Annotated in this window: 49 protein-coding genes (1 of these 49 running past the window's edge); 11 read left to right on the top strand and 38 right to left on the bottom strand. The window is 35.9% G+C overall.

The window, feature by feature from the left end; translation table 11 throughout:
* The 13 genes from IIF7_RS18100 to IIF7_RS18045 all read right to left on the bottom strand — a co-directional run.
* Positions 1-786: the 5' portion of an outer membrane beta-barrel family protein gene (locus IIF7_RS18100; RefSeq protein WP_084843092.1), read on the bottom strand. 1,644 nt of this gene lie to the left of the window's left edge; only the first 786 of its 2,430 coding nucleotides appear in the window; it begins with the start codon at positions 784-786; the stop codon falls past the left edge of the window.
* A gap of 65 nt (positions 787-851) precedes the next feature.
* Positions 852-2,066 (bottom strand): sensor histidine kinase, encoded by a 1,215-nt coding sequence (locus IIF7_RS18095; RefSeq protein ID WP_449489474.1) that lies wholly within the window; start codon positions 2,064-2,066, stop codon positions 852-854.
* 76 nt (positions 2,067-2,142) lie between these two features.
* On the bottom strand, positions 2,143-2,817 hold the full coding sequence (locus IIF7_RS18090) for a response regulator transcription factor (RefSeq protein ID WP_084843090.1): 675 nt from the start codon (positions 2,815-2,817) through the stop codon (positions 2,143-2,145).
* Positions 2,818-3,344: 527 nt separating this feature from the next.
* On the bottom strand, positions 3,345-3,512 hold the full coding sequence (locus IIF7_RS20900; RefSeq protein ID WP_176218997.1) for a hypothetical protein: 168 nt from the start codon (positions 3,510-3,512) through the stop codon (positions 3,345-3,347).
* A gap of 9 nt (positions 3,513-3,521) precedes the next feature.
* Complete coding sequence (locus tag IIF7_RS18085; RefSeq protein WP_139801357.1) at positions 3,522-5,486, bottom strand: heavy metal translocating P-type ATPase; 1,965 nt, start codon at positions 5,484-5,486, stop codon at positions 3,522-3,524.
* 10 nt (positions 5,487-5,496) lie between these two features.
* Positions 5,497-6,393, bottom strand: a complete 897-nt coding sequence (locus tag IIF7_RS18080) for a cation diffusion facilitator family transporter (RefSeq protein WP_084843089.1) — start codon at positions 6,391-6,393, stop codon at positions 5,497-5,499.
* Between the two features lie 2 nt (positions 6,394-6,395).
* Entirely contained in the window at positions 6,396-6,947 is a 552-nt protein-coding gene (locus IIF7_RS18075) for a methyltransferase family protein (RefSeq protein ID WP_176218996.1), read from the bottom strand.
* Between the two features lie 122 nt (positions 6,948-7,069).
* Complete coding sequence (locus tag IIF7_RS18070) at positions 7,070-7,486, bottom strand: Fur family transcriptional regulator (protein ID WP_084843087.1); 417 nt, start codon at positions 7,484-7,486, stop codon at positions 7,070-7,072.
* Positions 7,487-7,497: 11 nt separating this feature from the next.
* Positions 7,498-7,836: a P-II family nitrogen regulator gene (locus IIF7_RS18065; RefSeq protein ID WP_084843086.1), complete on the bottom strand. Its 339-nt coding sequence runs from the start codon at positions 7,834-7,836 to the stop codon at positions 7,498-7,500.
* Between the two features lie 97 nt (positions 7,837-7,933).
* The gene (locus IIF7_RS18060; protein WP_084843085.1) at positions 7,934-9,166 is read right to left on the bottom strand and encodes an efflux RND transporter periplasmic adaptor subunit; all 1,233 of its coding nucleotides are present in this window, start codon (positions 9,164-9,166) and stop codon (positions 7,934-7,936) included.
* An 11-nt stretch (positions 9,167-9,177) separates the two neighbouring features.
* On the bottom strand, positions 9,178-13,641 hold the full coding sequence (locus tag IIF7_RS18055; RefSeq protein WP_084843084.1) for a CusA/CzcA family heavy metal efflux RND transporter: 4,464 nt from the start codon (positions 13,639-13,641) through the stop codon (positions 9,178-9,180).
* 99 nt (positions 13,642-13,740) lie between these two features.
* Entirely contained in the window at positions 13,741-14,052 is a 312-nt protein-coding gene (locus tag IIF7_RS21240) for a DUF6660 family protein (protein WP_386274655.1), read from the bottom strand.
* Positions 14,053-14,126: 74 nt separating this feature from the next.
* The gene (locus IIF7_RS18045; RefSeq protein ID WP_008615736.1) at positions 14,127-15,458 is read right to left on the bottom strand and encodes a tyrosine-type recombinase/integrase; all 1,332 of its coding nucleotides are present in this window, start codon (positions 15,456-15,458) and stop codon (positions 14,127-14,129) included.
* An 857-nt stretch (positions 15,459-16,315) separates the two neighbouring features.
* Here IIF7_RS18045 and IIF7_RS18040 point away from each other — a divergent pair.
* From IIF7_RS18040 to IIF7_RS18025, 4 genes are all read left to right on the top strand, one after another.
* The gene (locus tag IIF7_RS18040) at positions 16,316-16,777 is read left to right on the top strand and encodes an FKBP-type peptidyl-prolyl cis-trans isomerase (protein WP_084843083.1); all 462 of its coding nucleotides are present in this window, start codon (positions 16,316-16,318) and stop codon (positions 16,775-16,777) included.
* A 310-nt stretch (positions 16,778-17,087) separates the two neighbouring features.
* Positions 17,088-17,975 carry a carbon-nitrogen hydrolase gene (locus IIF7_RS18035; RefSeq protein WP_084843082.1) on the top strand — a complete coding sequence of 296 codons (888 nt, stop codon included), beginning with the start codon at positions 17,088-17,090 and terminating at the stop codon, positions 17,973-17,975.
* A 2-nt stretch (positions 17,976-17,977) separates the two neighbouring features.
* Positions 17,978-19,015, top strand: coding sequence for an agmatine deiminase family protein (locus IIF7_RS18030; RefSeq protein ID WP_084843081.1), 1,038 nt, complete (start codon positions 17,978-17,980; stop codon positions 19,013-19,015).
* A 242-nt stretch (positions 19,016-19,257) separates the two neighbouring features.
* The gene (locus IIF7_RS18025; protein WP_084843080.1) at positions 19,258-19,749 is read left to right on the top strand and encodes a hypothetical protein; all 492 of its coding nucleotides are present in this window, start codon (positions 19,258-19,260) and stop codon (positions 19,747-19,749) included.
* A gap of 148 nt (positions 19,750-19,897) precedes the next feature.
* Here the strand turns inward: IIF7_RS18025 and IIF7_RS18020 are convergent, their stop codons facing one another.
* The 4 genes from IIF7_RS18020 to IIF7_RS18005 form a co-directional block, all read right to left on the bottom strand.
* A complete protein-coding gene (locus IIF7_RS18020; RefSeq protein WP_176218995.1) occupies positions 19,898-20,698 on the bottom strand; it encodes a universal stress protein in 801 nt (266 codons plus the stop codon).
* A 261-nt stretch (positions 20,699-20,959) separates the two neighbouring features.
* Positions 20,960-22,003, bottom strand: coding sequence for a response regulator (locus IIF7_RS18015; RefSeq protein ID WP_084843078.1), 1,044 nt, complete (start codon positions 22,001-22,003; stop codon positions 20,960-20,962).
* An 18-nt stretch (positions 22,004-22,021) separates the two neighbouring features.
* On the bottom strand, positions 22,022-23,245 hold the full coding sequence (locus tag IIF7_RS18010; protein ID WP_084843077.1) for a PAS domain-containing sensor histidine kinase: 1,224 nt from the start codon (positions 23,243-23,245) through the stop codon (positions 22,022-22,024).
* Positions 23,246-23,526: 281 nt separating this feature from the next.
* Positions 23,527-23,964 (bottom strand): cold-shock protein, encoded by a 438-nt coding sequence (locus IIF7_RS18005; RefSeq protein WP_084843076.1) that lies wholly within the window; start codon positions 23,962-23,964, stop codon positions 23,527-23,529.
* A gap of 1,001 nt (positions 23,965-24,965) precedes the next feature.
* Here IIF7_RS18005 and IIF7_RS18000 point away from each other — a divergent pair.
* Positions 24,966-25,718, top strand: a complete 753-nt coding sequence (locus tag IIF7_RS18000) for an SDR family NAD(P)-dependent oxidoreductase (protein WP_084843075.1) — start codon at positions 24,966-24,968, stop codon at positions 25,716-25,718.
* 143 nt (positions 25,719-25,861) lie between these two features.
* Here IIF7_RS18000 and IIF7_RS20895 read toward each other — a convergent pair whose 3' ends face one another.
* Genes IIF7_RS20895 through corA form a run of 3 tightly spaced genes read right to left on the bottom strand, consistent with a single transcriptional unit; the run spans position 25,862 to position 28,337 of the window.
* Entirely contained in the window at positions 25,862-26,029 is a 168-nt protein-coding gene (locus IIF7_RS20895) for a hypothetical protein (RefSeq protein ID WP_176218994.1), read from the bottom strand.
* A gap of 12 nt (positions 26,030-26,041) precedes the next feature.
* Positions 26,042-27,214, bottom strand: a complete 1,173-nt coding sequence (locus IIF7_RS17995; RefSeq protein WP_084843074.1) for a lactonase family protein — start codon at positions 27,212-27,214, stop codon at positions 26,042-26,044.
* 34 nt (positions 27,215-27,248) lie between these two features.
* The gene (gene corA / locus IIF7_RS17990) at positions 27,249-28,337 is read right to left on the bottom strand and encodes a magnesium/cobalt transporter CorA (protein WP_084843073.1); all 1,089 of its coding nucleotides are present in this window, start codon (positions 28,335-28,337) and stop codon (positions 27,249-27,251) included.
* A 99-nt stretch (positions 28,338-28,436) separates the two neighbouring features.
* On the opposite strand from corA, the gene recQ reads away from it, so the two are divergent.
* Positions 28,437-30,545 carry a DNA helicase RecQ gene (recQ, locus tag IIF7_RS17985; protein ID WP_084843072.1) on the top strand — a complete coding sequence of 703 codons (2,109 nt, stop codon included), beginning with the start codon at positions 28,437-28,439 and terminating at the stop codon, positions 30,543-30,545.
* A 19-nt stretch (positions 30,546-30,564) separates the two neighbouring features.
* On the opposite strand, the gene truA is transcribed toward recQ, so the two are convergent.
* Complete coding sequence (gene truA, locus IIF7_RS17980) at positions 30,565-31,353, bottom strand: tRNA pseudouridine(38-40) synthase TruA (protein WP_084843071.1); 789 nt, start codon at positions 31,351-31,353, stop codon at positions 30,565-30,567.
* Positions 31,354-31,408: 55 nt separating this feature from the next.
* Positions 31,409-32,137, bottom strand: coding sequence for a hypothetical protein (locus IIF7_RS17975; protein ID WP_084843070.1), 729 nt, complete (start codon positions 32,135-32,137; stop codon positions 31,409-31,411).
* A gap of 426 nt (positions 32,138-32,563) precedes the next feature.
* Here IIF7_RS17975 and IIF7_RS17970 point away from each other — a divergent pair, with 426 nt between their 5' ends.
* The 5 genes from IIF7_RS17970 (at position 32,564) to IIF7_RS17950 (ending at position 38,994) form a co-directional block, all read left to right on the top strand.
* Positions 32,564-33,298, top strand: a complete 735-nt coding sequence (locus tag IIF7_RS17970; RefSeq protein WP_176218993.1) for a DUF1853 family protein — start codon at positions 32,564-32,566, stop codon at positions 33,296-33,298.
* A gap of 103 nt (positions 33,299-33,401) precedes the next feature.
* Positions 33,402-34,271: a cation diffusion facilitator family transporter gene (locus tag IIF7_RS17965; RefSeq protein ID WP_084843068.1), complete on the top strand. Its 870-nt coding sequence runs from the start codon at positions 33,402-33,404 to the stop codon at positions 34,269-34,271.
* A 195-nt stretch (positions 34,272-34,466) separates the two neighbouring features.
* Positions 34,467-35,210 carry an NYN domain-containing protein gene (locus tag IIF7_RS17960; protein ID WP_084843067.1) on the top strand — a complete coding sequence of 248 codons (744 nt, stop codon included), beginning with the start codon at positions 34,467-34,469 and terminating at the stop codon, positions 35,208-35,210.
* Positions 35,211-35,292: 82 nt separating this feature from the next.
* Entirely contained in the window at positions 35,293-36,147 is an 855-nt protein-coding gene (locus tag IIF7_RS17955) for a pirin family protein (protein WP_084843066.1), read from the top strand.
* A gap of 96 nt (positions 36,148-36,243) precedes the next feature.
* Complete coding sequence (locus IIF7_RS17950; protein WP_084843065.1) at positions 36,244-38,994, top strand: DUF5695 domain-containing protein; 2,751 nt, start codon at positions 36,244-36,246, stop codon at positions 38,992-38,994.
* A gap of 221 nt (positions 38,995-39,215) precedes the next feature.
* On the opposite strand, the gene IIF7_RS17945 is transcribed toward IIF7_RS17950, so the two are convergent.
* From IIF7_RS17945 to IIF7_RS17875, 16 genes are all read right to left on the bottom strand, one after another.
* Positions 39,216-39,860, bottom strand: coding sequence for a thiamine diphosphokinase (locus tag IIF7_RS17945; protein WP_084843064.1), 645 nt, complete (start codon positions 39,858-39,860; stop codon positions 39,216-39,218).
* Positions 39,861-40,478, bottom strand: coding sequence for a bifunctional phosphoribosyl-AMP cyclohydrolase/phosphoribosyl-ATP diphosphatase HisIE (hisIE, locus tag IIF7_RS17940; RefSeq protein WP_084843063.1), 618 nt, complete (start codon positions 40,476-40,478; stop codon positions 39,861-39,863).
* Positions 40,479-40,488: 10 nt separating this feature from the next.
* A complete protein-coding gene (hisF, locus tag IIF7_RS17935) occupies positions 40,489-41,244 on the bottom strand; it encodes an imidazole glycerol phosphate synthase subunit HisF (protein ID WP_084843062.1) in 756 nt (251 codons plus the stop codon).
* Positions 41,245-41,505: 261 nt separating this feature from the next.
* On the bottom strand, positions 41,506-42,237 hold the full coding sequence (gene hisA, locus IIF7_RS17930) for a 1-(5-phosphoribosyl)-5-[(5-phosphoribosylamino)methylideneamino]imidazole-4-carboxamide isomerase (protein ID WP_084843061.1): 732 nt from the start codon (positions 42,235-42,237) through the stop codon (positions 41,506-41,508).
* A gap of 158 nt (positions 42,238-42,395) precedes the next feature.
* The gene (gene hisH, locus IIF7_RS17925; RefSeq protein ID WP_084843060.1) at positions 42,396-42,983 is read right to left on the bottom strand and encodes an imidazole glycerol phosphate synthase subunit HisH; all 588 of its coding nucleotides are present in this window, start codon (positions 42,981-42,983) and stop codon (positions 42,396-42,398) included.
* A gap of 76 nt (positions 42,984-43,059) precedes the next feature.
* A complete protein-coding gene (gene hisB / locus IIF7_RS17920; protein WP_084843059.1) occupies positions 43,060-44,199 on the bottom strand; it encodes a bifunctional histidinol-phosphatase/imidazoleglycerol-phosphate dehydratase HisB in 1,140 nt (379 codons plus the stop codon).
* A gap of 5 nt (positions 44,200-44,204) precedes the next feature.
* Positions 44,205-45,254 (bottom strand): histidinol-phosphate transaminase, encoded by a 1,050-nt coding sequence (gene hisC / locus IIF7_RS17915; protein ID WP_084843058.1) that lies wholly within the window; start codon positions 45,252-45,254, stop codon positions 44,205-44,207.
* Positions 45,255-45,462: 208 nt separating this feature from the next.
* A complete protein-coding gene (gene hisD / locus IIF7_RS17910) occupies positions 45,463-46,746 on the bottom strand; it encodes a histidinol dehydrogenase (RefSeq protein WP_084843057.1) in 1,284 nt (427 codons plus the stop codon).
* A gap of 133 nt (positions 46,747-46,879) precedes the next feature.
* Complete coding sequence (gene hisG / locus IIF7_RS17905) at positions 46,880-47,743, bottom strand: ATP phosphoribosyltransferase (protein ID WP_084843056.1); 864 nt, start codon at positions 47,741-47,743, stop codon at positions 46,880-46,882.
* Between the two features lie 250 nt (positions 47,744-47,993).
* Entirely contained in the window at positions 47,994-48,809 is an 816-nt protein-coding gene (locus tag IIF7_RS17900; protein ID WP_084843055.1) for a prohibitin family protein, read from the bottom strand.
* A gap of 12 nt (positions 48,810-48,821) precedes the next feature.
* A complete protein-coding gene (locus IIF7_RS17895) occupies positions 48,822-50,855 on the bottom strand; it encodes a vWA domain-containing protein (RefSeq protein ID WP_084843054.1) in 2,034 nt (677 codons plus the stop codon).
* 85 nt (positions 50,856-50,940) lie between these two features.
* Positions 50,941-51,687 carry a 3-oxoacyl-[acyl-carrier-protein] reductase gene (gene fabG, locus IIF7_RS17890; RefSeq protein WP_084843053.1) on the bottom strand — a complete coding sequence of 249 codons (747 nt, stop codon included), beginning with the start codon at positions 51,685-51,687 and terminating at the stop codon, positions 50,941-50,943.
* A 110-nt stretch (positions 51,688-51,797) separates the two neighbouring features.
* Complete coding sequence (locus IIF7_RS17885; RefSeq protein WP_245801671.1) at positions 51,798-54,761, bottom strand: M16 family metallopeptidase; 2,964 nt, start codon at positions 54,759-54,761, stop codon at positions 51,798-51,800.
* Positions 54,762-54,863: 102 nt separating this feature from the next.
* Positions 54,864-55,736 carry a succinate--CoA ligase subunit alpha gene (gene sucD, locus IIF7_RS17880; RefSeq protein WP_084843051.1) on the bottom strand — a complete coding sequence of 291 codons (873 nt, stop codon included), beginning with the start codon at positions 55,734-55,736 and terminating at the stop codon, positions 54,864-54,866.
* Between the two features lie 141 nt (positions 55,737-55,877).
* Complete coding sequence (locus tag IIF7_RS20890) at positions 55,878-56,042, bottom strand: hypothetical protein (protein ID WP_176218992.1); 165 nt, start codon at positions 56,040-56,042, stop codon at positions 55,878-55,880.
* A 341-nt stretch (positions 56,043-56,383) separates the two neighbouring features.
* Positions 56,384-57,671: M56 family metallopeptidase (locus IIF7_RS17875; RefSeq protein ID WP_139801356.1), on the bottom strand; the 1,288-nt coding region annotated here is incomplete at its 5' end.

Raw genomic sequence — 57,671 nt, 5'->3', positions numbered from 1 at the left:
GGTAGGAGTGTCTTTCCTACGTTTAGAAAATGCCCCCAAACCAAATGATAATCCGGCATCACCATTAAAGCCTATCTCCTTTTCTTTTTTGTAAATGATATTTACAATCCCCGCAAATCCATTTGCATCATATTTAGCTGATGGATTGTTGATAATTTCAATGCGTTCGATGTTTGCCGCTGGAATGTTGGCTAAACCTTTTTGGTTACCAAAACCTGTAAGACTGGATTGCTTTCCATCAATAAGTACTACCACTTTGTCACTCCCACGGAGTACTACTTTTCCATCTTGGTCAAAAGCTACACCAGGCATCGTTTTCATCGCATCGAGTACAGAGCCACCCGACTGAGCAATAGTATTATTTAGGCTAAAAGATTTTTTATCAAGTCCAGAATTTACCGTAGCTCGCTCTGCGGTAATCATCACTTCCTGTAGGGATTCTGTTGTTTCTGACAATTGAATCTTTCCTAAATCAAAAATAGGATTTAGTCCACCGGCGATTATTTGCTTGGAATAGGTTTGAAAGCCCATAAATGATACTTCAACCTCATAATTTCCTATGGGTAATTCAGAAATAGCAAAAAATCCGGCTTCATCTGTAATGGTTCCCGTAATAGTTTTATGACTTTCTGAATCATTTACAGTAATCGTTACAAATGCTAAGGGCTGCTGTGCATCTCTATTTACAACTTGTCCGGTAATAGTTATTTTCTCCTGAGCGTTTGCAAATGAGCTGATAAGGACAAGAAATAAAAAATGTATAAGCTTGTTTTTAGATAGGTTCATTGTTAAGTTTTTTATAAAACTAATGAAGCTTTCTAAAGAAACTTTAAAGTAATTTCGTAGTGTTTTTAATCTTTATAAGCGGAAAAGTCTATCTGGAAGATATGTCTACCCCTGTTTTTTTTTGAATAATGTACGGTTTCAAAAGAATACGTAGGTACAAAATGATAATAGTCGCAAATTTTCTTTACTATTGAAAGCCCTAACCCTGTTGATTCTTTTTGTCTGCTTTCTTTATAAAATCGCTCAAAAACCTGGTCTGGTCGAGACAACATTTCTTCTCCAGCATTGATTACCTGAAGCTTTCTATCAAAGATTTTTATATCTATACTTTGGTTATTGAAATTATGCTTTACTGCATTTGATAATAAATTATTGCAAAGTACCGTAGCTAATGAAAAATCCATTTTTACATTTATCGTAGCATTTTCTTCAATCAGGAAATCAATAGAGAAAAGTTCTTTGAAGTTTAAGACAGTATCATTAATCAGCTTATTGAGGGATATTACTTCATTGGTCGTAAACTGATCATTTTCAATCTTAGCTAAGAGAATAAGTTTTTTATTAAGTTGTTTTAAACGTGAAATATCAGACTGTAAAGAAGAAAATTGATGGAATTGTGTTTCATTAATTTCTCCATCATTGATAACAGTATCTATCTTAGCCTGCATAATAGCTAATGGAGTCTGCATTTCGTGAGAAACGTCTTCAGTAAATTGCTTTAAATTTTTATAATCTGTTTGAATTTTAGAGGTTAAAATCTTCAATTCTTTATGAAGTTCGTGAAATTCCAAGACTTCAGAATCTACCAATTGAAGTGGTTTGTCAGATCGAACGGAAAAATTTTTAAGTTTTGTGAGATTGGTAAAGAAAGGTTTCCAAAGTTTTTCATTACGAGATTTGTTTAAATAGAAAAGGAAAATAAATGCTAGAAATATGATAGTGAAAAATGTAAATACAATAGCATATAAAATATCTTCTGATTCAATAATCATTGCACGAACAGTAATTTTGTAATTCGTACCATTAATTATCTTAGTCCCTGATAGTTGACGAAAAAGTTCAATTTCATTCTGGGATGGATCGTAAATTAACGTATCTTGAAGTTGTTCTGCTTCTTGATGTTGGACTTTCTTTACCTGTAATATAGATTCAAAATCAATAAATTCTCCCTCTTGAGCAAGAATACGTTCAATTCGAGCCTTATTGGAATAAAGCTCCTCCTCTATTTCTTTTTCCAACAATATTTTTGTGTAGAAATAGAGTGCTACCCCAGAAATCATCATTATGATCGTACTAGAGATTAGAAAAGTTTTCGACGCTTTTCTTAAAAGTGGGGTTTTATTTTCTACTGGTGAATTAATCTGCTATAAATTTATAACCGCTACCATAAGCAGTTTGGATATACTTGGCACCTTCCTTTGTTAATTTCTTTCGTAAATTATTGATATGAACATAAATGAAATCAAAATTATCAAGTAAGTCACTATCATCACCCCATAGATGTTCTGCTATAATAGCCTTAGAGAGAACGCGCCCCTGATTAGTAATAAAAAATAATAAGAGATCATATTCTTTGCGCGTGAGCGAAATAGGCTTATCGTTGACATAAGCACTACGAGCTAGTGTATCTAAACGAATCTCTTGAAAAGTGATTGAATCATCTCCCCCAAATTGCCCTCGACGCAATACCGCCTTAATCCGAGAATTGAGTTCCGCCAAATGAAAAGGTTTTGTAATATAATCATCCGCCCCTAAATCCAGTCCTTCCAGTTTATTATCTAATGAATTATTTGCTGATATAATAATTACCCCGCATTTTCGCTTCTGCTTTTTTAATCTTTTAAGTAAATCAAGGCCACTTCCAGTAACTAAATTAATATCAAGTACCACTAAATCATACTCATATAGCTCCAACTTTTCAGAAGCTTCCAAATAATCGGAAGCAGTTTCACAAATATTGGCATCACTGTTTAAATATTTAGCAATGGAAAATTGTAGATCTTTTTCGTCCTCTGCAATTAGATACTTCATATTTTAAAAATATAAATAAAAATAAAGCAAAATTCTAAAGAGATTTTAAAGTGTTTAAAAATTAATAACTTCATCAAGTGCATCATCCGCATCTCGGTGAATAAAATTAGCTTGATAATTCAAAGTATTCCAAATATTTGTCATTTTATGCTTTCATCCTGAATTTTTTATATACAAAATTATCTATTTTAATAATTTTAAATTTTTCATCTTAGTGTTGAATTTGCTTTGATCTAAATTTTAAATCAATTTACTGCAATGATTTTTTCTAATCATAGCAATATAATTCTCAACATTAGATTTAAAACACAAAAGCTTTTGCTATAAATCTTTAATTTAAATAAGAAATATTAATTACAAAATTCTTCGTGATAAGGGTATCACCTGCAAATTCAATAATCCTTCGTCGAGACGGTTACCATTAATTATTTTTTTGGTTTTTCATAATACAATCCCTTAATTGTATCGCCTGATATTAGAATGTGTTTGATTTTATAAACTTTTTTAATTTGAAACCCTTGGTTTGCTCAATGCTTTTGAATATTCCCTTTCAGCATAAAAAAATAGAGCAGAAAGGCAGCAATAACCAAGAGAACAAGGGCAATAATGCCTTTTGTTTTATCTTTTTTTGAGATTTTGTTCTTAGCTGGTTTTTGAACTTTTTTCTTCCTTCTATTTCTTCTACTTTGAGACATCCTGCTATACTATTTCCAATTCATTTTCTGTAAACGTATCGCATTTAGAATGGCCAAAAAGGCCACACCGACATCTGCAAATACGGCCTCCCACATAGTCGCCATTCCGAAAGCACCTAAGACCATAACGGCAATTTTAACACCAAATGCCAAAACGATATTCTGCCAGACGATTTTTCTTGTGGATCGGCCAATCTTAATGGCCCGGGCAATTTTAGAAGGCTGGTCGGTCTGGATAATCACATCTGCGGTCTCAATGGCCACATCACTTCCTAAGCCCCCCATTGCCATACCTACATCGCTGGTCGCCAGTACAGGGGCATCGTTGATACCATCGCCGATAAAAGCCACCGTAGTGGCGGTTTCTTTTTGAAGTCGCTCCACTTCGTTGAGCTTATCTTCGGGCAACAATCCACCCTTAGCAGTATCCACGCCCATTTCCCTACCAACTTCTTTGGTAATGCAATCCTTGTCCCCAGAAAGCATTATGATTCTCGATATCCCCGCTTTACGGATTTGTTCGATTGCTTCGTGGGCATCTTCCTTCAATTCATCGGCAATGGTTACGTAGCCTGCAAATTGACCATCTATGGCAACTATTACAATAGATTCTACGATGCTTTCAGTTTCTTTGGGAACACTGATATTGTTTGATGTCATTAGTACCTCATTACCCACTAAAACAGTTTTACCGTTTACGGTGCCTTTCAAGCCTTTTCCGGCAATCTCGGATACTTCAGAAGCTTCAAAATCCGCACCTTCGGCCTTATATTCCAATATCGCCTGGGCAATGGGATGGGTGGACTGTTCTTCCATCGCCATCAGATATTTCATAAATTCCGCTTCCGGGAAAGCATCATTATTGACAACATCCTTGATTTTAAACACGCCCTTAGTAACCGTTCCGGTCTTATCCATTATCACCGTGTTTACTTTAGTCATCGCATCAAGGAAAGATGCTCCCTTGAACAATATTCCATTTCGGGATGCGGCACCAAGGCCGCCGAAATAGCCCAATGGAATTGAAACGACCAGGGCGCAGGGACAAGAAATAACAAGGAAAATCAAGGCACGGTACAACCAATCTTCAAAGATGTAATTATCGACAAATAGATAGGGTAAAAATGTCAGTCCAATTGCAAGGAATACCACGATGGGGGTGTACACCCTCGCAAACTTTCTGATGAACAGTTCCGTTTTTGATTTGCGGGCAGTAGCGTTCTGTACCAGATCAAGGATACGGGCAATGGAACTGTCCTTGAATTCCTTGGTGGTCTCGATTTCAATAACGCCATCGAGGTTGATGCTTCCGGCAAAAACCTTATCTCCTTTTGTAATGGTATCGGGTTTGCTTTCGCCGGTAATGGCAGCAGTATTGAGCGAAGCTTTTTCGGACAACAATTTACCATCCAAAGGGATTTTCTCGCCCACACGTACCTGAATTTTTTCGCCGACCTTGACCGTTTCGGGGTTGACGGAAACAAAATCGTTTTTTCGATATACCAAAGTTTCATTGGGACGCACATCCAAAAGAGCCTTTATATTACCCTTCGCTTTTTTAACCGCAGCACTTTGGAAAAGTTCGCCGACAGCGTAAAAAAGCATCACGGCCACGCCCTCGGGATATTCGCCTATGGCAAATGCCCCTAATGTGGCGATGGACATTAATAGGAATTCGGTAAAATAATCGCCGTTTTTTATACTTTTCCAGCCTTCAATAATAACGGGAAACCCAACAGGAATATAGGCTACAACGTACCAAATTAATCGAACCCAACCCTTGAAAAATGGGAAGGCATCGAAAAAATCAACGGCAATACCCGCAATCAGCATTACAAAGCTGAAAATAGCGGGGAGGTAAGTTCTAAATTTTGATACCTTTTCCGTACTACTGTGGTTATGGCCATCATCGTGGCTGTGTTCGCCAGAATGTTTCCGAGTATCGATATCCCTAAGATTTTGTTTTTTCTTCATCTTGATTTTATTATTCCAGACCTTGATAGGGTTTATATTCTTTGTCCCCAAATTCTTTTTCGATTTGCAGGGTGGTATGTGTTATTTCATATTTTTCGTGCAATTGTTCCCGGATATCATAGATAAACTGATCCTCGTGCCCATCGGGAACGACCAGATGGGTAGAAAGTGCCGTTTCCGTTGTACTCATAGCCCAGATATGCAGATCGTGTACTTCTTCGACCCCTTCTATATCCATTAAGAACTTTTCCACTTCATCAATGTCGATGTTTTTGGGAACTGCATCGATGGCTATTTTTACGGAATCCCTAAGAAGTCCCCAGGCACTGTATAAAATGACCAGTACAATGACCAAGCTAAGCGCAGGGTCTATCCACGTTAAGCCCGTGTATTTAATGGCCAGACCGCCAAGCAGCACTCCTAAGGTTACCCCGGCATCGGCAGCCATATGTAAAAATGCCCCGCGAATGTTCAGATCGCCTTTTGAACCTTTCCAAAATAGGAAAGCGGTACCGGTGTTTACTACTAGGCCAATGGCCGCAACAATCATTACGAGATTGCCGGAAATTCCTGCCGGATCCTGAAATTTTTGGATGGCGTCCCACGCAATCAATCCGGCCGCGGCAATAATGATGACGCCATTGATCATCGAGGCTAGAATGGTCGTTTTTCGTAAGCCATAGGTATATCGTTTTGAAGGCCTTTTTGTGGCTATTTTAATAGCCGCCCACGCCAGTATAAGGCTGAAAACATCGCTCGCGTTGTGGCCCGCATCCGCCAAGAGCGCGGAAGAATTTGCCACAAATCCGTAGTAGAGTTCGACTGCTACATAAATAGTGTTTAAGGCTATGCCTATCCCAAAGGCTTTTCCGTAGTTCTGTGAACCGTGTGAATGATGGTGTGCCATAATTAAATAAATCGAGTTATATGATTATAGTATTCAATATATTCTACTCCATATCTCTCTTTTAGCCAATCTTCTTCTGGAAAAGGCATAAATAGGAAACCTATACAAGCCAAAATTGAAGGAACAAAAAGCATTGAGGAATTAGTAAATAGTGTAGATCCTATAAGAATGAGAATATCACCGATATATTGGAGATTTAGACTACACCTGTAAGGACCTATGATTATAAATTTATTTTCTATTCCTAATGTATTACGTGCTCCCATTAAAGCAATGGCCCAACAGGTTATGCTAGTTCCTAAAATAAAATGTGGCAATCCCAAATAATAGCGTACTTTATTATTCAATATCCAAGAGTTAAAATCTTCAATTGCAATTAAGAATAGACCTATAAAAATTGTTATTATTACTAACCACGTGATCCAAAAATTAAAAGTTTTCCAGGATTTAGGAGGCCAGATCTTTTTTTTTGGAAAACCTATTGACCAGCTTAAAAGAACTAATACTCCCATCTCACAAAAGAGTGTTGTTTTTGAAATAATTTCTAAGTCCATAATGATATTTTTTAAAGTTTTCATTTACTTTTTAGCCTCATCTTATTTTTAATTTTTCCTTAGATTTAAGTTTTTATTTTTTTTGTTATTAAAAAAAATCAGCTTTGGCAATGTGACTAAATTTATTCTCCACTACATTTTTCACATATACCTTTAACGACCAAGTTGACATTTTCGGCCATATAACCCTCCGGCAAGTTGATATGTGGTATCTTATGATCGGTCAAGCAAACCGTCTCATCACAGTTGGTACAATGGAAATGAATGTGCAAATCCTGATCTAGCTCACAATTGCATCCGGTTTCACAAAGAGCATATTTGGGTATACCGGTACCATCATCTATTTGATGAACAATTCCATTGGTCTCGAACGTTTTTATGGTTCTGGATAGCGTAGCTCTATCCGATTTCACAAAGGCTTGCTCTATTTCGGTCAAGGCAATGGCCCTTTCTTTTTTGGCCATAAACTTATAAATCAGGATGCGTATCGCCGTAGGCCGCACATTATGCTTGATCAAAAGCGTTTCGATTTCACTCATATTTCAGTATTTTACTTCCAGGCTTGCTTTATAGATTTTCCGGTCTTGATCTGGAAAGCATCATCTACATTGGAAATGTAGATGATTCCATCACCGGGGGTAGGTGTTTTTCCATTTTCAATAATAATATCAATGGTATTTTTCGCTTCTTCGTTTTGACACACCAGTTCCAGTTTGATCACCGGACTATCTGTAACGTAAAAATTGAGAGACGGGGAGGTCCCTTTTGCCTTAAAAGCCCCTGTACCCTCACCTTGTGAGACCGTCATACTTTTAAATCCGGCATCGCTCAGTGCCTTAATGGTTTTCTGTACCCTATTGGGTTTTATAAATGCTGTTATCTCTTTCATTTTTTCTAAATTTATTTTCTTTTAAGAAAACAGGGCTTGCTAAAATATTAACTAACTAATTGTTAAACAGTATTTTACAGGTCAGACTCATAAAATTTTAGTGTCCGTGTTCTGTTTCTCCTTTTTTCATTTCTGAGATCAGGTAATAGGCCTTGTTCCACACTACCATTTGCCCTTTTCCCAGTGGCTGTAGCAACTTTATTTCTATCCAGCCGTCATCTGCCTGACCAGTTACGACTTTTAAGGGGCTCAACGCCCATTCTTCTTCGTCATTTTCGGTTACATTTTTAGCTGTAAAAATATAAGGCTCGCCATCCTCGGTAATCACAGCCTCTTCGGGGAGCGCGGTTACCTTGTTTTTAGAAGTGGCTATTTTTGCCGTAAGGTACATCCCTGGAAAGAGGTTGCCCTCTCTGTTCTCGATCTCTGCGTGTACGTGTACCGCTTTGGGGTTCTGTTCAAATGTTTTTCCTACCGAATAGATTTTTGCGCTCAGATCGGATTCCAGAAGGGATTCTATATTGAATTCCACCGTTTGTCCTTCCTTTATTTTGCTCACATCCTTTTCATAAACCATTAGGTCGGCGTGAATATGTTCGGTATTTACGATCTCGAACATCTCAGTCTGTTGTTGCACAAACTGCCCGACTTTGATATTCACTTTTTCTACATAGCCGTCTATGGGACTAACAACGGGGACTTGATTATAGACCTTTCCATTTCGCAACTGATCCAGATTTAAACGAAGTAATTGAAGTTGTGATTCAAGTCCGTTGACCATCCCCTTCATACTATTGTAATCCGATTCGGTTTCCTGGAATTTCCTGCCGGAAGCCACTTCTGCTTCATATAGGCGTTTTTGACGATTATATTCCTTTTCCAAAAAGTTCATCCTGTTGTAGGCGCTCGTGTAATCGGTCTGTAACTTGACCAGATCCGGGTGGCTCAAATATCCCAACACACTTCCTTTGCTTACCTTATCTCCCTCAATGACCTTTATGCTGGTCACATTTGCGCCAATGATCGCGGTAATTGCCGCCTCATTTTGAGGCGGTACTTCCAACTGCCCGTTGGCTTCCACCAGTCCGGTTAAGCTTTTAGTGGGCAGACTATCTACTTTCAATTCCATCGCCTCAAACTTTTGTTGCGATAGGTGCAGTTTTTTGCTCCCTAGGCCCGCGTTTCCTTCTTGATGCTCGCCACCATTTTCGGCAGAAGCTGTTTCATTATGCTCTTCGTGCCCGCTTTCAGCAGTTTTTTCCTCTTTACAGGAACTTAAACTGAATATGACCAAGGCTGCGTAAAAAATCGGTTTTATATAGAAATTCATAGCTTTAATATTTATTGTTTTGCGGAATTGAGGAAAAATTCCAGTTCGTATTTTGATCTCAGATAATTGTTAAGTGCGTCCCAGGACTTGTTCTGTATGCCGATGGCGTCGCGTACGGTTTGCAGAAATGTGGTATAATCAATACCCCCCTCTTTATAGGCAAAAACCGCCCCGTCCCGTTGCTCTTTGGCAAGCGGAAGTGCTTCCTGTTCATAGTACTGCCAAGATTCCAGCCATTTTAGATAGTCCTGTTGCAGGTCTTGATATTTTGAATTGACCTGAAGCTGTTTTTCCCTGAAATTTTGCTCCGCAATCTGGGTCTGTATTTTGGCCGACTGAGACTGTCCCAATTCCGGCCCGAAAAAGAGCGGAATGGAAATCCCGACCTGAAAATTGAAAAATCCGTCCTGTCCCGCAATTTTCTGCCGCCCATATTGTGCGTTGAACTTTGGGAAAAACGCTTTGGTACTGAGATTATGCTCGGCATCGGAAACCTCGATCTGCCGCTCATAGTATTGCAGCATTGGATGGCTCGTAATCGAATCTTTGCGCTGCAATATAGGCGTGTCCATTTCATCTACACCTGCATCAGCAACGGTGTAAGGCGTATCGCTTACCAACCAAAGGTTCAGTTTTTGCAGATTGCCCAAATAATCCCGATAGACTTGCATTTTCTGAAGGCTTACCTGCCGGGCCTGATTGGTGGCCGCCAAATATTCCAGCTTCGAGGAGGCCTCTGTCTCATAACGCAACCGTGCCGCCCGTTCAAAATCGCTAAAAATGGAATCGAGTTCCATATACAATTGGTACTTGCGTTTAGAGGTGTAGGCATCGCCCCAGGCCTTGCTCACTTCCCGTTCCACTTGAAGGGAGGTAAGATCGAGTGCCGTTTCACTTAGCGCAATTTTCTCATTTTGCAGCTTATTTTTGGCACCGATACTGAACACATCGATATTTTGCTGCTGCACCCCAATGGTAGTGTAAATACCTTCATCGCCATTGCGACTATCCGGCAACTCTTCGCCACCGGTAAAAATTTGGGTCGTTCCCAAATCCCAAACGGTTTTTTTAAGGACTTCCTGGTTTTCGATTTTCAGTTGTGCCGCCTTCAATTTGGGATAGTTGGCTTGCGCTTTTTCTACTGCATCCTTTAAAGAAATTGGGGTAAAGCCTTTTTCGACTTTCAGGATGTCCTGCCGGGGTGTATTTTGTTGGAGGTTATCCTGTGTTTGTGCAGTTGCACTTGCCGGGATGGCGAATGATCCAAGACCCAATAAAACGGTAATCAATGCAGGGTTTATGGCAACTTTGCCTGATTTTCCGTTATTGTTTTTCCCGGTTTTCTCCACAAAACTGTACAAAATGGGAACAACGATCAGCGTAAGCAAGGTTGCGGTTATCAATCCGCCAATAACCACCGTGGCCAAAGGTCGCTGTACCGAAGCACCCGCTCCGTGGGAAAGTGCCATCGGAAAAAAGCCCATTATCGCGGCCAAAGCCGTCAATAAAATGGGACGGATCCGTTCCTGTGTCCCTATTAAAATACGTTCCTGTATATCCATAACCCCTTCTTCTTTTAATGAATTCAACCTACTGATAAGTACCAGTCCGTTTAATACCGCAACGCCGAAAAGGACAATAAATCCAACTCCTGCCGAGATACTAAAGGGCATCCCACGGACGGCCAAGGCGAAAATGCCACCTATCGCAGCTAAAGGTACAGCCATATAAATCATTATAGATTGGGAGAAAGAGCCCAAGGCGAAGTACAGTAACATAAATATGAGGGCCAGCGCAATGGGAACTACAATTGTTAAACGATCTTTAGCGCGTTGCAGGTTTTCAAAAGCACCTCCATATTCAATATGGTAGCCTGGCGGCAGGTCTAATTGTGCGTCCATTTTGGTCTGGATATCATTTACCATTGATTCCACATCGCGACCCCGCACGTTTACCCCTACATATATTCTTCGGGAAGTATTGTCCCGGGAGATTTGCATCGGCCCTGGCTGATAACTGATATCGGCCACTTCCTTAATGGGAATCTGATTTCCGCCTGGCAAATCGATCAACAGGTTTCTCAGGTTATCAATATCCTGGCGGTGTTCTTCATCCAATCGCACCACCATATCAAAACGTTTTTCGCCTTCAAAAATTACGCCTGCGGTACCTCCCGCAAAAGCGGTACTTACGTACTGGTTAAGTTTTTGAATGTTCAGACCATATTGTGCAACCTTTCTTCGGTTAAACCGAACGGTCATTTGTGGTAATCCCGAGGTGGCCTCCAGGTTCACATCTCCTGCACCGGGAACCGTTTTAATGATTTGAGCCATTTTTGCGGCCTTTTCGGAAAGCAAATCCAGATCTTCACCATACAGTTTGATGGCCACGTCTTCTCGAACGCCGGTAAGCAGTTCGTTAAATCGCAGTTCCACGGGCTGACTAAAAACGAAGTTGACACCAGGTACGACTGATAATTTTTCCTTAATTTTTTCAATTAATTCCTCTTTTGTCTCTGCGGAAGTCCAATTATCCTTGTTCTTGTCCAGGATAATATAGGTGTCGGCAATATCCATCGGCATCGGGTCAGTCGGGATATCGGCTACACCAATTCGTGCAACCATTGTTTCCACTTCTGGAAAATTATCAAGGACGATATTCTCGATTTTTTTGGAGGTTTCAATGGATTCGCTTAGGGAACTTCCCGGCCTTAACAAGGCTTGCATCGCAATATCGCCTTCATCAATACTAGGGATAAACTCTCCACCCATTTTACTGAAAGTAAATCCGGCACCCACAAGTAATAATACCGCTATCACCAATACGATAATACGATGGTTCAAAGATTTTAAGATCACCGGCTGATAGCCATTATTTATTCGGTTCATCATTCCATTGCTGAAACCAGAAATTTTATCCTCTACTTTATGGAACCAGTTCTTCTTTTTTGTAACCGGTTTCATTGTAAGCGAAGTAATCATCGGCACATAGGTTAGGCAAAGGATAATGGCACCGAGTACGGCAAATCCGAAGGTAAAAGCCATCGGGCGGAACATTTTTCCTTCAATCCCTGTCAAGAATAAAATAGGGGTAAATACGATCAGGATGATGATCTGTCCAAAGAAGGCCGAATTCATTACCGTACTACTCGCATCATAGACTACTTCGTCCATTTGTGGCTGGTCGAAATTTTGTTTACCGGCCTTGATGCGTTTTTCGATTTCGTGAACCGTTCCTTCGACAATAATAACGGCCCCGTCAACGATAATCCCGAAGTCGATTGCCCCGAGGGACATCAGGTTGGCCCAGACCCCAAAAGCTTTCATCAAAATAAAGGCAAACAGCAGGGAAAGCGGAATTAATGAAGCGGTAACCAAGCCTCCACGGAAACTACCGAGGAGCAACATCAATACAAAAATGACGATAAGTGCCCCTTCAATCAGGTTTTTCTCGATAGTGGCCGTAGTCCTTCCTATAAGCTCACTTCGATCTAAAAAAGGAACGATCTTAAGTCCTTCCGGTAGCGATTTCTGCACTTCTTGTATTCGGTCTCTTACCGTATTGACTACCGAATTAGGGTTGTCGCCCCGTAGCATCAGCACCATACCTCCCACAGCTTCGTGACCATCTTGGGTAAAGGCTCCGTAGCGCACCTGATTTCCAAAATGCACATTTTCGGCCACGTCTTTTACCAAAATGGGCAGGCCATTTTCGTTTCTGATTACAATCTGCCTAATATCGTCCAACGAACGAGCCAGGCCTTCACCACGGATAAAATTGGCCATCTTGTTTTTTTCAATATAGGCACCACCTGTATTTACATTGTTTTCTTGTAGGGCATCGAAGACTTCCGTCATTGTCACATCCATTGCGTTCAGCTTGGCGGGATCGATAGCGATCTCATATTGCTTGATCTTTCCTCCAAAGGCATTGACTTCCACAACACCTTCCGTTAGGGCCAATTGGCGTTTTACGATCCAGTCCTGTATGGTTCGCAGTTCGGTAGGGGAATATTTGTCCTCGTAGCCTTCCTCAGCTTTCAAGGTGTATTGATAGATTTCCCCCAATCCGGTAGTAATAGGTCCCATTCCGGGACTGCCGAACTGTTCGGGGATCTCGGACTTGACCTCATTGAGTTTTTCCGCAACCAATTGACGGGGCAGGTACGTGCCCATATCTTCTTTGAAAACAATGGTCACCACCGAAAGCCCAAAACGAGAAACGGATCGAATTTCGCTAACGCCCGGCAGATTGGCCATCGCCAACTCTACGGGATAGGTTACAAATTGCTCGATGTCTTCAGTGGCCAGGTTGGGCGACTGGGTGATAACCTGTACCTGATTATTGGTAATGTCGGGCTGTGCACCCAAATTAATGGTGGACATTGAATACAGACCTACTCCTATTAGGGTAAGTACCAATAGTCCAACGATAAGCTTGTTCCGAATGGAAAAAGCGATGATTTTATTAATCATAAAAGTTGAAGATTTAATTCAGTTTTTGAAATGTAAAAAAGTGGCCAGAGGAATCTTGACCTGTCAAAAAGGATATAGCTATCCTATAAAAAAGCTGAATTAAACCCTGGGAGGATCTAAAAGGGATGAAATAGGCTCTTCGCCCAAACTTTCAAAATGAAGAAAAACCTTAGATGATATTTCTGTATTAATAGGTTTAAAATTCACTGAAGCAAATTCCACCGTATGTACGTGACAGCAATGGCAGGTACAGAAGGGGGGGCAAAGCTCAGAGGCACTATGGTTATGATCTAAATTATAAGTAGCCATTACCTCTGTTTGTGAATTATCGCAAAAAGCATCTGTATCAGAACAGGGAAACGCATTAAGCGTCAATACATAGAGAGCAAATATGAATGTTAATAATTTCACATTACAAAGATAACCAAATTGTGATGCACAGGGTGTGCAAAAGTCAATGATCAGCTTTGTAACTTCATTAGGTCTCAAAAATTAATAACACTATCCAAGGCATCATCCGCATCTCGGTGAATAAAATTGGCTTGATAATTCAAAGTGGTTTTTAAATCACTATGACGATAGAGCTTTTGTAACATTAATGGATGAATACGATCACCCGCTATATTACCAAAGCTATGCCTAGCGATGTGGTTAGATAAGTTCTTATCAATCTCACATTCTTTTGCAATTTGTTTTAGGCATTTATTAAAGACTTTAGTGACACTTTTCGTTCGTATATAGATTTGTTCAGCATCATTAGTATCCGTATTTCTAAGGAATGGAAAAACATAACCTTTATTAAGTTTTTTCTCTTTTTTATAATGTTCCAAAATTTTTTTTGCCTTCGCAGGAATTTTAAGGCTGAGTGCTTTTTCATTTTTATTCATTATATAATAAAGTCGATTATCTTTAAAATCCGACCATTTTATTTTCACAACATCAGAAATACGAATTCCGGCAAAATAAAAAGAAAATAACCATACATTATGAGTGTGCCAAATAGAACTATTTTTCTCCAACTTTAGTTTTTCTATTTTCTCGATCTCTTCCGTACTTAGCCCTATTTTATTACCAGAACCAATTCTAATTTTCTCCTTATCACCAGCAAAGGGATAAAATTTTCGCTCAATAATTCCTTCCTTAATAGCTAAATTGAAAAGAGTTCTAATTAAAATAAGTTGATTAGTAATAGTTCTGGTTTTTTGCCCTAAATAAGAATGACAAAATGTTTTATATTTATTAATGAAAACTTCATCAATATCCCGGAACGCTAGAGCCTTACTATTTCTAAAATAAGCAACACCATCTAACCAGCTATATTTGTTAAGTCTTGCCTCACTAATTCGGTGCAAGCGGCGCTCATTGATTGACTTAATAATGGCTGATTTATTCTTATTCCTTTTTAGATTTAAAAATTCCTCGAGGTTATAAAGAATAGATAGTTCAGCTTTAGCGACGGAAAATGTTCCTCTTTCATATTTTTCCATTATACGCTCTGCGGCTAGTTCAAAAAAGGATTTCTGTCCATAGGTTCCTTTTAACTTTTGCTTTACCTGCTTTGGGCTAACCTGATCTTTTGATTCAAAAAATATGTCATTCACTTCGCTCAATTTCTTCATTAAAAAATTGTTCAGCTTTTGTGAATTTGGATGACTTCTCTTTGCCTTTCCTGCCTTTTTATCCCAATCCTTCTCGAAAACATATTGACCAATCCACTTATAATTGGTTTTATAATTTTCACTAATTCTCAAAGCAAGAGGAATTCTACCATCCTTTCTCATCATATTCTTCCTTAAAACAATCTTGACATTGGCCATAATCTTTCATTAAAAATCTATATAAATATAAATAATCAATTTAAAAACTAGTACAGAATAAGTACAGAATAATTTGATTTTAACACTATTTGAATAAAACCATAAAATATGTAATTAACTGATAATCATATTTTTTAATATATTTTAGTTTGTTTCATATAGCTATTTGAATAGGTTCATAACCCGGAGGTCCCGAGTTCAAATCTCGGTCTCGCTACTAGGAAAATCAAAGCTTCACACTTCTGTGAAGCTTTTTCTTTTTATATCTAGTACAGAATTTTAGCTATTTCAAGTAAACTACCTCAGCAAATATCTAATAGTTATCCTTTTGAAAATCCTTTCATTATCGATAATCTCGTCAAAAAGGAAATACTTGCTTATTTATAGATGCTTATTAAAATCTAATAGGCTTTAATACCTCTTAATCCCTAAGTTAATTCTCTAAGTTTTGTTTTTACTTTTCAGAATAACCAAAGAAAGTAAACTCATAAAAAAAGGATATCTGAAATTGATCAAATATCCTTTAACTTTATATAGAAACGGTTAGTTAGTGAAATATAAGAGTTACCAAACACTTTACATTTTACTACGGGCTAAAGTACTACTATAGCACATACAACACCATACCCAATATTGGGTAATTTTAATAGTCCTTACCGAAGGAGAATAATTTAAATCCCAAAGTACTACCTAAAATTACTGTTAGATAGATTCCTTCCTATATTTCTTAACTTTTAGAAAGTTAGCTAACATTTTAAATAAGTTTTATCCTAAGAATATCAAATTTTATAAGCATTTTTGCCGCCATATTTTTCTAGCTTTAAAAGCTTATAGTATTTAACCTTTTATATTTTAAAATGAAAACTTTTTACCTAGCCCTATTCAGCTTATTTTTAATTTCCTGCGGAAACGATGACGAAAACCAGGTTGTAGATTACCAAGAAATAAACGAGCAGGAGATTCAAAACTACTTGGAAGTAAATAATCTTGAGGCTGAAAGAAGTAGTTCTGGCCTTTATTATATTATTGAAGAAGAAGGAACAGGAGCCCAGCCAACTACTAGCAGTCGCGTTACAGTAGCCTACAGAGGTTATTTTTTAAACGGAAATATTTTTGATCAAAGTAATGCTTCAGGTGCTACTTTTAGTTTACAACAGGTAATCCCGGGTTGGACAGAAGGGATCACTTATTTTAATGAAGGTGGCAGCGGCCAGCTTTTTATACCTGCTCATCTTGGATACGGTTCCTTTGATTATAGCGGTATCCCAGGTGGATCTGTTTTAATTTTTGATATCGAACTTCTGGATGTAGCTAATTAATTTTAGAGGAATTAAGCATTCAATTTCTATACTATCAAGGCCGAATCTTCTTTAGATTCGGCTTTTTTATTTCAATTAGCTTTTATGTTCTTCCGCAGCTAATATTTGATAAAAACCAATGTTGTTTTTTGATATTTTCGCTGGTTATTTCTAAACCTTTATTTTATATCTTTAGAAGTAAGTTTAAGCTTAAAAAATCAATTTCATAATAACCGAAATTGATTAAAAACAAGGAACATTTTTAAATTTAAAAATAGTACCAAAATTCATCGAATATCGAATTTTCAATTAGTTTTCATATAAAATATCTATGAGTAGAACGTATTCTATTGCTGTTATTCAACTAAACCTAAATGATAATGCTGCCAATAATCTTGCAAAATGTACAGATTGGGTTAAAAAAGCGGCAAAAGAAGGAGCTCAGGTAATTTGTTTGCCAGAGTTATATAGCAGCCACTATTTTTGCCAAAGTGAAGATGTAGATAATTTTGCATTGGCCGAGCCTCTTTATAGCACCTCTTTTACCGCCTTTAGTAATTTGGCTAAAGAATTGGGAGTAGTGATTATCGTTCCGTTTTTTGAAAAAAGAATGGCGGGAGTTTACCACAATAGTGCTTATATTATCGATAATGACGGATCTGAGGCCGGACTTTACAGAAAGATGCATATTCCAGACGATCCTCATTTTTACGAAAAATTCTATTTTACTCCGGGTGATCTTGGCTTTAAAACCATTTCTACCAATATTGGACAAATTGGAACATTAATTTGTTGGGATCAATGGTATCCTGAAGCTGCAAGACTAACCGCATTACAAGGTGCTGAAGTTTTATTTTACCCAACCGCTATAGGTTGGCATCCTTCTGAAAAAGATAAATATGGCGATAATCAATACGGCGCTTGGATGAATGTAATGAAAGGTCATGCTGTTGCTAACGGAACTTATGTAGCTGCTGCAAATAGAATTGGTCTCGAAAAATATGTACCTAATACAAATGGAATAGAATTTTGGGGAGCTTCTTTTATTGCCGGCCCACAAGGAGAAATCCTGGCGCAGGCTTCTCACGATAAAGAAGAGATTTTAATTGCTGAAGTAGACTTAGATCATCAGGAAAATGTTAGACAAAACTGGCCATTTTTTAGAGACCGAAGAATCGATTTTTATGGCAATATTACCAAAAGAGCGATCGATAAATAATTATGAAAGCTGCACGTAGATTTCCAGCAGAATGGGAAAAACAAAAAGGCATCCTACTTTGTTTTCCTGAAAATGGTAATGACTGGCCAGGAAAATATCACGCCATTCAATGGGCATTTGTAGAGTTTATTAAAAAAGTAGCGACTTACGAAACGGTTTATCTTGTGGTTGCTAATCATAAACTTCAGGATAAAGTTCTTGATATGCTAGAAAGAACCCACGTAAATCTTGAAAATGTTCAGTTTATTATCCAAAAAACCAATAGAAGCTGGATGCGCGACTCTGGCCCAATAATCGTTGAATCTACAGATAATAAACCTGAAGCTATCAATTTCAATTTTAACGGTTGGGCGAAGTACAAAAATTACCGCCTAGATAAAGCAATACCAGCAGTGATTTCACAAACTTTAGATATCCCTTTAACCGTCGCAAAATATAAAGGTAAACCTGTAATCTTAGAAGGTGGCGCAATAGATTCTAACGGAAAAGGTACAATTTTAACTTCTGAAGAATGTTTGCTTCATCCTAGTGTTCAGGTAAGAAATCCCGGCTTCACCAAAAACGATTACGAGGCAGTTTTTAAAGAATATCTTGGAGTTTCTAATATTATTTGGCTTGGTAACGGAATTTTAGGTGACGACACCCACGGGCATATCGACGATCTTTGCCGCTTTGTAAATCCAGACACCATTATTACCGTAGTAGAATCTAATAAAAAGGATGAGAATTATAAGGCTTTAAAAGATAACCTGGACCGCTTGAAAAAAGCAAAGCTGGAAAATGGAAAAACACCAAATATTGTAGAATTACCCATGCCACAAAAGCTGGTGTTTGAAGATCTACGTTTACCCGCAAGTTATGCTAATTTCTTAATCATTAACGGAGCTGTTTTAGTACCAACATTTAATGATCCCAACGATAGGATTGCATTAAATATCATCGCAGATTGTTTTCCTAATCGAGAAGTTATTGGCCTTAGCGCTATAGATCTTATTTGGGGATTTGGAACCCTGCACTGTCTTAGTCAGCAACTATTTTAAAAAGAAGAAGATAGATTTTCAATAGTCACGCAATTTAAGTTGGTAGTAAGCTGAAAAACTACGCAAAAACTATGTCGATGAAGCTGATAAATTTTGTACGGAAGACTGAACTTCCGACAAAAATTGAACTTGAAAATAAAATTAAAGACTAAGGTTACGATTTTGAATTCTTAACTGATTTTGAAAAGTTAGATCATCTAAATCAAATTGATTCCATAGAATGTCGACTAAACGGCACTAAAATGCTAATCGAAATCTATTTTGATCCTTTAGAAGAAATCATTTCCTATTTTCCTGAACTTAAAAACCAATTAACAAATAAAGATTTAGAAATCTCATTTATTTCCGGGTCAGACCAATTAGTAAGTGCTTGCATAAATATAATCTCAATAGGACTTATAGACCTTTGTGACTCTATCGTTTTTTATGCTGACGATGCAAAAATCTATTCTCGTGATATGCTAATTCAAGATACTTCTGAATCCTTAGATCATATTGAAAAACAAATGGATAGTATTCTTGAAGTTATAATTACTGAGCATTCAAAATATAAAGAAAAGAAGAAAAAGGAGAGCATAAATCACAATATAATAGACATTGTGCTATTAGGTTTATTACTTGTCTCGATGATTTTGAAGAATAAAAACCTTATATCTTGGTACATCCCTTTACTTCTTTTTGCTTTTGTGCTGATTAAAAGTATAATTCAACATAACAAAAGAAAAAAAATATAATTGCATACTCCGGAAAGCCCAAATAAAATTGGGCTGTATGACTTTAATAAAGCGCCATTTGAATTTCTGTAAACTACCTCGGGGCAAGCCTCGGAGTATTATACCCTTGGGCGGCGCCAATAAACTGCTGAAATTTTACAGCATATCTTTATTCATGTAATACAAAAAATGGAATTTTCTTGAAGTATTTTGGTGCTTTAGAAACAGGGTAAAATAATAACTGATCAAAATAATTAAGGTTTTTCCCCATCATCATGATAAGCTGCACGTCTTTACTTTTTACAAATAACTGCATTGCATCTTCTAAAGAGTCCTTAACGCTATAATAAAAACCATGATGAGTATCTGAAAGTTGCTCCTTCAAGAAGTCTCTGTTTGACTTTTGAGAAGTAGTAAGTTCTTCAGTTTTTTTTGCATAATAAAGCACTTTTAATTTGGACTGATGACAATTAGAAATAAACTTTAGTCCGCGTAAAATCCTGGCTTTATACGTCACGTAAAAATCTGTTGGAAAAGCGATATTTTGAGGTTTTTTGTATTTAGCTTCTTCTGGCACAACCAATATTGGGCATTTTATACGAGAAATTACAGCTGTTGTATTTTTCCCTACCAAAGATTGTTGATCTAGACTTGCGCCCAGCGTTCCCATAATTATAAGATGAATTTTACCATCTTCAATAATTTTCTTTAGGCCCGAAATGAATGAGGTTTCCTGAATAGAAAACGAAAATTTATGAAATTTAGGATTTGCTAATTTTCGAAGTCGTGTTAAAAAAGCCTGTAGTTCATCCAAAGCATTTTTGTGTGAATACGCTTTATCCTCTCCATCTTCATCTAAAATATGTGAAATGTGAAAATGAACCTGCTGCCCATAAAAAAAATTAACTCCATAAACCATCGCATTCCAGGAGTTCTCTGAAAAGTCTGTTGGTAAAAGTATATTGATCATCTCTCCATTTTTTTGCAATGTTAATGCTGTTTTACCTGCAAAAATATGATTGGCGTCAGGTTTCCTAATTAAACCCATATTCACTATACAAAATACCAACTACCCCAAGGCTTTTGTTTAGGGTATTTAGTAGAAAAAGATTTTAATTTTGAAGTAACTGGATACTAATTCTAAAGTAGAGAAAAGGAAAAAAAGCAGAAAAAAGTTAGTCTAAAACCTGCAAAACCATAACCTAATATTGCAGGTTTTAGACTATAATTTTTAATCTACCATTTCTAGTTTATGTAGATCTAAAACTCTAATTACCCTGCCTTCAATTTCTATTAATCCTTCCTTTTTAAAGGCTGACAGTGTTCGTATTAAAGTTTCTATGGCAATCCCTGCAACGCTGGCAAGATCTGATCTTGTAATTCTAATATCTTCGTTCGATTTTTTTCCCAGAATATCTGCAAACTGCAAAATAGTTTGTGCTGTTTTTTTACGAACAGTACTATAAGCCATAATTAATAATTGCTGTTTAATAAGGGAAAGATTGTCTGAGAGCATATTAATTAACTCTAAAGACACATTTTTGTTCTGCTCTAGGATCTCTTTTAATTTATACTTTAAGATCCTTACCAACTTAGTGTCTTTTACAGCCACAGCCGACTCCTGATGGGGATAATTTTCAGCTAAAGAGGTAAATCCTAAAAAGTCATCTGGTTTATATAAACCTGTAACCAGTTCTTTACCTTCTTCATCTCGTTGAAAGGTTTTAATAGTTCCTTCTAAAATTAAATACACATAATTAGAGTGATCACCAGCTTCAAAAATGCTGCCTTTTATTTTGAATTCCTGAACTTCACCTTCATCATCAAAAAAGTTCTTCAATTCATTCAAATTTCGAATATCATCTTCAGCCTCATCGCTGGAAGTTTCGGCTACAAAAACCTGAGAAACCAAATTGGCCTTTTTTAACCTCGTTTCTATAACTTCTACCAGCTCTTCTTCATCAAAAGGCTTAGTTAGATAATCATCTGCCCCCATATTCATACCTCGTCTAATCTCTTTATGCTCTGTTTTTGCTGAAAGAAATATAAATGGTATGTGGTGTGTATCTGTATTAGAGGATAAGGTTTGCAACACGCCGTAGCCATCAACTTCAGGCATCATAATATCACAAATAATGATATCTGGAACATGTTTAATCGCTTTCTCGATGCCTATTTTACCATTTGGTGCGGTTATAACTTCGTAATCCTGTAATTCTAAAATTTCTGCGGTATTCTCACGTAAAACCGTATCGTCTTCTATAAGAAGTATCATATTTTTTGGAGATTTTTTTTATTGTTTTGGAATCTGTACATGAAAAGTACTTCCCTGGTTCTGCTTACTTTTAAAGGTAATTTTGCCACCAAGATTTTCTAAATGACTTTTAATGATATTTAGACCAATCCCTGTACCCTGATTAGTTAATGCATTCTCTGCCCTAAAGTATCGGTTAAAAATATGTTTTTGCTCATTTTCTGGGATTCCTATTCCCTGATCTTTTACCAGCACGTGTACCATTTCGCCCTCCTCGTAACTCTCGACCTCGATCGTAGAATTCTCTGGAGAATACTTGATGGCATTATTGATAAGATTAGTTAAAATAAGCTCTAATATTTTATCGTCAAAATATAAAACAATGTCGTCTATTTGCTTAGGGTAAAGAATTTCCTGGCCTTCTTTAAGCAGCATATTAGCATCGTAAATTACTTCGTTAAGCGTTTTAGTGAGCGGAAAATGAGAATATTTGTAATTTACTTTTCCCGTCTCTAAACGCTCTACACTTAAAAAATCGTCCAAAATATTATTTAGATACTTTACCTTCCCTGCAATAGTTTTTAAATGCTTTTCACGTTTTTGCTGTTGCTCGGTATCGGTATATTTTCCTATTAATGTGGTTGAAGTTAAAATCCCGCTTAAGGGAGTTTTAAATTCATGCGACACCATAGAAAGAAACTTTGTTTTCAGCTCGTTTAATTCCCGTTCTTTTCGCAAAGATTCTTTGATCTTATTTTCAGCAGTCTTCCTTTTAACTATTTCTTCTTCAAGACCCTCTACCGCAATTTGTAATTCCTGAGTTCTCTTTTCAATTCGGGATTCCAACTCATTATTCAGCAATAAAATCTCCTGTTCTTGTTGTTTACGCAGGGTAATATCGATTACCATTGCCATTACATAAGATTCGTCCTTTAGTTCAAAAGGATTTAACCCCACTTCTACAGGAAAAGTACTTCCATCCTTTCTCCTGCCAAATAAATCACGTCCCTGCCCCATTTGCCGATGACTCATATGCTGAAGAAATTTATCCATATGAGCATGATGAACAGTATGCTTTTCTTTCGGGATTAAAATATCAAGATGTTTACCCTTTAGCTCTCCTTTAGAAAAGCCAAAAGTTTCGTCTGCAGATTGGTTAGTAGCAACTATGGTTTGGTTAGTATCAACAACAATAATCCCTTCAGAAACAGCATTAAATAATACTCCAAAGGTATGTTTATTGATTTCTTCAAAATTCTTCATACTCAAAAATAAATATTTCGACGGAAAGCCTCTAAAGAAATACTCCTAAAACTTCGAATTTTAGTAGAAAAAGTAAACTAACTCAAGGCATTGCATTGTTTGGAAACAATTTTTTAATTTCGAGGCAAGCCTCCGGGTATTATCCCTTTTTAGCGGCGCCTATAAAGATTTTACATTTAATTCATTTTAAAAAAGAAGACCAATTTTATACAAAATCGGCTTATAAAAAAGGCTTCCCGAGTTAACGAGAAGCCTTTTTATAAGAAATATGTCATTTATCTTTAATCTATAACTTCTACTGAAGTTGCCTGAAATCCTTTTGGAGAACGCTCTTTTCTATAGCTAACTTTTGTACGCTCTGATAAAGGTTTCACAGAATCCTGATGGTGCACAAAAATATTATCTCCGGTAATATCATCTTTTATAAATCCATAACCTTTATTTTCAAAAAACGAGATTACAACTCCGGTATCACGTGTATCTGTTTTGGTCTCTCTTTGATAATTAAGGTCGATATCCTCTGCACTAACCTCTACTTTTTGCTGCTCATCTGGCGGCGTATCTGTAAGGTTTCCATTCGCATCTACATACGCAATCATATCTTCAAAGCTTTTACCCTTATCGTTTTCCTGTTTGCGATCTTCCCTACGTTGTGCTTTTAATTTCTTCTTTAATAATTTTTTCTTTTCTTTTTGTCTTTTAGAAAAAGTGTCTGCCATATATAAATTTAGATTACTATTCTTTTTTACTGCTGAAGTTTTTAAAAATCAACAAATCTTTCTGAAGTTATTAAACAATAATCCGGTAAAATTTCACAAAAAAGAAGTTATAAATTTAGCTTTTCTTTCTTCTGAAAGTGATTTCCAGTGATCGATTAAAATCTTTATTATTGATTAATCTGAATTGCCCTATGCTTTATTAAAGCCTATTGGTTAGAAAAAATTGGACAAAAACCATCGAAATATGCCCAAATTTAAGATAAATAATCGAGGATTGTAAAGAATATTACAGGTTTCTTGGAATACACAAATAGGTATTCAGTAAAAAAACACTGTAAATCAACCACTTATTAAGTTTCTTCGAATTTGTATAAAAAAGAAAAGGATGCAGTTCCTTCAACTCCATCCCTGGCTAATTCTTTCTTTTTTCGATATCAAAAAAGGGGGTGTGACTATCATTTCAGAATTGCCCCCTCTTTTTCATATCAATTATTTACGACAAAGATAAATTTAAGAATTAATTTTTAAACACATCTAATATTAACAAATTAATAATAATTTATTTCTAAATCATTAATTACTTAAAAACTGGAAAAGTAAACTAACTAGGTGCGAGTCCTTGAGGCATTCGTTGGAAACAAATTTTTAATTTCGAGACAAGCCTTAGGGTATTATACCCTTGGCTGTACCTATAAAAAACGAAAAAGCCTTAGCGGTTAACTAAAGCTTTTTCTGTGTCGCTTAAAGTTGGAAATTATAAGGCTTGGTTAATCGCGACCATAAAATCAACCTATAATTCTATATTTTAATTTACAGATGTAAGTTAATTGTAAACTGACTATAACATATACAAAGAACTTAATTTTAAACATAATATTGCCATAATCATTCCATTTTTTTGATAGAATATTAAATAAATAAGGTTTTAGAGAATAATTTAATACTTCATAAAGAAACAATGATCTCATATCTTCGTAATTTCACCTAAAATTTAAAAGATTATGAGTTTATTAGAAGACAAAGTAGCCATCGTTACTGGCGCAGGTTCTGGTATTGGTAAAAGTACTGCAGTTCTGTTTGCTAAGAACGGTGCAAAAGTAGTTGTTACAGATATTAATGAAGAACATGGGAATGCAGTTGTTTCAACAATTAAAGAAAATGAGGGTGAAGCTATTTTTGTAAATGCAGATACCTCTAAACCTGAAGATTCAGAAAGAACCGTTGCAGAAGCAATTAAAGCTTTTGGAAAATTAGATATTGCCGTAAACAACGCTGGGATTAGTGGTGTTGTTTCTCCAATTGGCGAATATCCTATTGAGGAATGGAACAAAGTTATTTCTGTAAACCTTAATGGTGTATTTTACGGAATGCGTTATCAAATTCCGGCTATGGAAAAAAATGGTAGCGGATCGATTATTAATGTTGCCTCTATTTTAGGTCAGGTTGGTTTTGAAAATTCTGGAGCATACGCTGCTGCAAAACATGGTGTGGTAGGACTTTCTAAATCTGCCGGAATAGAATATGCAAAAAAAGGAATTAGAGTTAACAGTGCAGGGCCTGCTTTTATTGAAACCCCACTGGTAAAATCTTCGTTATCTGATGAAGCATACCAAAACCTGGCAAATTTACATCCAATGGGGCGTCTTGGTAGCTCAGATGAATGTGCTGAATTATTTTTATGGTTAGCTAGTGATAAAGCTTCTTTTGCTACTGGTGCTTACTATCCTATAGATGGTGGTTATTTAGCAAAATAACCTCAGCTTGGTATAATAAACTTCCTCGGGGCAAGCCCTCCAAGCATTCGTTGGAAACAAATTTTAATTTCGAAACAAGCCTTGGGGCATTATACTATTTGGTGTTGCCAATAAAAAAACCGGCTATTCGCCGGTTTTTTTATTTAATTCTTTTTGCTATTTGTTCGTTTTGTTTTTCCTGTTATCGTCCATAAAATACCTATTCCCAACAAAATTCCGGAGAAAAAATAAATTTCGGTATGCCTTAAAAAATAGGTAAGTCCAAGTCCTGCAACTATAAAGATGATTCCTGTAATTCTAATTTTATTCATTTTAGCGTACTATTATTCGAATTCAATACAAACAGGCGTTGGTACCGCAACTGGTTTACCAATGGCTTCTAACGTCCCTGTTTCTTTGTCTATTTCATAAGCCTGAATATCGCTGGAATCCTGGTTAGCGGCATAAAGAAATTTTCCATCGACAGAAATCGCAAAATTTCGAGGTGTTTTTCCGTTAGTACTGGCATAGCCTTTATTTGTTAATGCACCGGTTTGATTATCGATTTTAAAAACGGCAATACTATTATGACCTCGATTTGAAGCATATAAGTAATTGCCCGAAGGTGAAATATGAATATCTGCTCCGCTATTCTTTTCAGTAAAATCCTCAGGAATACTGGATATCGTATTTTGTAAAGTTAGACCACCATTCTCTTCTACTTTAAAAACACTAATGCTACTATTAAGTTCATTTGCACTATAGGCAAACTTCTGGTCTTTACTAAATTCAAAATGTCTTGGCCCGGCACCTTTTGGTAAAGAAACAGCTTCCTGTTTATTCTTCTGAATTGTTTTTTCTTCAGCATCAAAATCATAAATCCAGATCTTATCCAATCCAAGATCACAAATATAAATGTGTTTGTTATCTGCTGAAATTGAAGTCGAATGAGTATGAGATTCATCTGAATTTGGCATATTTAACTGCTGATGCTTCTCTAAACTCCCGTCCTGCTGAATGCGGTACATCACCACTACTCCCCCCACGTAATTAGAAACAAAAGCGAATTTATTGGTTTTATCGATCTCGATATGGCAAGGTGCAAAAGCTTCAGTAGAAACTTTATCTACTTCAACTAAACTATCATTGTCTTTTACCTGAAAGCTGTGTATAAATCCAGATTCAGCATCATTATCTGTTAATTCGCTTACCGCATATAAATATTTATTATCACTGGTAAGTTTTACGAATGAAGGATTATTTACCTTAGCCAGAGCTTTACCTAAGCTAATTTTGCCAGTTTCGGGATCTTGTTTTACACTTAAAATCCCATCGGCTTTTCCATCTACATGGCCTTCTTTTTTTGTGTAGGTTCCTATAAACGCAGTATTCATTTTCGACATTTTCTCAGTGTTTTTTAAAGCGTCCTCTTCGGCATTTTCAGTTTTGTCATTCTTACAACTACTAAACGAAAGAGCAGCAATTACAACTGCTACAGCCAATTTTCGGTTGATCATTTTCTTATGTTTGATTTAGATTATATTTTTTGGCTTAAAGCCATTTTTTACGTTTAAAATAATAGAGCATCACAAAGAAAACAATAATCATCACGCCCCAAAGCACAAAATAACTATATCTCCATTGTAATTCTGGAATGTATTCGAAATTCATTCCGTAGATACCGGCAATAAACGTAAGCGGAATAAAAATGGAGGCCATAATCGTTAAAACCTTCATTACTTCATTCATTTTATTACTTATCGTAGTCATGTACATATCCATTAAACTCCAGATCATCTCACGATAAATATCTATATTTTCTGAAATTTGAATAATATGATCTACAAGATCTCTTAAATAATTCCCCGTATTTTCATCGATTATCGGGTGATTAAGCTTTTCTAATCTTCCCAAAACTTCACGTAAAGGAAAAACCGATCGTCTAATCCTTACAATCGCTCTTTTCAATTCCTGAATTTCCCTCACCAAATCCTCGTCCTGGTCATTTAGGAAAATCTGATCTTCAAAACCTTCAATTTTTTCGCTAATATCTTCAACGACGATAAAATAATTATCAATTATGGCATCTAATAAAGCGAACATTAGATAATCTGCTCTTCGATTTCTAATTCGGCCTTTTTTAAATTCAATTCGTTCTCTTACCCCATCAAAAACATCACCACCGGCTTCCTGAAAGGTTAATACATAATCTTTACCAACCACCAAACTTATATGTTCTATTTGTAAAGTTCCATCAGCATTATAATACAGCATTTTTGCCACCACAAAAAGATAGTCCTGATATTCATCGATTTTTGGCCTTTGGTTGGTATTGGCTATATCTTCAAGAATAAGCGGGTGAAGTTCAAAATACTTTCCCAGTTTTTCGATTTCTTCGGTATTATTAAGTCCGTCGATATTAATCCAGGTAATTTTAGATTCATCTTCAAACTTTAAAGCGTCCTGCGGATTTTTAGATCGAAAACGTTCATAATGTTCAGCATTAAAATCAATTACATCTAATAAAGTTTCGGCAGATTCTTTATTACCAACATAGGTAACTGTTCCCGGGATTTGGTTAAGCGCTTTGCTCGATTTGGGGCGTCGCAGGGAAAGTCGCTTTTTCTTGCTCTTGGCCATAAAAGGTTTTTAATGTTAAATGTAATAATAATCATTTAATACCACTGCAAATTTCATTTTCAGCTTTTACAGGCTGCTTTCTTTTTTAACTTTGCATTTATGGAGAAACAGCAGCTGCTTAATACGTTAAAAGAATATTTTGGTTACGATAGTTTTAGGCCCTTACAGGAAAAAATTATTCAGTCTATTTTCGACGGAAAAGACAACCTGGTAATTATGCCAACCGGTGGCGGTAAATCTATTTGTTATCAGCTACCAGCTATTCTTTTGCCAAAACTAACCATCGTTATTTCTCCGCTTATCGCTTTAATGAAGGATCAGGTAGATGGATTAAAAGCCAACGGAATTGAAGCCGAATTTCTAAATAGTAGTCAGGATGCTGCAGACCAGGAAAGTATTTTCCAGAAGATCGACAAAAATGAACTGAAGCTGCTTTATATTGCTCCGGAAAGTTTACAGGTTTTAGATCGTTTTTTAACTGAAGAAACCATTAGCCTAATCGCTATCGATGAAGCGCATTGTATCTCGAGTTGGGGTCACGATTTTAGACCGGCTTATACTCAGCTTGGTTATTTAAAGAAGCGATTTTCTAAAACGCCAATCGTGGCTTTAACTGCGACGGCAGATAAGGCAACCAGACACGACATATGCCAGCAACTTAATATTCCTGAAGCCGAAAAACATATTTCTTCTTTCGACCGAAAAAATTTGAGTCTGGAAGTTCGACAGGGCATAAAACGTTTCGAGCAAATTGCGAAATTCATTAAAAATCGTCCCAACGAAAGTGGAATTATTTACTGTTTAAGCCGTAAAAATACAGAAGAATTAGCTGAAAAACTTCAGCAAAAAGGTTTTGATGCAAAGGCTTATCATGCAGGATTAAAACATGATGAACGTGAAAAAATTCAGGATGATTTTATAAACGATAAGACTGAAATTATTTGCGCAACCATCGCCTTTGGGATGGGAATCGATAAATCGAATATTCGCTGGGTAATTCATTACAACATGCCTAAAAATCTGGAAGGTTACTATCAGGAAATTGGTCGTGCCGGGCGTGATGGCTTGCCTTCTGACACTTTGCTTTTTCATAGTTATGCTGATGTTGTTCAATTACAACGATTTGCTGAAAATACTAAGAATAAAGATATTCAGGTAGCCAAATTAGACCGTATGAAGCAATATGCTGAAGCGCTAACCTGCCGCCGAAAAATATTACTGAGTTATTTTGGTGAAATTAAACAGGAAGACTGTGGTAACTGCGATATTTGTAAAAATCCGCCTCAATTTTTTGATGGTACAGTAGCGGCTCAAAAAGCACTTTCGTGTATCTATCGCTTAAAAGGAAAAGAACCAATCACTACCGTAGTGGATGTTTTACGTGGTAGCCAAAACGAACATACCTTATCCAAAAATTACAATCGTTTAAAAACTTACGGAGTTGGGCAGGATATTTCCTGGAACAACTGGCAACAATATATTTTACAACTTATAAATTTAGGTTATGCTGAAATTGCTTTTCACCAGGGCAATGCTTTAAAATTAACTAAGCACGCTAAAGATGTACTTTTTGAAGGTAAGAAAGTACATTTAGCCAAAACACCAGATCGTAAAATTCAAAGTGCTTCAACTAGTAGTTCTTCTGAAAAAATTGCTGCCGAAAATTCACTTTTTGAGAAACTTAGACAACTAAGGCTAGAAATTGCAAGGGAAGAAGAAATTCCGGCTTATTTGATTTTCAATGATGCCACCTTAAAAGAAATGGAGCGTTCCAGACCAATGACCGATGATGATTTTATGCTAATTAACGGAGTTGGCCGAAAGAAAATGGAAGAATATGGCTATCGTTTCATTAAAGAAATTATCTCATTTTCTAAACAAAAACGCACCCGAAAAACGCAGAGAAAAAGCAAAACCTATAAAATTACCGGCGAGCTTTATGCTGAAGGTAAAACACCTGAAGAAATCGCTAAAGAACGAGAACTATCAGAAATTACCATTATGTCTCATCTTGTAAAACTTTACGATGAAGGTGAAGATATCGATTTAAAACAATTTATTGGCAAAGCCGATCTAGAGGCCGTTAAAAAAGCAAAAAAAGAATTGGGCAACCCCGATAAATTAAAACCTTATTTTGAACATTTTGAAGAAGCAATACCTTACAACGATATTAAAATTGCCCTCAAAATTATCGAAAATGAAACTTAAGCTTTCTTGATAATTTAAATTACTCAAAATGCATATCGTTTAAAATGAGACCGCTTGCTGGGGCACTGTAATCCATTTGCAAATGATCATTGCCTTCCTTAAGGCTTTGCGCAATATGATCTAAAGTAAAATCGCCTCGACCAAGCTGAATTATAGCGCCCATCATCAATCTAACCTGATGGCGTAAAAAACCTTTTCCATGAACATGAAAAACATAAGATTTCTCTGGGAAAAAATTTGCAGTATAAAGTTGATTTTCGACAATTTCAGCCTTTAAAATTTCCCGCTCAAAAGTGCTTTTTTCAGAAACTCGAACGCAGTAATTTCTAAAGTTATGTGTTCCATTGAAAATTTGTGCGCCTTTTTTCATGAGTTCGATATCAAGATCAAACTGAAAATTCGCCATAAATGGTGCGCAAAATGGATGGTTTTTACTTCCGAAGGAAAATAAATAAGCGTATTCTTTAATTTTTGAATGCTGAATAATATTAAAATTCGCATCTACCTCTTCTATATCGGTTACCCGTATATCTTGCGGAAGATTAAGATTGAAAAGTGCCAAAAATTCCTCCAGATTTTCTAAAGGTTCTTCATCTACAAAAAGCTCGAAAGCAGATCCATTTGAAGAAACCATAGCATCTGTACGACTGCATCCCAAAACTTTATATTTGGCATTAGGCATTACATAACGAAGTGTTTTTGTAATTAAACCTTCTACAGTTTTTAAATTTGGCTGCTTTTGCCAGCCATGTAAACGATAACCTAAATACTGTACCTTTATAAGATAGTAATAACGTACTCTCTGCATTTCTTGATTTTACTCAAAAATAACAGAGTTTATTTGATTAGCCTACGAATTGTATCTAATCTGAAATTTTATACACGTAAAAATTTGCTTTACTGGTTCCCAATAAATTCAAATTAACTCCACTTCTATCAATATGAAATGAAATATGATCATTAGCATTTAATCTGTAAAATGAATTAATCTCAGAATTACTAATGGTTATGTTAGCCGCAATAGACAAATTAACTCCGGCAAATTCACGCTGATCTAAAACAGTATAAGTAGTTATACTAGGTTGATATCTTAAAATCCCCATTTTTGGCGGTGTTGAACTTAATACACTAGCCTGCACACCGGTTCCATATCTAAAATAATAACCAATTGCATAAATACCATCTTCTGGAACTAAATAATAGTCGTTTGCGGTACTAAAATGTGGTCCTTCATCAATTGTTATATTACTACCAGTAAAATCTATCCTTTGCCAATTCGCATAAGTTGCAGCACTTAATAAAGTAACTCCATTAGATTTAAGTCCTTTTGCGATTGTAGTATTTACATTACTGGAATTTATGTCAGAAATTAAAGCTTCAAGACTTATTTGCTTTACTTCGCCATCGGCAAGTGTAGTAAAAAGGATTCTGTCATCACTTAAAAATTCTGAAACATCATCGATAGTCCTAATTTTCACTTTCCCATTAATATCTAGAGTCATATCAGGATCGGGATCATCTGTACCAACGCCAACTTGGGCACTTAAGGGTATACTAACCAGAATCAGAATGATAAAATAAAAATATCGCATAACTATATAGAATTTCAAGGTTTCTCAAAAAATTCATGTTTATATAAATTATGGTCGAATTTCTATTAAATACTTTTTGATAATTATGTTAAATTTAAATGAATTGAACAACAAAATCAAATAAACTTATATCATAAAAATTTATTTATTGATGATAATTTAGAAAAAACGTTTAAAAATACATATATTTAAATGCTTCATATTGAACAAATTAAGTTTTATAGGACTTAAGCAGATAATCACCATAGAAGGATTTAAAAAGTTAATAATTCGTTAAACTATGAATCTTAAATGGCTAAAACGTTTCAATTTTCAAGAAAATTTTAAATTGTAATTATCACACTTTTAGACGAAATAAACGGATTTCTAAAAACTCCTAATCTACGGAGTCAAAAACAGAAGCTATTTGGATTAGAGACATTTGTATTGCCTTCAAAACCTCTAAACCAAAATCCTGATCTCCTACTTATAGAAAAACTTGAGCGTATTTTCGTTCTTGGTAAACGAGTCGAAGCATTTTTTGAGTACCAAATTCAGAAATCTGAAGATTACGAATTAAAAATTGGTAATCTTCAAATTATTCAGAACAAAAAAACATTAGGTGAATTAGATTTCATCATAGAAAAAATAGCTACAGGACAACCAATCCACATAGAACTGGTTTATAAATTCTATGTTTACGATCCTAACATCAAAGAGGAATTAGCACGTTGGATTGGCCCCAATCGTAAAGATTCTTTACTCGAAAAAGTGGAAAAATTAAAATCTAAACAACTACCACTTCTTCAAAAGAAAACCACTAAAGAAATTTTAAATAGCAGGCATATTTCTACAAAATCGATAGCACAACGAGTTTGCTATAAAGCCAGTTTATTTGTTCCTAGAAAACTTCAGAATAAATTATTTTCTTCAATAAATAATGATTGTATCATCGGATTCTGGATTCATTTTACTGAATTTAAGTCAGACGAGTTCAGCCAATCACAATTCTTTAGCCCAAGCAAGCAGTTTTGGCCTGTAGATCCGGCTAAAAACGACATTTGGTTTTCTTTTTCAGAAATATATCCACAAATCGAATCATTTATTCAGCAAAAAAGATCACCCCTGGTTTGGATGAAAACTAAAAATACTTTTGAACGGTTTTTTGTTGTCTGGTGGTGAAATCAACTCTTAATCTTTAAAATAGTATTGGTAAATTAAAAATGACATAAAAACTTACGCAATATCAGATTTGCTTGTAACTTTGCCCTCCTACTTTTCAGAAATGAACGAAAAAATAAACGAAGCAATAAAAACATCTTATCTAAGCATTGCCGGTAACGGACTTCTTGCTGTAGGAAAATTTCTGGCCGGCTTTTTTGGAAATTCCTATGCTTTAATTGCAGATGCCATAGAATCTACCGCAGATGTTTTTTCTTCTTTTTTGGTGTTAGTTGGTTTACGTTATGCTTCAAAACCGGCAGATGATAATCATCCTTATGGGCATGGTCGTGTAGAGCCATTAATCACATTTGCCGTGGTTGGTTTTTTAATCGTTTCGGCTACAGTAATTGCTTATGAAAGTATAGAGAACATTAGGACTCCGCATGAAGTTCCAGAATCTTACACTTTAATTGTACTTGCTGTTATCATTGCCATCAAGGAAATTTTCTATCGGTTTGTTTCCAGAAAAAGTGACGAGACAAATAGTTCTTCATTAAAAGCAGACGCCTGGCATCATCGTAGTGACGCCATTACATCTTTAACCGCTTTTATAGGAATTTCGATTGCACTAATCATGGGAGATGGTTACGAAAGTGCCGATGATTGGGCGGCTTTAGTCGCTTCAGGATTTATTTTATTTAATGCTTACCTTATTTTAAGACCGGCACTTGGTGAAATTATGGACGAGCATATGTACGACGATCTTATCGAAGATATTCGTAAATCGGCTTACAGCGTAAAAGGTGTTTTGGATACTGAAAAATGTTTTGTTCGTAAAACCGGGATGACTTTCCATGTAGATCTTCATGTAAAGGTAGATGGAAATATGAGCGTGAAGGAAGGCCATGATATTGCGCATAAGGTGAAAGACCAGATGCAGGAAGATATTCCTGAAATTGCAGATGTCTTAATTCATGTAGAACCTGTCTAGCTTTAAATCAAGCCGTTAAATTCTTCTGAAGAATGGGCTCTAAAACCTGCAATTTCATGCAGCTTTGTTTTAAAACTTTATCTTTACTCGATAATCGAGATCTAATGCTTTAGGACTAGCTTCGAAAGCAAAAGCAATTTTCTAATAAAACGCCTTAGACTATTAACTAAAGTTCGTTTTCATAAAATCAATTACATGGATAATAATCTGGCTGTACTTATAGATGGTGATAATATTCCATCGGCATACGTTAAAGAAATGATGGAAGAGATTGCAAAACATGGTAATCCTACCATAAAACGTATTTACGGTGATTGGACGAATCCTCATCTTTCTAAATGGAAATCGGTTCTGCTGGAAAACGCTATTAGCCCTATTCAGCAATATGGTTATACACAGGGAAAAAACGCAACAGATTCTGCCATGATCATCGATGCCATGGATATTTTATATTCTAATAAAGTAGACGGATTTTGCCTTGTTTCCAGTGATAGTGATTTCACACGTTTAGCTACTCGTTTGCGTGAAGCCGGTAAAAATGTAATTGGTATTGGTGAAAAGAAAACACCAGATCCTTTTATCGTGGCCTGTGATCGTTTTATTTATCTTGAAATCTTAAAAAATAAAGACAAGGAAGAAGAACAACCTGGTTCGTTAAAAGGCAAGCCTAATAAAAAACAAAGCGTAGACCGATTAACCCCTCGTGTGATCAAATTTATATCGAATACCATCTCTGATGTTGCAGATGATGATGGTTGGGCATTTATGGGTGACGTAGGTAGTTTACTCCAAAAAAAACAACCAAATTTCGATTCTCGTAATTACGGCTATCAAAAACTTACGCCAATGATCGCTTCTATAGATCAGTTTGAAATCGAATCTCGCGAAAACAATAACAACAGCAAATTCAAGCTCATTTTTGTGCGTAATAAAGACTAGCACTAACTTTTATGTTAGCTAATTTGAAGGTCGAAATTCGATAAAAAATCACATCTTTTTTTACTTTAGATGCAAAAAGAATATGCGTAGCATTAAGAAAATACATCAGGCAGAATGGCGTCCAATTGGTGATCTGGTAACTTATTCTCCAATCCCTACGGCAAGCCTGCAAATGATAGATCCTTTTATTTTCCTAAATCATCACGGGCCGCAGGTTTATCCTGAAAATAATAACGGACTCCCATTTGGGCCACATCCGCATCGCGGGATGGAAACCGTGACTTTTATTTTAGATGGTGATATTGCTCACAAAGATTCTGGTGGTCACAGTAGCGTGATCGAAAGTGGTGGCGTGCAATGGATGACGGCAGGAAGCGGACTAATTCATGCGGAAGTTTCTTCGGAAGAATTTAAAAAGAAAGGCGGAGATCTTGAAATTCTTCAGCTTTGGGTAAATCTTCCAGCAAAACATAAAATGGCCGAACCTAAATATATAGGCTTGCAAAAAGATGGAATTCCAGTAGCATTTACCGAAGATAAAAAAGTAAAAGCTCAGGTGGTTTCTGGTGAATTTCTTGGCGTAAAAGGCGCTTTCGAAACCTTTACCGATATTAATCTATCTACTTTATTTTTTGAGGCAGATGCTAACTTAGAACTTGAAATTCCGGTTACCCAAAATATTTTCTTTTATGTTATCAAAGGAAATCTTGAAGTAAACGGCACCGAGATCAAGGAAAGACATTTAGCTGAATTTAAAAATAACGATCCAAAACTTCAAATCTCAGCAAAAGAAGAAAGCATTTTATTATTCGGTTTCGCTACTCCGTTTGAAGAACCTGTAGTGGCTCGCGGTCCTTTTGTGATGAACAGTATGCAGGAAATCGAAGAAGCTTATCAGGATTTTCAGGCCGGTAAAATGGGACGCTGGACAGAATAATCGCATACATACTATAAAATACGGCTAATATTTGCCCAGGCTCATCTAATTATTTTTATAAAATTTAGATTTCTAAGTTTCTCTAAAAATAATTGAATGAGCCTTTTAAAATCCTCTCTCCTTTTCTTTCTACTTTTTCTAATTCCTTTTTTCACGTTTTCCCGACAGGAAAATGAAATTACCGCTGGAAATTATCAGCTTAATTTTAACCAAAGAGGAATTCACCTTTTTAAAAACACCAAAGATCCAAACGACGCCAATTTAATTCCTGGCGGAAAGCTTTTAGGAAACCTCGCTATTTCTTACAAAATCGGTAATGGTGAATGGCTGCAACCTTATGGTGCTTCCAAACTGGTTGAAAATAATGAGAATACTATCGTTTATTCTGATTATGAAAGTGGGATGCCTTTTGAAACCAGACAAACGTTTAGTTTAAATGAAAACGGGCTCAACTGGAAGATCGATATCATTAACCAAATGCACTTTCCTGTTAAGATTGGTGATTTGGCGGTTAATTTTCCGTGGAGAGCACCCGGCGGCAGTAATCCAGATGAAATCTTTGAGCAGAATTTTACCAAACATCATTATATCTCTGGTGATGGTTCATTTTTATATTTCACCAAACCCAATGGTGAACCTCCCTATTATTTGTTCAGTGTAAATCCAGGGACACAATTAGAATATTTTAAATCTGAACGTGGTAATTATCTGGCGTTTATTCATTCAGCAAAAACAAAAGAAGAAACCAAAAATGGAACCTGGCGACAACCGCAAACTTCAGCACAATTAGCTCCAAAAGGCGAAAATGGCGATACAATTTCGTATTCCTTCAATCTCAACAGCGCGAAAAGTTACGATGCGCTTCGAGAACATATTTATGCGAATGATCTTATAGATGTTCGTGTAGTTCCGGGGATGACGATTCCGGCAAATCAACCTGCTAAATTTTCCTTACATACTAAAACTAAAATCGATTCTATTACTGCTGAATTTCCTTCAGAAACGAAAATCAGCTTTCTAAGCGAGCCTAAAAAGGATCATTTTATTTATGAAGTAAACTTTCAGAAACTCGGTGAAAATAAACTCAGTATTTATTTCGACAAAAATCGAAAAACGTACTTAGAGTTTTTTGTAACCGAAGATTTGGAAACTTTGGTAAAAAAACGAAGCGATTTTATCACTAACAAACAGCAGCATAAAACCGAAAAATGGTACGATGGACTATACTCTATCTACGACATGAAGAACAAGCAGTTACGTGGGCCAGATAATAACGATGGTTATACCGGTTGGTGGGGTTATGTTTTGGCGAGTGACGACCCTGCACTTTGTAAGGCACCTTATGTAGCTTCAAAAAACAGTGTTTATCCCGATAAAAAGGAAATTGAATCTTTAGAATATTATATCGAGAATTTTGTTTGGGGCGGTTTGCAGCGAACAGATAAAGAAGAACCTTATCCTTACGGAATTTACGGAACGCCAAATTGGTATGTAGATCGTGATCCTGTTTTAAGAGCTGGCGTAAAAAACAGCAATCTTGATAAAATGAATATCTGGCGTTCTTACGATTATCCGCACATCGTGATGTTGTATTACAATATGTATCTAATCGCAAAAATGTATCCTGAAATGAGCACTTATGCAGATTCAGATGAATACCTGGAGCGTGCTTACCAAACGGCTAAAGCTTATTTTAATTATCCTTACGAAATCCTACCCTGGTACGAAACCTACAAATGGGGATGTTATAACGAACTTTTTATTCTTGATCTTATCGACGTTTTAAAAGAAGAAAATCGAAAAAAAGATGCTGATTACCTGGAAAGTGAATGGCAAAAAAAGGTAAAGTATTTTGTGTACGATGATAAATATCCCTTTCGATCTGAATACAGTACTGATAGAACTGCTTTTGAAACCAGCTATGCTGTCGCGAAATATGGCACTACCCACGAGATGCCAACAGACGAAAATCTATGGTTTGATAAGAAATTAGAAAAATGGTATTCGCATCCAAAAGTTGAAAAAGAAGATTCACGAGCGTTTATGGATAAGCAATTATATGCAAATCTTGCCTGCCGCGGTTGGCTAGAGACTAAATATTACTTATTAGGATCAGATTTTACTGCATCTTCAGATACGCATACGCTTTCTTATATGGCCAGAATGGGCGGCTGGGGAATTTTAGATTATGCTCTTAATTTTTCTGAAGATCCTTTCGACTGGCTTCAATTGGGATACGCAAGTTATCTAAGTTCGTACGCCTTAATGAATACGGGAACCAATGAAAATAATTACGGGTATTGGTATCCTGGAGAAGAAAATGATGGCGCTTTAGGTTGGGCATTTATGTCTTCGCAGTACGAAGATACCTGGATCAAAAAGAAAACTCCGCGTGGTCCCTGGTTTTACGATGGCGAAGCAGATCTTGGTATGGGCGCAATTAAACGAATGGCAATAACTATTTTGGCTAAAGATCCGCTTTTTGACTGGATTGCTTACGGTGGAAAATTAAACTCGAATGTCGACTCTTTTGAAGTTTTCGCAGCAGATGGAATTAACCAAAAGTTTGCTATTATCAATACTGAAAATAATTTTAGAATCGAGCTAGATCGTGACGGCTTTTCAAGCTTAGAGCCTATCAAAGTTTCAAAGAATCTTAATTTGGTCGACTTAATTATTGAAAACAGAAGCAGCGATACACATTCTACTCAGCTTAAAATAAAAACTGAAAAAGAACCAGTAATCACTATCGATAGCAAAAAAATAAAACTGAAGAAAATCAACGAATATTGGGTAGCTGCTTTACCAATTTCTAGAAGCAACCACAAAGTCAACATAAAGATTTAAGGATTGTAGAATAGACTTTTAAAATCTGCTTCTAAATTATCCAATTTCAGCAAAGACTATAAAAAAGCTAAAAACGATATCAAAATTTTGCTGATTTTAGCTTTTTTATTGGCACCGCCAAAGGGTTTAATACTCCGAGGCTTGCCTGGAAATTAAAAATTTGTTTACAATGATTTTCTCCTGGGCTTGCCCCGAGGTAGTTCACTTAAAATCAGAACTTTTCAAGCCTGTTTTGATTGTACAAACACCAGTAAGTTGCCCGAAGTAAACTTTAGATGTACTTTTTCGCTCGTGATCGTATTTCGGGTTCCAATTCTGGTGGTAATACTTAGATCTTCGCCGTTTAGAGGGTATTTTACACCTTTAGAATAGATATTTTTGGCTTCAGGAAAAGGAAATAGTGAAATAATTTCATCCTGAAAATCGATAATTTCGATATTCATTTCAGCAAAAAAATAAAAGCCAAAATCATCAAAACAGCGAATCTCAATTTCATCTTTATGCTTCAGCATCGAATTCAAATTTCCTAAAAAATGATCCTGTTCTAAGCCGCTGCAACCATAAACTGCGACGCTTTTAAAACCCTCTTCAATGATGATCTTTAAGATCTTCTCGAAATCTGTAGCATTTTGATCTGGAGTTTCAACGATCTTGGTTTCGGCATTAATTTCAGAAATTGCTAATGAATCGAAATCACCAGAAACCAAATCTGGCTGAATACCGTTTTGCAGAAGCTTGGAATATGCGCCATCTGTACAGTAAATCTTCTCAAAACCGTCCAGCAAAGGCATTTTTTCAGGAAACTGGCCGTTGATAAACAAAACGACCTGCGCTTCAGATTTATGCGTTTTCCTGTACAGTTTCATTTAGTGTCTTGCCTCTAAAACTTTAGAAATGTCTTTTAATCCGTAGCCCTTCGCTTTTAAAAGAATTAGGTAATGAAACAGCAAATCTGCGCTTTCGTTAAGGAAAAGATCTTCATCATCATCCTTTGCTTCGATTACTACCTCAACAGCTTCTTCGCCGACTTTTTGGGCGATTTTGTTGATTCCTTTATCAAAAAGGGAAACCACATACGAGTCTTTATCCTCACGCAATTCGGGTTCTACTTCGCTCATTTTTTTACGCTGCGCAATAATGCCTTCTAATTCTGATAAAAAGCCAAAAGAAGCTTCATTTTCTTCGCCCCAACAAGTATCGGTTCCTTTATGGCAGGTTGGTCCCTGCGGATTCACCATCACCAAAAGCGTATCATTATCGCAATCATTTTTTATAGAAACCAGATGCAAAAAGTTTCCACTTTCTTCACCTTTGGTCCATAAACGATTTTTAGTTCGGCTAAAAAAAGTAACCTTCTTCGTTTCGTTGGTTTTCAGATAGGCTTCTTCATTCATATACCCCAACATCAGGACTTTTTTCGTAGTTGCATCCTGAATAATTGCGGGTACTAATCCGTCGCTATTTTTATCAAAATCGATATTCATCTCTATAATTTTATATTCTTACAGGAATTCCCTGGTCTGCCAGTTCTTTTTTAAGATCTGGAATTTCTATTTCTTTAAAATGAAAAACACTTGCTGCCAAAGCCGCATCTGCTTTTCCCTCTTTAAACGTATCCACAAAATGCTGAATATTACCTGCACCGCCCGAAGCAATGATAGGAATATTTAGATCTTCAGATAATTTCTTGAGTGCAATATTAGCAAAACCATCTTTAGTACCGTCATTATTCATCGATGTAAACAAGATTTCTCCTGCACCGCGCTTTTCTACTTCTTTCGCCCATTCGAATAGATCGAGTTCGGTTGGAACTTTACCACCAACTAAATGAACGATCCATTGACCGCTTATCTGTTTTGCATCGATAGCTACAGTGATGCACTGCGCACCAAACTTTTGAGAAAGCTCATTAATTAGATCTGGATTTTTTACTGCGGAAGAGTTTACCGAAACCTTATCTGCACCGTTCTTCAACAAAATATCAACATCTTCTACGGAAGAAATCCCGCCGCCCACTGTAAATGGAATGTTTACTTTTTCGGCCACTCGCAAAACAAGATTCGCTAAAGTTTTACGACGTTCTTCAGTAGCTGAAATATCCAGAAATACAAGCTCATCAGCGCCGGTTTCAGCATATTTTGCGGCAAGTTCAACCGGATCACCAGCATCTCTTAGATCAACGAAATTAATACCTTTAACGGTTCTTCCGTTTTTTATATCCAGGCAGGGAATTATTCTTTTTGTTAGCATTTTTTTAGTTTACAGTATACGTTTTTTTTGCTATCAGCCTTTAGCTGTCAGCAGTCAGCTTTTAGCCTTCAGCTACTTTTCAATTATTTGTCATTTCGAGCCAGCCTTGCCGCAGGCAGGCGTAATTAAATAAAGTCGAGAAATCTTAGTGCATTTCATTCTAAATTCAAAATTGAGCATTCAAAATAAATCCTAATTCTTAGTTCTTAGGTTTAATCTCTCAAATCTAACTTCTAACAGCATAGCGTTCTAAAATCTAATTTACTGTCCGTCGTTTAGAATATAGTTTTCTAATTGCTTTAAGCTGATTCTTCCTTCATAGATGGCTTTCCCAATGATCGTTCCTTCACATCCTAATTCAGAAAGTTCTAATAATTCATCGAATTTCGATATTCCTCCCGAAGCTATTAAATTGATTTCTGGATTCTCTCTTAAAATACGATCATAAAGATCAAAAGCAGGTCCTTGTAGCATTCCGTCTTTAGAAATATCGGTACAAATTACATACTTTACGCCTTCTTTTTGATATGCAGATATAAATGGAATCAACTCCTTCTCAGATTCCTCTAACCATCCGCCTACAGCAACTTTTTCATTATTAGCATCGGCGCCCAAAATGATCTTTTCTGAACCAAATTTTTCTAACCAGCTTTTAAAAGTCTCCGGATCTTTTACTGCTATACTTCCTCCGGTAATTTGTTTTGCTCCGCATTCAAAAGCGATTTCGAGATCTTTATCGGTTTTTAATCCGCCACCAAAATCAATTTTTAGATTGGTTTTAGAAGCTATCGTTTCTAAAATTTTATGGTTTACAATATGCTTCGATTTTGCACCATCAAGATCTACTAAATGAAGATACTCGATGCCGTGAGCTTCAAAAGATTTCGCAACCTCAAGCGGATTTTCATTATATACTTTTTTGGTGTTATAATCACCTTTAGAAAGTCTTACGCACTTTCCATCTATTATATCTATTGCTGGTATTAAACGCATTTTTCAGTTTACAGTTTACGGTTGACAGTTAATTGAGCTATTAGCTATTAGCCTTCAGCTATCAGTTTTTTAATTCAAAAATTCAGAATTAAACATTCAAAATTAATTCTGGTTCTTTAATCTATTTTCTCAGATCTAACAGCGCAGCGATCTATATTCTATTTTTCCAATTTTAAAAAGTTCTCCAAAATCTTTTCTCCGGCTTTACTGCTTTTTTCTGGATGAAATTGTACCCCGTAGAAATTATTCTTTTTGATTGCTGAAGTGTATTCTACTCCGTATTCCGTAGAACAAATCGTTTCTTCGCATTCCTTCACATAAAAGCTATGCACCAAATAAACATATTCTTTTTCGTTCACACCTTCAAACAGATCTGATCGTAAATCGTAAATCTGATTCCAGCCAATTTGCGGCACTTTAACCGTATTATCAAACTTCACCACTTTCGCATCAAAGATCGATAATCCTGGCGTATCTCCTTCCTCACAATATTCACACATCAATTGCATCCCGAGACATATTCCCAAAACTGGTTGCTTAAGAAGCGGAATCACTTTATCTAATCCGGTTGACTTTAGCATCTTCATCGCACTACTCGCCTCTCCTACTCCCGGAAAGATCACCTTATCTGCCGATTTGATTTCTTCAGCATCATCTGTAAGCACAGCTTCAAAACCAAGTCGTTTTACTGCGAATTTGATACTCTGAATATTCCCTGCGCCGTAATCTATAATTGCTATTTTCATTTTTATCGTAGTTCGTCAGTTAGAATTGAGTATTGAGTTTAGCCACTAACTACTCTATACCCAATTCTCAATACTATTAAAGCATTCCTTTTGTTGAAGGTAAGATCATTTTTTCTGTGTCTCTTTTAACCGCCATTTTTATCGCTTTTGCAAAGGCTTTAAAAATCGCTTCGATCTTATGATGTTCGTTTGTTCCTTCGGCTTTTACATTCAGGTTTGCCTTGGCGCCATCGGTAAATGATTTGAAGAAATGATAGAACATTTCTGTAGGCATTTTCCCAACCATTTCACGTTTAAAATCGGCTTCCCAAACTAACCAATTTCGGCCGCCAAAATCGATCGCTACCTGCGCTAAGCAATCGTCCATTGGCAAACAAAATCCGTATCGCTCGATTCCTAACTTATTACCCAAAGCTTTTGCATAGACTTCGCCCAGAGCAATTGCGGTATCTTCGATCGTGTGGTGCTCATCAACTTCAAGATCGCCATCTACTTTTACCACCAAATCCATTTGACCGTGACGTGCGATTTGATCTAACATATGATCAAAAAATGCAATCCCGGTAGAAATTTCCGCTTTCCCGGTTCCGTCAAGATTCAACTTGATCTTTATATCAGTTTCGTTAGTTTTTCTTTCAATTTCAGCAGTACGATCTTTCAGTTTTAAAAACTCATAAATTTCTTTCCAGCTGGAAGTTTTCAGTACTATTGTTTCCTTCAGTTTAGAAACATCATTTTTCAATTCATCCGTCGCTAAATCTTCATGGGTATCGATAAAAATTCCTTTTCCGCCGAAATTATAAGCAAATTCAATATCGGTCATACGATCACCAATCATGATCGAATTTGCCATATCGTATCCTTCAGAATTCAAATACTTTCTTTCCAACAAACCTGTATTTGGCTTTCTGGTAGGCTGGTTATCTTTTGCAAAAGTTCTATCTATTAAAATATCACTGAATTTCACGCCTTCATTTTCGAAGGTTTTTACCACGAAATTCTGAATCGGCCAAAATTGATCTTCCGGATAAACCTCGGTTCCCAAACCATCCTGATTAGTTACCATTACTAATTCGTAATCTAATTCTTTGGCGATTTTCGACAAATAGAACAATGCTTCCGGGTAAAACTCCAGTTTTTCTAACTTGTCTACCTGATAATCTTCCGGCTCCAGGATAATCGTTCCGTCACGATCTATAAATAAAACTTTTTGCATTTTAATTAGATTAGGCTTTTTAAAGCGGTAATTAATTTTTGATTTTCTTGAGTGGTTCCTACGGTTAAACGCAGAGTATTTTCGCAAAGCGGTTGTGTGGTTCTATTTCTAATTACAATTCCTTTTTCGATCAATTGATCGTATCTGGCCGTTGCATTATCGACTTTCACTAAAATGAAATTCGCATCTGAGGGATAGATTTTTTCAACATAAGAAACTTCCAGCAACACCCTAAATAATTCGTCTCTACCTTTTAGAATATCGGCAACTTCACTCTCCACATTTTCAACATCCAAAATTCGGTTTAAAGCACGTTGCTGCGTTAATTCATTTACATTATAAGGTGGTTTGATTTTCTTTAAAATCTCGATAATTTCTTCGGAAGCGCAACAGATTCCCAATCGGATTCCTGCCATCCCGTAGGCTTTGGAAAGTGTTTGTGTAATCACCAAATTTGGATATTCCTGAAGCCTGTTTAACCAGCTTTCTTTTCCTGAAAAATCAATATAAGCCTCGTCGATAATTACCAGCCCGTTGAAATTTTGAAGCAATTCTTCTACTTTTTCTTCTGAAAAAGTATTGCCCGTTGGATTGTTTGGCGAACAAAGAAATAGCAGTTTAGAATTAGCATCAGATTTATCCAATATCGCTGAAACCTGAGGCTCAAAATCCTGAGAAAGTAGCACTTCCCTATTTTCGATATTGTTGATTTCTGAAAGCACTTTATACATTCCGTAAGTTGGCGGAAGCGTGATCACATTGTCTTTTCCAGGCTCACAAAACGCCCTGAACAACAAATCTAAAACCTCGTCACTACCATTTCCTAACAGGATTTGCTCTGATTTAATGCCTTTGATCTTTGCCAGCTCGTCTTTTACATTTCTTTGATGCGGATCTGGATAGCGGTTTACATCGGTTTGATACGGATTCTCATTGGCATCAAGAAAAACCATCTGGGTTCCTGTTGATTTGTATTCGTCACGAGCGGAAGAATATGGTTTTAATTTCTTCACGTTCTCACGAACAAGGTTTTGTATGTTTATATTAGTGGGCATTTTTTTAGCTTTCAGCTGTCAGCTTTTAGCCTTCAGCATTTTTTTATTTTTTGTCATTTCCAGCGGAAAGAAATCAAGTCTAAAAAAAATCTTAATCCGCTTCATTCAAATTTCAATATTTAGCATTCAAAATAAATACTCATCGTATTTTTTTCTAGTCTATATTCTAACTTCTAACAGCGAAGCGATCTAAAATCTAGTTAACACGTTAACTCAAGTCTTTCAATCTCAAAGTCACTGCATTTTTATGTGCTTGTAAACCTTCAGCTTCGGCCATTAACTCAATTGCGGGACCAATGCTTTTTATTCCTTCTTCTGAAATTTGCTGAAAAGTCATACTTTTCATAAAACTATCCAGGTTTACGCCGCTATATTGCTTTGCGTAACCATTTGTTGGAAGTGTATGATTTGTTCCTGAAGCATAATCACCAGCACTTTCAGGCGTGTAATTCCCAATAAATACTGAACCGGCATTAATGATCCCTTCAGTGTAAAATTCATTATTTTCAGTAGAAATTATAAAATGCTCCGGGCCATACTCGTTGATCAAATCTAAAGCAACTTCATTATTTTCAACATAGATCAGTTTTGAATTCTCGATCGCTTTTTCTGCTATGGCTTTTCTTGGAAGTACTGATAATTGATCTTCAACAGCTACTTCAACTTCATTTAAAAATGTTTTTGAAGTCGACACTAAAATCACTTGACTATCACCACCATGCTCTGCCTGACTCAACAGATCTGAAGCTACATAAGCTGGTTTAGCCGAATCATCTGCTACAACTAACAATTCTGATGGACCTGCCGGCATATCGATCGAAACATTATGGCGAGTTGCCAACTGTTTCGCTACCGTTACAAATTGATTCCCTGGACCAAAAATTTTATACACTTTAGGAACTGTTTCGGTACCGAAAGTGAGCGCTGCAATCGCCTGAATCCCACCAATCTTATTGATCTTTGTTACTCCGCATAAATTTGCAGTATATAAAATAGCTGGATGAACTTTTCCTTCTTTATTTGGTGGCGTACAAAGCACGATTTCTTTACAACCTGCAATTGCCGCAGGCACTGCCAACATTAAAATAGTTGAAAATAAAGGTGCGCTTCCGCCGGGAATATATAATCCGATCTTTTGAATTGGTCTTTTTTCCTGCCAGCATTTTACACCGCTTGTAGTTTCAACTTCAACTTTCTCGGTTTTTTGCGCTGCATGAAATTTTTCGATATTCTTTTTTGCTAAAAGAATGGCCGATTTCAATTCTTCTGAAATTTCAGTTTCTGCAGCGGCAATTTCTTCTGAAGTTACCAATGTGTTTTCAAGTTTAATCCCATCAAACATATCAGTATATTTTGCTACTGCAGCATCTCCTTTAGCTTTTACTTCAGCAAAAATTTGGTTTACCGTGTCTTCAATATCATCTACGGTTTTTGTTGGCCGTTTTAAAACAGCATCCCATTCAGATCTTGAAGGATTATATATTTTGTTCATTTTTTTCAGTTTACAGTTAACTATTTACAGTTGTTAGCTTTTAGCTTTCAGCCATCAGCTGTCAGCTGTCAGCTTTTAATTCGAAATCACTTAATAATTTTCGAATTAGCACATTAACACATCATCAAATTATTTACAACACCATCTTCTCAATCGGTACTACAAGCAATCCTTCTGCGCCGTGTTGTTTTAATTCGTCTATCACTTCCCAAAAACGTTCTTCATTAATTACGGTATGAATCGAACTCCATCCTTCTTCAGCCAATGGTAAAACGGTAGGAGAACGCATTCCTGGTAAAAGTCTAATGATATCGTCTAACTTATCGTTTGGTGCGTTCAGCAAGATGTATTTTGAAGTTCGTGCGTTTAAAACCGATTTCAATCTAAATTGTAACTGATCTAAGATCTGCTGACGCTCTTCAGAAATCTTTGGTGAAATGGCCAAAATCGCCTCACTCTTCAGCATTACTTCAGCTTCCTTCAAATTGTTTTTGAAAAGCGTACTTCCGCTGGAAACAATATCACAAATCGCATCGGCCAAACCAATATTCGGTGCGATTTCAACAGAACCATTAATGATATGAAGATCGGCTGAAATTCCCTTTTCAGCTAAATACTCTTTAACCGTATTTGGATAACTGGTCGCGATTTTCTTTCCTTCAAGGTCCTGGATTCCGTTATATTTTACAGATTTTGGAACCGCTAAAGAAACTCGGCATTTAGAGAATCCCAGCTTTTCACCACGAATAATATCTTTCCCTTTTTCTACCAACACATTCTCCCCAAGAATTGCAACGTCTACCACGCCATCTCTTAAATACTGCGGAATATCACCATTTCTTAAATAAAGAACATCTACAGGAAAATTACGAGCCGAAGCTTTTAATTGCTCTTTTCCATTATCTATAGAAATCCCGGCGTCTTTTAAGATTTTAAGCGAATCTTCATTTAGGCGGCCAGATTTTTGAATTGCGATCCTTAGTTTTTCTTTTTTCATCACAAAAGCATTTTATTTTTAGTGCTTAGTTTAATTTCAGTTGTCAAATTTGAACAAATAAAAAACCCGTTTGAGTAGCTCAAACGGGTTTCTAAATATGCTTAACATTACCACATATCAAATTTACCTCGCCTGAGCGCAGTAGTAGATATGATGATGGTGATGTAATTGTATCGTTCTCATTATGGAAGCAAATCTAAGTATTAATTTTAAAATTCAAAATCAGAATTTAAAATTTCTACGATAATTTTTAATTATCTCCTAAAATTAGCGGTAATCCATTTTCTCCAGAGCCAATAATTACGGTTTTTGCATTGCCAGATTTTGCCAATTCTAAAGTCGCCTGGATTCCTTTTTCCTGTAAAACTTTATCTGTTAAAGATTCACTTAAGATTCGGTTTGCTCGTGCTTTACCTTCAGCATCGATACGCTGGCGCTCTGCTTCCTGCTCGGCTTTTGTTAATCTATACTCGTATTCTAAAGATTCCTGCTCCTGTCTTAACTTGCGCTCTATCGCATCCTTAATTGTTGGCGGTAATGCTACATCACGAACCAAAACCTCATTTACCTGAACGTATTGATCTCTTAGAAGAATTTGTGTTTCCTCTAAAATTTCTTCCTGAATCGCTTCACGCTTACTAGAATATAATTGTTCTGGATTATAACGCCCAACCACGGCACGAGTTGCAGATCGTAAAGCTGGTTTTAGTAATCGCTCGATATAGGCTTCACTTTTTTCTTTATGTAATTTTCCTAAATCGTCGTAAGCAGGTTGAAACCACACTGAAGCATCTAATTTGATCTCCAAACCATTTGAAGATAAAACGGTCATTTTCTCGTCTAAAGATTGTTGTCTTACTTCGTAAACAAAAACCCTGTTCCACGGCGCTACTAAATGAAAACCTTCGTTTAAAGGTGGCTCATCTGTAACCACACCATTTCCAAACGTTTTATACAAAACCCCGGCCTCTCCAGAACCTATGGTAACTGTAGATTTTGAAATAAAAATTATTAAAACTACTACTGCAATAAAAATAGGTATTGCAACTTTTGGTAATCTTTCCATTGATGTTTGATGTTAAATTAGACCTTTATATTTTCTATAAAACCATTCTCCTGCCAATAAACCAACTAAGATAAATAGCAAAATATACCACTCGATTATTGGTTGGGATTTGGTGTTTTCTTTTCTTATAATTGAAAAACGATTATCGTTTAAAAGTTCAGATTTTAAATTTTCAAGTTGATTGGGGAAGTAAACCTGACTTTCATTTTTATCAGCCAGATTTTTTAGTTTCGAAAAATTTGCTGAAGAAAATTGCTCTTCTACATTGAACGAAATTACGGAAAATTTACCTGACTTCTTTATTCCTGAATTTTCTTCGGAAACGGTAAAGTGATATTCCCCGGGTTGAAGATCATTAAAACTAACCTGATAAAAATTATTTCGCAATAAAAATTTTGAATCTAATACAGAATTTAAGCTGTCATTTTTTAGTTCGATTTGAAGATTTGCATTAGGATCGAATTGATAATTTTCATCGAAAAATTGAGCGTCAAATTTTACAATTTCATTAGAGTAATAAAAAGACTCATATTCGATATTTAAGCGCTCTTTTTTCTTTTTTGAAGATAGATTTTGAACCAAGCCTCCAATAAAATTATCGAACTTTTCGAAGCTCTGATTCTCCACAAAAACCTTAGTTCGCCATCTCCAGATATTTTCTCCAAACAAAAACGCTGAACTTCTATCGTTACTTTTAGCGATCATCAGCAAAGGATCTTTGGTGCTAACACCTTCGATGTTTTGGTAGAGTAGAGTCTCAAAATCGGTATCAATTTTTAGATCTCCAAACTTATCCTGAAGAGGAGGAAGATCTAAAAACCCGATATCTTCAAACTGAAATTGGTTAAAATTCGAATTTATTTCTGCATAGAAATCCTGTTCAGTATTACTGCCGCTTTTCGATAAAAATGGCAATGATTTTTGAACTGCACTCCAATTAGTTTTAGTTCCGGTTATGATAAAATAGTTTAAATTAGCCTTATCTACCAACTCAAACCAAGTGTTAAAGTTATTATTTGGCTGATAAAATATAACTAACTGATATTCATTTAATTTTACATTATTTTCGCTAGTGTATTTTACCGCGACTTTTCGCTGTTTATTAGTTTCGATAGATTTTTTAAGAGCGCCAAGATCTGGATGCGCAATACTACTTAATATTAAAACCGAAGTTCGCTCGTCGATCACCTCAACTGCAAAGTTATTTTGATTATTGATCGTATTTTTTTCATTTTCTAACGGAAGAATTTCTGCGGAATAAGCTTGTGTTCCCAATTGCGAAGCTGGTAAGTTTGCCTCTATTCTAACCGACCTGTTTTCTTCTGAAAAATTGACATCTTCAGAAAAAACTGTCTTCCCATTAGTCGATATTGTAAACCTTGAAGCGACATTTTTTGAACCTGAATAATTTACAAAAACTTCTACTGGAAACTTATTTTCAAGAAAAGCATATCGATTCACATTCAATTTTGAGATGCTTAAATCTGGAAATTTTGTAGTGTCTCCAATGATCACCGGAAAGATCTTTTGGTTTTTTGAAGCACTAAAATATTGAAAATCTCTGCCTAAAGTCTGGTTACCATCGGTCACTAAAATCGTTGCATTTTGCTTCTTTTTAAAGCTCGATTTTATAGCATCTAATACCTTAAAAATATCGGTTTGTTTTGCACTAAAATCGGCTGAATCTTGGGTAGAAATTTCACTCCCAAAACTTATATTTTGAACATTAAAACGTTCATTTATTTCTTCATCCTGATTGAAAAATGAGGCAATTTCAGCTAAATTATTTTCCTGATTAAGGTGAGAAATTGACTCAGAATTATCTAAAGCGAGTACCAAATCTGGCTTTTCCCGTTCAACCAAAACCGATTTGATCTTTGGGTTGATCAATAAAAAAAGAAGCGTAAAAACGCTTAAAGCACGTAAAATAAAAAGCATTAAACGTTCCTTCCCGTTACGCTTAGACTTCACATAATATTGAAAATAAGAAAACCCCAGCGCAACGCATGCAGCCAGGGTTATATATATTATGTTTAATATCGTCATTAATCGTTTTTGGGTTGTAATTTAAGAGAATATTAAGGCTTTACCAACCACAAAAGGAAAAACAACGAAGGATTTTTTCAAATGCTTAGGTAAGCATTCCACCATCAACGTTAAGCACCTGTCCGGTAACATACGCACTAAGATCACTACCTAAGTATACACAGGCGTTTGCGATATCCTCTGGCGTACCACCACGTTTTAATGGAATATTATCTCTCCACCCCTGTACTACTTTTTCGTCTAATTTCTCGGTCATTTCAGTTTCGATAAACCCAGGAGCGATCACATTGGTACGAATATTACGAGAACCAAGCTCTAGTGCCATAGACTTACTAAAACCAATAATACCGGCTTTAGAAGCTGCGTAGTTCGCTTGCCCAGCATTTCCTTTAACTCCAACAACAGAACTCATATTAATGATGCTTCCGCTACGTTGTTTAAGCATAGTACGCTGTACAGCTTTGGTCATATTAAAGATCGATTTAAGGTTTACTTCGATCACGCGATCAAAATCTTCCTCACTCATACGCATTAGCAGGTTATCCTTTGTGATCCCGGCATTATTTACAAGAATGTCGATAGCACCAAAGTCTTCAGCTACATTTTTGATTAATTCCTGAGCCTGCTCAAAATCGGCTGCATTAGATTTATAACCTTTAGCCTTTACTCCGGTTTCAGAAAGCTCGTTTTCCAGCTCTTTAGCTGCTTCTTCAGAAGAGTTATACGTGAATGCAACATTAGCACCATGCTCTGCAAATACTTTTGCTATACCTCTACCAATCCCACGGCTTCCACCGGTTACGATAGCATTTTTACCTTCTAATAATTTCATATGTATTATAGTAAGTTAGATTAATCTTCGCCAAAGATAAGAATAAGCATTGTTTAGGTATAAAAAAACCTCCTTTTTCAAGGAGGTCTTTAATTTTTCTTTATTCTGAATTACAATTTTAGATCCTGATCTTCTTTTTTCTCATAATTGAATAAGTAATCGATATCAAGTTCTTTTACTTCCCCTAATTTTTGAAGGGCCTGCATATCTACATCTTTTTTATTCCCAATTACCAAAACATTGTAATCCTGGCCTTTTATATTGTTATCAAAAAAGCTTTGTAGATCATCGAAACTCATATCCTTAATAGCATCGTACATTTCTTTACGCATATCATGATCTATACCGCGATCCTTTAAACTTTCGTAACTCCAAAAGATGCTTGTTTTTGTAATACGATCTGCTGCTATCTTCTTAAGCGTAGCCTCTTTAGCTGCTTCAAATTGTTCTTTTGCTTCAGGCATGTTGGTCATTAACTCCATCATTGCATCTACTGCCTGTGGCATTTTATTGGCTTGCGTACCGATATATGCCATCGTATAGTTGGGTTTATCCATTTCTGAAGCCATTTGATAGCTTGAGTAAGCCGAATAAGCTAAAGACTTGGATTCACGTATTTCCTGAAATACAATTGAAGATAAACCACTACCAAAATAAGTATTGAATAATTGTGTAGCCGCCATTTCCTCAGCATCAAAATTATCGCCTTTAGCAAGGAAAACCATTTCACTTTGTACCATATCATAATCTACAAAGTAAACATTCCCACCGGTGTCTTGCTCACTGTAAACTTTGGCTTCAGGATAATCCTTAAGCTCAGACGGTACGTTATGCTTTTCGCTCACCGCAGCTACTGCTGCATCTGGATCTTTTCCGTAGTAAAGCACACGTTGTTTGAAATTACGTAGGTCTTTAACTTTTTCTACTAATTCAGCAGGATCTAAAGCTTTTAATTCGGCTTCAGTATAAATATTACGCAAACGAGAATCTTCGCCATATTTACCGTAATTAAGCAAACCATTAAAAAGAATATTTCCTTTTTGTGTTTTAGCATCATCACGACCTTTCATGATAGATGCTACGTATTTCTCGTAAGTTTCCTGATTAGGTTTAGCGTTTTCCCAAAGATGCTCTAACAATTCTAAGCCTTTTGGCAAATTTTCTTTTAACCCACTGATACCAACATAAATCTGATCTGAACCTGAACTTACAAAGTAATTGATACCGAGTTTGTAAAATTCCTGCTTCAATTCTTCAGGAGTATATTTATCGGTACCCAAATAATCCAAGTATCCGGTAGCCAATGAAATTTTCTTATCATTATCCTGTCCCATATCAAAAATGAAATACAGGTTAAAAAGATCATTAGTTTCATTTAGAATGTAGGAAACCGGCAATCCATTTTCTGTCTCTTCTTTTTTGATCGCTTTTTCGTAATCTACGTATTGCGGAGTTAAAGCAGGTGCTTCAGTTTTATTGAATTCGGTTATAAAATCAGATTGCTTATCACGATTTAATTGAACAGGAGTAATTCCCGGATTTTCTACTTTAGTGATATTAGGATCTTCTCCTAATCGCTTATAAACTGCTACGTAATTATCTTTATAATTCTCGTTTGCATAGTTCACCAGTTCTTCTTTGGTAATACTTTTTAAATCCTCTGTAAAATCTACTACTTCCTGCCAATCCTGAAAATGAATAAAAGCATCCATATGTGCATAAGCTACAGAAGATGCATTTTCATATTGGCGAATTTCAGACAACTTTAAATCATTAATTACCGCTTCGATTAACCAATCGTCAAATTCTCCATTTTTAATTTTTTCTACTTCAGCAAGTAACAAATCCTTCACTTCTTCTAAAGATTGATCTGCCTTTGGCATTCCGTATAATAAATGGAAACCATAATCATTATCGAAATTGGTAAATGAAGAAGCCTGCTGTACCTTTTGCTTTTGGTTTAGATCTAAGTCTATTAAACCCGCCTGTGAATTTGCCAAAATATAATCGATAAGATAAACGATTTTTTGATCTTTACTACCAACACCATCGGTACGGAAAGCGACATAAACAGATTCTGATGTTGGGCCAAATACCTCTTTTTCAATAGGCGCAGTGATAGGCTGCTCTTTAGGAAAAGTTGGATGCGTAACTTCTTTAGACTCGTAACCGCCAAATGCATCATTCACCTTCTGAATCGTAGTATCAAATTCTAAATCTCCTGAAAGGATCACGGCCATATTATTTGGCACATAATATTTATCGTGATAATTATGAATGGCCACCATCGATGGATTTTTTAAATGCTCAGATTTCCCTAAAGTAGTTTGTGTACCATAAGGATGTGTAGGATAAAGACCTTCTAAAACTGCATAATATTGCTTTCTGGAATCACTATCCTGCCCGCGGTTAAACTCTTCATAAACCGCTTCTAATTCGGTATGAAACAAACGTAGTACCAACTCATTAAACCTTTCACTTTCTACCGTTAGCCATTTATCTAATTCGTTTGAAGGAATTTTATTCACATAAACTGTTTGTTCATTTGAAGTGAAAGCATTAGTTCCCTCAGCCCCCAAAGAACTTACCATTTTATCATATTCGTTAGCAATAGAATATTTTGAAGCTTCCTGTGAAACCGAATCGATCTGGCGATAAATTGCTTTTTTCTCTTCAGGATCTGTTGTGGCTTTATGCTTTTCGTAAAGATCTGAAATGGAATCTAAAAGTACTTTTTCTGTTTCCCAATCCTGAGTTCCTATTTTACTGGTACCTTTAAACACCATATGTTCTAAGTAATGCGCAAGCCCAGTATTATCTGCAGGATCGTAAGTAGAACCGGCACGAACAGCAATTAAGGTTTGAATCTTCGGTTCTTCATTATTCTGGCTTAAATAAACCTTTAAACCATTATCCAAAGTATACAATCGTAAGCCGGTGGGATCATCCTCAAAAGTTTCGTAAGAAAATCCGTTAGCATCGGTGTGAGTTTTTTCATGTTCTCCCTGATCTTTTTTACAGGAGACAACCGCCAAGAAAAGGATTGCCATGAGCGATAGATAGTAATTCCTCATAGTTAAAGTTTTGATTGATAAATATGTATAAAAATAAAAAAGTCCGTAAGCATATAACGCTTACGGACTAAAATTATTTAAAAAAATCTTAAATTTTAACTTTTATCCAAGAACTTCGGCAACTTTTTTACCTATCTCGGCAGGAGAATCTACAACATGAACTCCATTTTCTTTTAAGATCGCTTTCTTAGCTTGTGCAGTATCTTCACTACCACCTACAATAGCACCGGCATGTCCCATTGTTCTACCAGCAGGAGCAGTTTCTCCAGCGATAAATCCAATAACAGGCTTTTTATTACCGTTTTCTTTGATCCATTTAGCAGCATCAGCTTCTAACTGTCCACCAATTTCACCAATCATAACGATAGCTTTAGTCTCTTCATCATTCATTAAAAGCTCTACCGCTTCTTTAGTAGTTGTTCCAATAATTGGATCTCCACCAATACCAATTGCTGTAGTAATTCCTAAACCTTCTTTTACAACCTGATCTGCAGCTTCGTAAGTTAAAGTACCAGACTTAGAAACGATACCTACAGTTCCTTTTTTGAAAACAAAACCTGGCATAATACCAACTTTAGCTTCACCCGGAGTGATAACACCAGGACAGTTAGGACCAATTAAACGGCAATCTTTATCCTTAATATAATCTGAAGCCTTAACCATATCTGAAACAGGAATACCCTCGGTAATAGTAATGATTACTTTAATCCCGGCATCAGCAGCTTCCATAATTGCATCTGCAGCAAATGCTGGCGGAACAAAGATGATAGTAACATCTGCTCCTGTTTCTTTCACAGCATCTGAAACTGTATTAAACACCGGTCTATCCAAATGAGTTTGACCTCCTTTACCCGGAGTTACACCTCCAACAACGTTGGAACCATATTCTATCATTTGCTCTGCATGAAAAGTACCTTCGCTACCGGTAAATCCCTGCACGATTATTTTTGAATCTTTATTTACTAAAACGCTCATAAGTATTTATTGTAATTAGCTACACAAAAGTAGGTTTTTCAAGATAAAACTTAAAGCTTTTTTGATATTTATTCAATGATTTGCAAATAACTAAAAATAGCAAAGGACAGCTAAAATCTGTCCTTTGTTATTTTTTGAGTTTTAGAAACCTCTTTTCCTTTTTATAAAATCATTTAGCATCCGGTAAATGCGCTTCTCTCTTTTAATATCCTGAAAGTAGGTAGATTTAATTTGAATAAATATCATTACAAGAAGCACGGCAATTACCACCTCTAAAACAATCATTATCAAAAGAATACGCTCCATTTTTTAAATCTCCATAAGTACCTCAAAATTATGTTAATAAATTTAAAAAATGAGTTAAACAAATGTTAAGCACTTAAAATTAACAGATTATCTTCAACTTATCGGTTTAGCATCAAATAATTCATAATTAATTTTGCTTTTACCTATAAAAATCTAAAAAAGGCGTAAAAATGTTAAATACACACATAATGTAAAAAATCAGAAATAAATATTTTGTTTAAGGAAATAAAAAAGATAACTCGTAATAGTCATCTTTTTTAAAGTGTAAACCATAACAATTAGCAAATTGAAAGACCTCTAAATATCTACATCCTGAAATTCGACATTTTAGAATGTAATTTTTATTGAACAAAAAATCCGTTTTCAGAATTTTTCTCTATCTCCTTTAATTTTTGCTCTCTACCTTCATTCGCTTTATTGGTATAAAAATGCAACTGAAATTTAGAACTAGCTTTCTTCTTCCCATCCTGAAAAATTCTATAAGCCTTAAAGTCTGAAGCTTTATATGCTTTTAAATCTTCCTTTGAAACTTTTTGCCCATTAATAAAAATGTCTTGAATGCCTTTCAACGCTTCCGGATTTTGAAAATCTACTGGAGGTTGCTTGTCAAAATAATCATTAATCTCTGTAAACATTTTTATAATAGAACCAGTTTCAGAAAACTGTTCAGAATAACTTAAAATAGACTTTAAATTGATGCTTTTTAATTCAGAATAACTAATCATTTTATCATCCAGAAAAAATTGCATGTCTTTAGAGTTACTGTTCCAAACATCTAACATCTTTTGTGTTGGAGTTTCCCTGTGATTATAAATTTTAGGCTCATTTGCTCTGTTCTCACTTAAATTAGCGCGAACCTGAAAAGCCGGCGTATTATTAACTTCTCCGGCTTTAGTAGGAAAAAGTGTTGAAGATCCTCTTCCCATTTCTCTTAAAAGTTTATAATACCTGGTCTTAAAAAATTCATTTTCAAATTTTTCCTGAAAATCTTTAGGAACATCCTTAGATTCGAATTTGATATAAGCTTTTAAAAGCTCATAATTTGAAAAGTCTTTGGTAGCTTCATCAAACTTTTTAGTAAAATCATTTAAAAGTACCTCTTTGTTATTTATGGCTATTTGCGTATTTGTCACCGTAAAAAAAATGACTGGATTTTTATCCAAAATCGCTTTAGATTTTTGATTTTCTAGCGGAATTGGTTTGGCTACGATATCATTATTAAAAAAATAAACACAACAGCATATTACAGGAAGTAAAAGTCCCATTTTAAGGCCTATTCTTTTTCCTGAAAATGAATTTGAAATCATAAGAATACGTTTTTTGATTAATGATTGTTTAAATGAACTTGTAATCCCATTTTGATGTGAATTAATGGAACTCTCTAATAATAAATTTGAGTATGCAAGCGGACTAAAATTTTGTTTTAATACGGCTTCATCGGCTAGAAATTCATGATTTAAGCGCATTGATTTTTTGATGAAAATAAATAGCGGATTAAACCAAAAAATAATCTGTAAAACCTCCAAAATCAATAAATCCAGCGTATGTTTTTGGCGCACATGAGCTTCTTCATGTTCTAAAATTTCCTGCGGAATGCTTTTCGATCTAAAAGCTTCTTTTTCTACAAAA

Source organism: Zunongwangia atlantica 22II14-10F7 (assembly GCF_002094855.1).
Taxonomy (GTDB): domain Bacteria; phylum Bacteroidota; class Bacteroidia; order Flavobacteriales; family Flavobacteriaceae; genus Zunongwangia; species Zunongwangia atlantica.
The sequence above is the reverse complement of the archived record's forward strand: the minus strand, read 5'-3'. Positions and strand labels throughout refer to the sequence as shown.

Excerpts from the sequence above, each read along its gene's own strand:
- IIF7_RS18060 (WP_084843085.1), bottom strand. The coding sequence starts at position 9,166 with ATGAATTTCTATATAAAACCGATTTTTTACGCAGCCTTGGTCATATTC.
- IIF7_RS18055 (WP_084843084.1), bottom strand. The coding sequence starts at position 13,641 with ATGATTAATAAAATCATCGCTTTTTCCATTCGGAACAAGCTTATCGTT.
- IIF7_RS17955 (WP_084843066.1), top strand. The coding sequence starts at position 35,293 with ATGCGTAGCATTAAGAAAATACATCAGGCAGAATGGCGTCCAATTGGT.
- IIF7_RS17995 (WP_084843074.1), bottom strand. The coding sequence starts at position 27,214 with ATGATCAACCGAAAATTGGCTGTAGCAGTTGTAATTGCTGCTCTTTCG.
- IIF7_RS18065 (WP_084843086.1), bottom strand. The coding sequence starts at position 7,836 with ATGAAAGAGATAACAGCATTTATAAAACCCAATAGGGTACAGAAAACC.
- IIF7_RS17975 (WP_084843070.1), bottom strand. The coding sequence starts at position 32,137 with ATGCGATATTTTTATTTTATCATTCTGATTCTGGTTAGTATACCCTTA.
- IIF7_RS17895 (WP_084843054.1), bottom strand. The coding sequence starts at position 50,855 with ATGACGATATTAAACATAATATATATAACCCTGGCTGCATGCGTTGCG.
- IIF7_RS18070 (WP_084843087.1), bottom strand. The coding sequence starts at position 7,486 with ATGAGTGAAATCGAAACGCTTTTGATCAAGCATAATGTGCGGCCTACG.
- IIF7_RS17885 (WP_245801671.1), bottom strand. The coding sequence starts at position 54,761 with ATGAGGAATTACTATCTATCGCTCATGGCAATCCTTTTCTTGGCGGTT.
- IIF7_RS18045 (WP_008615736.1), bottom strand. The coding sequence starts at position 15,458 with ATGGCCAATGTCAAGATTGTTTTAAGGAAGAATATGATGAGAAAGGAT.
- IIF7_RS18025 (WP_084843080.1), top strand. The coding sequence starts at position 19,258 with ATGCTAATCGAAATCTATTTTGATCCTTTAGAAGAAATCATTTCCTAT.
- IIF7_RS18035 (WP_084843082.1), top strand. The coding sequence starts at position 17,088 with ATGAGTAGAACGTATTCTATTGCTGTTATTCAACTAAACCTAAATGAT.
- IIF7_RS20895 (WP_176218994.1), bottom strand. The coding sequence starts at position 26,029 with ATGAATAAAATTAGAATTACAGGAATCATCTTTATAGTTGCAGGACTT.
- hisB (WP_084843059.1), bottom strand. The coding sequence starts at position 44,199 with ATGCAAAAAGTTTTATTTATAGATCGTGACGGAACGATTATCCTGGAG.
- IIF7_RS18005 (WP_084843076.1), bottom strand. The coding sequence starts at position 23,964 with ATGGCAGACACTTTTTCTAAAAGACAAAAAGAAAAGAAAAAATTATTA.
- IIF7_RS18040 (WP_084843083.1), top strand. The coding sequence starts at position 16,316 with ATGAAAACTTTTTACCTAGCCCTATTCAGCTTATTTTTAATTTCCTGC.
- hisF (WP_084843062.1), bottom strand. The coding sequence starts at position 41,244 with ATGCTAACAAAAAGAATAATTCCCTGCCTGGATATAAAAAACGGAAGA.
- IIF7_RS18010 (WP_084843077.1), bottom strand. The coding sequence starts at position 23,245 with ATGAAGAATTTTGAAGAAATCAATAAACATACCTTTGGAGTATTATTT.
- IIF7_RS18075 (WP_176218996.1), bottom strand. The coding sequence starts at position 6,947 with ATGGACTTAGAAATTATTTCAAAAACAACACTCTTTTGTGAGATGGGA.
- hisC (WP_084843058.1), bottom strand. The coding sequence starts at position 45,254 with ATGCCCACTAATATAAACATACAAAACCTTGTTCGTGAGAACGTGAAG.
- recQ (WP_084843072.1), top strand. The coding sequence starts at position 28,437 with ATGGAGAAACAGCAGCTGCTTAATACGTTAAAAGAATATTTTGGTTAC.
- IIF7_RS18020 (WP_176218995.1), bottom strand. The coding sequence starts at position 20,698 with ATGATCAATATACTTTTACCAACAGACTTTTCAGAGAACTCCTGGAAT.
- IIF7_RS17950 (WP_084843065.1), top strand. The coding sequence starts at position 36,244 with ATGAGCCTTTTAAAATCCTCTCTCCTTTTCTTTCTACTTTTTCTAATT.
- hisH (WP_084843060.1), bottom strand. The coding sequence starts at position 42,983 with ATGAAAATAGCAATTATAGATTACGGCGCAGGGAATATTCAGAGTATC.
- IIF7_RS17965 (WP_084843068.1), top strand. The coding sequence starts at position 33,402 with ATGAACGAAAAAATAAACGAAGCAATAAAAACATCTTATCTAAGCATT.
- IIF7_RS18080 (WP_084843089.1), bottom strand. The coding sequence starts at position 6,393 with ATGGCACACCATCATTCACACGGTTCACAGAACTACGGAAAAGCCTTT.
- hisIE (WP_084843063.1), bottom strand. The coding sequence starts at position 40,478 with ATGAATATCGATTTTGATAAAAATAGCGACGGATTAGTACCCGCAATT.
- corA (WP_084843073.1), bottom strand. The coding sequence starts at position 28,337 with ATGGCCAAGAGCAAGAAAAAGCGACTTTCCCTGCGACGCCCCAAATCG.
- IIF7_RS17945 (WP_084843064.1), bottom strand. The coding sequence starts at position 39,860 with ATGAAACTGTACAGGAAAACGCATAAATCTGAAGCGCAGGTCGTTTTG.
- IIF7_RS20890 (WP_176218992.1), bottom strand. The coding sequence starts at position 56,042 with ATGGAGCGTATTCTTTTGATAATGATTGTTTTAGAGGTGGTAATTGCC.
- hisA (WP_084843061.1), bottom strand. The coding sequence starts at position 42,237 with ATGCGTTTAATACCAGCAATAGATATAATAGATGGAAAGTGCGTAAGA.
- IIF7_RS18085 (WP_139801357.1), bottom strand. The coding sequence starts at position 5,486 with ATGAAGAAAAAACAAAATCTTAGGGATATCGATACTCGGAAACATTCT.
- IIF7_RS18030 (WP_084843081.1), top strand. The coding sequence starts at position 17,978 with ATGAAAGCTGCACGTAGATTTCCAGCAGAATGGGAAAAACAAAAAGGC.
- IIF7_RS17960 (WP_084843067.1), top strand. The coding sequence starts at position 34,467 with ATGGATAATAATCTGGCTGTACTTATAGATGGTGATAATATTCCATCG.
- IIF7_RS18095 (WP_449489474.1), bottom strand. The coding sequence starts at position 2,066 with ATGATTTCTGGGGTAGCACTCTATTTCTACACAAAAATATTGTTGGAA.
- IIF7_RS18015 (WP_084843078.1), bottom strand. The coding sequence starts at position 22,003 with ATGATACTTCTTATAGAAGACGATACGGTTTTACGTGAGAATACCGCA.
- hisD (WP_084843057.1), bottom strand. The coding sequence starts at position 46,746 with ATGAACAAAATATATAATCCTTCAAGATCTGAATGGGATGCTGTTTTA.
- hisG (WP_084843056.1), bottom strand. The coding sequence starts at position 47,743 with ATGAAAAAAGAAAAACTAAGGATCGCAATTCAAAAATCTGGCCGCCTA.
- IIF7_RS17900 (WP_084843055.1), bottom strand. The coding sequence starts at position 48,809 with ATGGAAAGATTACCAAAAGTTGCAATACCTATTTTTATTGCAGTAGTA.
- sucD (WP_084843051.1), bottom strand. The coding sequence starts at position 55,736 with ATGAGCGTTTTAGTAAATAAAGATTCAAAAATAATCGTGCAGGGATTT.
- IIF7_RS20900 (WP_176218997.1), bottom strand. The coding sequence starts at position 3,512 with ATGTCTCAAAGTAGAAGAAATAGAAGGAAGAAAAAAGTTCAAAAACCA.
- IIF7_RS18090 (WP_084843090.1), bottom strand. The coding sequence starts at position 2,817 with ATGAAGTATCTAATTGCAGAGGACGAAAAAGATCTACAATTTTCCATT.
- fabG (WP_084843053.1), bottom strand. The coding sequence starts at position 51,687 with ATGAAATTATTAGAAGGTAAAAATGCTATCGTAACCGGTGGAAGCCGT.
- truA (WP_084843071.1), bottom strand. The coding sequence starts at position 31,353 with ATGCAGAGAGTACGTTATTACTATCTTATAAAGGTACAGTATTTAGGT.
- IIF7_RS18000 (WP_084843075.1), top strand. The coding sequence starts at position 24,966 with ATGAGTTTATTAGAAGACAAAGTAGCCATCGTTACTGGCGCAGGTTCT.